The sequence below is a fragment of the Sporolactobacillus putidus genome, from assembly GCF_014647035.1.
Lineage (GTDB): Bacteria > Bacillota > Bacilli > Bacillales > Sporolactobacillaceae > Sporolactobacillus > Sporolactobacillus putidus.
On sequence record NZ_BMOK01000007.1, the window covers coordinates 115,343 to 171,921 of the forward strand.

General features: G+C 40.4%; 71 protein-coding genes (1 of these 71 cut by a window edge). 62 read left to right on the forward strand and 9 right to left on the reverse strand.

What is annotated here, in order from left to right; translation table 11 throughout:
- Positions 1–465, forward strand: the 3' portion of a protein-coding gene (locus IEX81_RS09825; protein WP_188802908.1) for a patatin-like phospholipase family protein. The gene continues 423 nt to the left of window position 1, outside the view; 465 of the gene's 888 nt are visible here — the last part of the coding sequence; the start codon falls outside the window, past its left edge; its stop codon occupies positions 463–465.
- Between the two features lie 79 nt (positions 466–544).
- On the opposite strand, the gene IEX81_RS09830 is transcribed toward IEX81_RS09825, so the two are convergent.
- Both IEX81_RS09830 and IEX81_RS09835 read right to left on the reverse strand, forming a co-directional pair.
- A complete protein-coding gene (locus IEX81_RS09830; RefSeq protein ID WP_188802909.1) occupies positions 545–946 on the reverse strand; it encodes an SA1362 family protein in 402 nt (133 codons plus the stop codon).
- Positions 947–966: 20 nt separating this feature from the next.
- A complete protein-coding gene (locus tag IEX81_RS09835) occupies positions 967–1,929 on the reverse strand; it encodes a DUF1385 domain-containing protein (RefSeq protein WP_188802991.1) in 963 nt (320 codons plus the stop codon).
- 239 nt (positions 1,930–2,168) lie between these two features.
- Here IEX81_RS09835 and IEX81_RS09840 point away from each other — a divergent pair, with 239 nt between their 5' ends.
- From IEX81_RS09840 to IEX81_RS09990, 31 genes are all read left to right on the forward strand, one after another.
- Entirely contained in the window at positions 2,169–2,693 is a 525-nt protein-coding gene (locus tag IEX81_RS09840; RefSeq protein ID WP_188802910.1) for a YqhR family membrane protein, read from the forward strand.
- 148 nt (positions 2,694–2,841) lie between these two features.
- A complete protein-coding gene (gene efp, locus IEX81_RS09845; RefSeq protein WP_188802911.1) occupies positions 2,842–3,399 on the forward strand; it encodes an elongation factor P in 558 nt (185 codons plus the stop codon).
- A gap of 198 nt (positions 3,400–3,597) precedes the next feature.
- Positions 3,598–4,548, forward strand: a complete 951-nt coding sequence (gene spoIIIAA / locus IEX81_RS09850; protein WP_188802912.1) for a stage III sporulation protein AA — start codon at positions 3,598–3,600, stop codon at positions 4,546–4,548.
- Positions 4,545–5,060 carry a stage III sporulation protein SpoIIIAB gene (spoIIIAB, locus tag IEX81_RS09855; RefSeq protein ID WP_188802913.1) on the forward strand — a complete coding sequence of 172 codons (516 nt, stop codon included), beginning with the start codon at positions 4,545–4,547 and terminating at the stop codon, positions 5,058–5,060. The genes spoIIIAA and spoIIIAB overlap by 4 nt, the downstream gene beginning before the upstream one ends.
- Before the next feature lie 40 nt (positions 5,061–5,100).
- Positions 5,101–5,304 (forward strand): stage III sporulation protein AC, encoded by a 204-nt coding sequence (gene spoIIIAC, locus IEX81_RS09860; RefSeq protein WP_188802914.1) that lies wholly within the window; start codon positions 5,101–5,103, stop codon positions 5,302–5,304.
- 14 nt (positions 5,305–5,318) lie between these two features.
- Positions 5,319–5,720, forward strand: coding sequence for a stage III sporulation protein AD (spoIIIAD, locus tag IEX81_RS09865; RefSeq protein WP_188802915.1), 402 nt, complete (start codon positions 5,319–5,321; stop codon positions 5,718–5,720).
- The gene (gene spoIIIAE, locus IEX81_RS09870) at positions 5,720–6,919 is read left to right on the forward strand and encodes a stage III sporulation protein AE (protein WP_188802916.1); all 1,200 of its coding nucleotides are present in this window, start codon (positions 5,720–5,722) and stop codon (positions 6,917–6,919) included. Before spoIIIAD ends, spoIIIAE begins: the two co-directional genes overlap by 1 nt.
- Positions 6,920–6,929: 10 nt before the next feature.
- A complete protein-coding gene (spoIIIAF, locus tag IEX81_RS09875; protein WP_188802917.1) occupies positions 6,930–7,571 on the forward strand; it encodes a stage III sporulation protein AF in 642 nt (213 codons plus the stop codon).
- Entirely contained in the window at positions 7,568–8,230 is a 663-nt protein-coding gene (gene spoIIIAG / locus IEX81_RS09880) for a stage III sporulation protein AG (protein WP_229727555.1), read from the forward strand. Before spoIIIAF ends, spoIIIAG begins: the two co-directional genes overlap by 4 nt.
- Before the next feature lie 15 nt (positions 8,231–8,245).
- Positions 8,246–8,779 carry a SpoIIIAH-like family protein gene (locus IEX81_RS09885; RefSeq protein WP_188802918.1) on the forward strand — a complete coding sequence of 178 codons (534 nt, stop codon included), beginning with the start codon at positions 8,246–8,248 and terminating at the stop codon, positions 8,777–8,779.
- Between the two features lie 208 nt (positions 8,780–8,987).
- Complete coding sequence (gene accB, locus IEX81_RS09890) at positions 8,988–9,467, forward strand: acetyl-CoA carboxylase biotin carboxyl carrier protein (RefSeq protein WP_188802919.1); 480 nt, start codon at positions 8,988–8,990, stop codon at positions 9,465–9,467.
- A gap of 13 nt (positions 9,468–9,480) precedes the next feature.
- Entirely contained in the window at positions 9,481–10,833 is a 1,353-nt protein-coding gene (gene accC / locus IEX81_RS09895; protein WP_188802920.1) for an acetyl-CoA carboxylase biotin carboxylase subunit, read from the forward strand.
- Between the two features lie 18 nt (positions 10,834–10,851).
- Entirely contained in the window at positions 10,852–11,259 is a 408-nt protein-coding gene (locus IEX81_RS09900; RefSeq protein WP_188802921.1) for an Asp23/Gls24 family envelope stress response protein, read from the forward strand.
- A 200-nt stretch (positions 11,260–11,459) separates the two neighbouring features.
- A complete protein-coding gene (gene nusB, locus IEX81_RS09905; RefSeq protein ID WP_188802922.1) occupies positions 11,460–11,849 on the forward strand; it encodes a transcription antitermination factor NusB in 390 nt (129 codons plus the stop codon).
- A gap of 240 nt (positions 11,850–12,089) precedes the next feature.
- Positions 12,090–12,962, forward strand: coding sequence for a bifunctional methylenetetrahydrofolate dehydrogenase/methenyltetrahydrofolate cyclohydrolase FolD (gene folD / locus IEX81_RS09910; protein WP_188802923.1), 873 nt, complete (start codon positions 12,090–12,092; stop codon positions 12,960–12,962).
- On the forward strand, positions 12,952–14,316 hold the full coding sequence (gene xseA / locus IEX81_RS09915; RefSeq protein ID WP_188802924.1) for an exodeoxyribonuclease VII large subunit: 1,365 nt from the start codon (positions 12,952–12,954) through the stop codon (positions 14,314–14,316). The genes folD and xseA overlap by 11 nt, the downstream gene beginning before the upstream one ends.
- Entirely contained in the window at positions 14,300–14,557 is a 258-nt protein-coding gene (gene xseB / locus IEX81_RS09920) for an exodeoxyribonuclease VII small subunit (RefSeq protein ID WP_268239345.1), read from the forward strand. The genes xseA and xseB overlap by 17 nt, the downstream gene beginning before the upstream one ends.
- On the forward strand, positions 14,554–15,438 hold the full coding sequence (locus IEX81_RS09925; protein WP_188802925.1) for a polyprenyl synthetase family protein: 885 nt from the start codon (positions 14,554–14,556) through the stop codon (positions 15,436–15,438). The genes xseB and IEX81_RS09925 overlap by 4 nt, the downstream gene beginning before the upstream one ends.
- A gap of 710 nt (positions 15,439–16,148) precedes the next feature.
- Positions 16,149–16,775: a hypothetical protein gene (locus tag IEX81_RS09930; RefSeq protein WP_188802926.1), complete on the forward strand. Its 627-nt coding sequence runs from the start codon at positions 16,149–16,151 to the stop codon at positions 16,773–16,775.
- 6 nt (positions 16,776–16,781) lie between these two features.
- The gene (gene dxs, locus IEX81_RS09935; RefSeq protein ID WP_188802927.1) at positions 16,782–18,698 is read left to right on the forward strand and encodes a 1-deoxy-D-xylulose-5-phosphate synthase; all 1,917 of its coding nucleotides are present in this window, start codon (positions 16,782–16,784) and stop codon (positions 18,696–18,698) included.
- Positions 18,695–19,522: a TlyA family RNA methyltransferase gene (locus IEX81_RS09940; protein ID WP_188802994.1), complete on the forward strand. Its 828-nt coding sequence runs from the start codon at positions 18,695–18,697 to the stop codon at positions 19,520–19,522. The genes dxs and IEX81_RS09940 overlap by 4 nt, the downstream gene beginning before the upstream one ends.
- A 117-nt stretch (positions 19,523–19,639) precedes the next feature.
- Entirely contained in the window at positions 19,640–21,340 is a 1,701-nt protein-coding gene (recN, locus tag IEX81_RS09945) for a DNA repair protein RecN (RefSeq protein ID WP_188802928.1), read from the forward strand.
- 126 nt (positions 21,341–21,466) lie between these two features.
- On the forward strand, positions 21,467–22,738 hold the full coding sequence (spoIVB, locus tag IEX81_RS09950; RefSeq protein WP_188802929.1) for a SpoIVB peptidase: 1,272 nt from the start codon (positions 21,467–21,469) through the stop codon (positions 22,736–22,738).
- A gap of 234 nt (positions 22,739–22,972) precedes the next feature.
- Entirely contained in the window at positions 22,973–23,788 is an 816-nt protein-coding gene (gene spo0A / locus IEX81_RS09955) for a sporulation transcription factor Spo0A (protein WP_188802930.1), read from the forward strand.
- Positions 23,789–23,986: 198 nt separating this feature from the next.
- The gene (locus IEX81_RS09960; protein WP_188802995.1) at positions 23,987–24,937 is read left to right on the forward strand and encodes a tyrosine-type recombinase/integrase; all 951 of its coding nucleotides are present in this window, start codon (positions 23,987–23,989) and stop codon (positions 24,935–24,937) included.
- 17 nt (positions 24,938–24,954) lie between these two features.
- Positions 24,955–25,437 (forward strand): hypothetical protein, encoded by a 483-nt coding sequence (locus IEX81_RS09965; protein WP_188802931.1) that lies wholly within the window; start codon positions 24,955–24,957, stop codon positions 25,435–25,437.
- On the forward strand, positions 25,434–25,772 hold the full coding sequence (locus tag IEX81_RS09970) for a TM2 domain-containing protein (protein ID WP_188802932.1): 339 nt from the start codon (positions 25,434–25,436) through the stop codon (positions 25,770–25,772). The genes IEX81_RS09965 and IEX81_RS09970 overlap by 4 nt, the downstream gene beginning before the upstream one ends.
- A 189-nt stretch (positions 25,773–25,961) precedes the next feature.
- Positions 25,962–26,879 carry a hypothetical protein gene (locus IEX81_RS09975; protein ID WP_188802933.1) on the forward strand — a complete coding sequence of 306 codons (918 nt, stop codon included), beginning with the start codon at positions 25,962–25,964 and terminating at the stop codon, positions 26,877–26,879.
- A 172-nt stretch (positions 26,880–27,051) separates the two neighbouring features.
- Positions 27,052–27,414, forward strand: coding sequence for a DUF4236 domain-containing protein (locus tag IEX81_RS09980; protein ID WP_188802934.1), 363 nt, complete (start codon positions 27,052–27,054; stop codon positions 27,412–27,414).
- A gap of 171 nt (positions 27,415–27,585) precedes the next feature.
- The gene (locus tag IEX81_RS09985) at positions 27,586–27,945 is read left to right on the forward strand and encodes a hypothetical protein (RefSeq protein ID WP_188802935.1); all 360 of its coding nucleotides are present in this window, start codon (positions 27,586–27,588) and stop codon (positions 27,943–27,945) included.
- Positions 27,946–28,322: 377 nt separating this feature from the next.
- The gene (locus IEX81_RS09990) at positions 28,323–28,940 is read left to right on the forward strand and encodes a hypothetical protein (RefSeq protein WP_188802936.1); all 618 of its coding nucleotides are present in this window, start codon (positions 28,323–28,325) and stop codon (positions 28,938–28,940) included.
- Between the two features lie 40 nt (positions 28,941–28,980).
- Here IEX81_RS09990 and IEX81_RS09995 read toward each other — a convergent pair whose 3' ends face one another.
- The gene (locus tag IEX81_RS09995; RefSeq protein WP_188802937.1) at positions 28,981–29,184 is read right to left on the reverse strand and encodes a hypothetical protein; all 204 of its coding nucleotides are present in this window, start codon (positions 29,182–29,184) and stop codon (positions 28,981–28,983) included.
- A gap of 171 nt (positions 29,185–29,355) precedes the next feature.
- On the opposite strand from IEX81_RS09995, the gene IEX81_RS10000 reads away from it, so the two are divergent.
- From IEX81_RS10000 to IEX81_RS10145, 30 genes are all read left to right on the forward strand, one after another.
- Positions 29,356–29,931: a hypothetical protein gene (locus IEX81_RS10000; RefSeq protein WP_188802938.1), complete on the forward strand. Its 576-nt coding sequence runs from the start codon at positions 29,356–29,358 to the stop codon at positions 29,929–29,931.
- 47 nt (positions 29,932–29,978) lie between these two features.
- A complete protein-coding gene (locus tag IEX81_RS10005) occupies positions 29,979–30,431 on the forward strand; it encodes a DUF4365 domain-containing protein (RefSeq protein ID WP_188802939.1) in 453 nt (150 codons plus the stop codon).
- Positions 30,432–30,573: 142 nt separating this feature from the next.
- The gene (locus IEX81_RS10010; RefSeq protein WP_188802940.1) at positions 30,574–31,158 is read left to right on the forward strand and encodes a hypothetical protein; all 585 of its coding nucleotides are present in this window, start codon (positions 30,574–30,576) and stop codon (positions 31,156–31,158) included.
- 442 nt (positions 31,159–31,600) lie between these two features.
- A complete protein-coding gene (locus tag IEX81_RS10015; RefSeq protein ID WP_188802941.1) occupies positions 31,601–32,647 on the forward strand; it encodes a hypothetical protein in 1,047 nt (348 codons plus the stop codon).
- A 212-nt stretch (positions 32,648–32,859) separates the two neighbouring features.
- Complete coding sequence (locus IEX81_RS10020; protein WP_188802942.1) at positions 32,860–35,538, forward strand: coiled-coil domain-containing protein; 2,679 nt, start codon at positions 32,860–32,862, stop codon at positions 35,536–35,538.
- Positions 35,539–35,696: 158 nt separating this feature from the next.
- Entirely contained in the window at positions 35,697–35,918 is a 222-nt protein-coding gene (locus IEX81_RS10025) for a helix-turn-helix domain-containing protein (protein WP_188802943.1), read from the forward strand.
- A gap of 293 nt (positions 35,919–36,211) precedes the next feature.
- Positions 36,212–36,505, forward strand: coding sequence for a hypothetical protein (locus IEX81_RS10030; RefSeq protein WP_188802944.1), 294 nt, complete (start codon positions 36,212–36,214; stop codon positions 36,503–36,505).
- 3 nt (positions 36,506–36,508) lie between these two features.
- Positions 36,509–36,829: a hypothetical protein gene (locus IEX81_RS10035; protein ID WP_188802945.1), complete on the forward strand. Its 321-nt coding sequence runs from the start codon at positions 36,509–36,511 to the stop codon at positions 36,827–36,829.
- A 12-nt stretch (positions 36,830–36,841) separates the two neighbouring features.
- Positions 36,842–37,090, forward strand: a complete 249-nt coding sequence (locus tag IEX81_RS10040) for a hypothetical protein (protein ID WP_188802946.1) — start codon at positions 36,842–36,844, stop codon at positions 37,088–37,090.
- A gap of 249 nt (positions 37,091–37,339) precedes the next feature.
- Positions 37,340–37,657, forward strand: coding sequence for a hypothetical protein (locus tag IEX81_RS10045; RefSeq protein ID WP_188802947.1), 318 nt, complete (start codon positions 37,340–37,342; stop codon positions 37,655–37,657).
- 256 nt (positions 37,658–37,913) lie between these two features.
- On the forward strand, positions 37,914–38,498 hold the full coding sequence (locus IEX81_RS10050) for a hypothetical protein (protein WP_188802948.1): 585 nt from the start codon (positions 37,914–37,916) through the stop codon (positions 38,496–38,498).
- Between the two features lie 64 nt (positions 38,499–38,562).
- Positions 38,563–38,751, forward strand: a complete 189-nt coding sequence (locus tag IEX81_RS10055; RefSeq protein WP_188802949.1) for a hypothetical protein — start codon at positions 38,563–38,565, stop codon at positions 38,749–38,751.
- A gap of 82 nt (positions 38,752–38,833) precedes the next feature.
- On the forward strand, positions 38,834–39,109 hold the full coding sequence (locus tag IEX81_RS10060; protein ID WP_188802950.1) for a hypothetical protein: 276 nt from the start codon (positions 38,834–38,836) through the stop codon (positions 39,107–39,109).
- Complete coding sequence (locus tag IEX81_RS10065; protein WP_188802951.1) at positions 39,109–39,282, forward strand: hypothetical protein; 174 nt, start codon at positions 39,109–39,111, stop codon at positions 39,280–39,282. The genes IEX81_RS10060 and IEX81_RS10065 overlap by 1 nt, the downstream gene beginning before the upstream one ends.
- A 47-nt stretch (positions 39,283–39,329) precedes the next feature.
- Positions 39,330–40,091 carry a phage tail domain-containing protein gene (locus tag IEX81_RS10070; RefSeq protein ID WP_188802952.1) on the forward strand — a complete coding sequence of 254 codons (762 nt, stop codon included), beginning with the start codon at positions 39,330–39,332 and terminating at the stop codon, positions 40,089–40,091.
- 18 nt (positions 40,092–40,109) lie between these two features.
- Positions 40,110–40,547: an HNH endonuclease gene (locus IEX81_RS10075; protein ID WP_188802953.1), complete on the forward strand. Its 438-nt coding sequence runs from the start codon at positions 40,110–40,112 to the stop codon at positions 40,545–40,547.
- Positions 40,540–40,938 (forward strand): hypothetical protein, encoded by a 399-nt coding sequence (locus tag IEX81_RS10080; RefSeq protein WP_188802954.1) that lies wholly within the window; start codon positions 40,540–40,542, stop codon positions 40,936–40,938. The genes IEX81_RS10075 and IEX81_RS10080 overlap by 8 nt, the downstream gene beginning before the upstream one ends.
- Before the next feature lie 335 nt (positions 40,939–41,273).
- Positions 41,274–41,768, forward strand: a complete 495-nt coding sequence (locus tag IEX81_RS10085) for a phage terminase small subunit P27 family (RefSeq protein ID WP_188802955.1) — start codon at positions 41,274–41,276, stop codon at positions 41,766–41,768.
- Positions 41,768–43,519 carry a terminase large subunit gene (locus IEX81_RS10090; RefSeq protein WP_188802956.1) on the forward strand — a complete coding sequence of 584 codons (1,752 nt, stop codon included), beginning with the start codon at positions 41,768–41,770 and terminating at the stop codon, positions 43,517–43,519. Before IEX81_RS10085 ends, IEX81_RS10090 begins: the two co-directional genes overlap by 1 nt.
- A 12-nt stretch (positions 43,520–43,531) precedes the next feature.
- Positions 43,532–43,729, forward strand: a complete 198-nt coding sequence (locus IEX81_RS16860) for a DUF1056 family protein (protein ID WP_188802957.1) — start codon at positions 43,532–43,534, stop codon at positions 43,727–43,729.
- Between the two features lie 9 nt (positions 43,730–43,738).
- Positions 43,739–44,857 (forward strand): phage portal protein, encoded by a 1,119-nt coding sequence (locus IEX81_RS10100; protein WP_188802958.1) that lies wholly within the window; start codon positions 43,739–43,741, stop codon positions 44,855–44,857.
- 4 nt (positions 44,858–44,861) lie between these two features.
- Positions 44,862–45,440, forward strand: a complete 579-nt coding sequence (locus IEX81_RS10105) for an HK97 family phage prohead protease (RefSeq protein ID WP_188802959.1) — start codon at positions 44,862–44,864, stop codon at positions 45,438–45,440.
- A 5-nt stretch (positions 45,441–45,445) separates the two neighbouring features.
- A complete protein-coding gene (locus tag IEX81_RS10110; protein WP_188802960.1) occupies positions 45,446–46,816 on the forward strand; it encodes a phage major capsid protein in 1,371 nt (456 codons plus the stop codon).
- A 16-nt stretch (positions 46,817–46,832) separates the two neighbouring features.
- Positions 46,833–47,171: a head-tail connector protein gene (locus IEX81_RS10115; RefSeq protein ID WP_188802961.1), complete on the forward strand. Its 339-nt coding sequence runs from the start codon at positions 46,833–46,835 to the stop codon at positions 47,169–47,171.
- The gene (locus IEX81_RS10120) at positions 47,171–47,521 is read left to right on the forward strand and encodes a phage head closure protein (RefSeq protein WP_188802962.1); all 351 of its coding nucleotides are present in this window, start codon (positions 47,171–47,173) and stop codon (positions 47,519–47,521) included. Before IEX81_RS10115 ends, IEX81_RS10120 begins: the two co-directional genes overlap by 1 nt.
- A complete protein-coding gene (locus IEX81_RS10125) occupies positions 47,518–47,892 on the forward strand; it encodes an HK97-gp10 family putative phage morphogenesis protein (RefSeq protein WP_188802963.1) in 375 nt (124 codons plus the stop codon). The genes IEX81_RS10120 and IEX81_RS10125 overlap by 4 nt, the downstream gene beginning before the upstream one ends.
- 2 nt (positions 47,893–47,894) lie before the next feature.
- On the forward strand, positions 47,895–48,296 hold the full coding sequence (locus tag IEX81_RS10130) for a hypothetical protein (protein ID WP_188802964.1): 402 nt from the start codon (positions 47,895–47,897) through the stop codon (positions 48,294–48,296).
- A 97-nt stretch (positions 48,297–48,393) separates the two neighbouring features.
- A complete protein-coding gene (locus IEX81_RS10135) occupies positions 48,394–49,206 on the forward strand; it encodes a major tail protein (RefSeq protein WP_188802965.1) in 813 nt (270 codons plus the stop codon).
- An 81-nt stretch (positions 49,207–49,287) separates the two neighbouring features.
- Positions 49,288–49,668, forward strand: coding sequence for a phage tail assembly chaperone G (gene gpG, locus IEX81_RS10140; protein ID WP_188802966.1), 381 nt, complete (start codon positions 49,288–49,290; stop codon positions 49,666–49,668).
- Between the two features lie 161 nt (positions 49,669–49,829).
- Positions 49,830–53,669: a tape measure protein gene (locus IEX81_RS10145; protein ID WP_188802967.1), complete on the forward strand. Its 3,840-nt coding sequence runs from the start codon at positions 49,830–49,832 to the stop codon at positions 53,667–53,669.
- Between the two features lie 40 nt (positions 53,670–53,709).
- On the opposite strand, the gene IEX81_RS10150 is transcribed toward IEX81_RS10145, so the two are convergent.
- The 6 genes from IEX81_RS10150 to IEX81_RS10175 form a co-directional block, all read right to left on the reverse strand.
- Complete coding sequence (locus IEX81_RS10150; protein ID WP_188802968.1) at positions 53,710–54,021, reverse strand: hypothetical protein; 312 nt, start codon at positions 54,019–54,021, stop codon at positions 53,710–53,712.
- Positions 54,022–54,327: a hypothetical protein gene (locus IEX81_RS10155; protein WP_188802969.1), complete on the reverse strand. Its 306-nt coding sequence runs from the start codon at positions 54,325–54,327 to the stop codon at positions 54,022–54,024. It lies immediately after the preceding gene.
- On the reverse strand, positions 54,324–55,118 hold the full coding sequence (locus tag IEX81_RS10160; protein WP_188802970.1) for a ParA family protein: 795 nt from the start codon (positions 55,116–55,118) through the stop codon (positions 54,324–54,326). Before IEX81_RS10160 ends, IEX81_RS10155 begins: the two co-directional genes overlap by 4 nt.
- A gap of 94 nt (positions 55,119–55,212) precedes the next feature.
- Complete coding sequence (locus IEX81_RS10165; RefSeq protein WP_188802971.1) at positions 55,213–55,578, reverse strand: YhjD family protein; 366 nt, start codon at positions 55,576–55,578, stop codon at positions 55,213–55,215.
- A 124-nt stretch (positions 55,579–55,702) separates the two neighbouring features.
- Positions 55,703–56,194, reverse strand: a complete 492-nt coding sequence (locus IEX81_RS10170; protein ID WP_188802972.1) for a hypothetical protein — start codon at positions 56,192–56,194, stop codon at positions 55,703–55,705.
- Between the two features lie 42 nt (positions 56,195–56,236).
- Entirely contained in the window at positions 56,237–56,458 is a 222-nt protein-coding gene (locus tag IEX81_RS10175; protein ID WP_188802973.1) for a helix-turn-helix domain-containing protein, read from the reverse strand.
- Between the last annotated feature and the right edge of the window lie 121 nt (positions 56,459–56,579).

Genomic DNA, 56,579 nt, shown 5'->3' on the forward strand with positions numbered 1-56,579 from the left:
GAATACGGAATGGATCCCGGTTCTTTTTCTGTAGCCAGAGCGGTTCGGATGAGTGCCGGGCTCCCGTTCTTTTTTGAGCCGATTTCATTATTTGACGGAAACGGTGAGCGATCATTAATGGTGGATGGCGGTATTCTGAGTAATTTTCCGCTCTGGATCTTTGATACAGAGAATGAACTGCCTGTTCGTCCGTTCATTGGTTTACAGACTCTCGGCAGGGAACCCTATGCCGAGAGTCCTAGAAAAATAAAGAATGCAGCGGATCTGTTTCACGGATTGTTCACCGCAATGCGCGAGGCACACGATGAAAAAACGATTGAGAAATTGAAGGGGTCAAATATTGTTTTTATTCCTGTAGATAAGGTAAATACAAAAGACTTTCAGATTTCTCGGAGTGAGAGGGAACGGCTTTTCAAGATCGGAGCCGAAGAAACGGGCCGATTTCTGAAAAAGTGGTCGTATTAGCATAGAGATCAACAGAAAAAGAGAGAAGGGCCATCTTCTCTCCTTTTTTGGGTCTCTCGGCTGTCTTTAAACACCATCATCAGAACAGCACCCGTTTCTTCTTTTTGTTCTTTTTCCCGTCAATCACAGTGAGGTGGCCATGATCTTTTGTCGACTGACGGGAAACTTCCCTCAATTTGCGGGATCGGTTCGAGATGACTTTCAGTTTTGACGGATGAATGCCGCGAACCTTTCGGCCCAGCACAGACAGCTTGTGGCGTCTCATAGACTGTTTCGCTGCTTTTCTGTAGCGGGCGCGTTCTCCATTCCCGGATCCGCCTGCAAGACGCCGGAAAAAAAAGAGTCCTGCGGCGGCAACGGCGGCAATAATCAGCAGCTGGATGAGAAGGGCAGTCGAGTTGTTCAGGAAAGAAGCGAGCAAGCCGAAAAGTCCGAGGGCAACGATCAGAAAGAACACAAGGGAATACAGGAACGTTTTCACGGACATTCACCTCCAAAAGATTAAAGCACTTGATGAACAAGCACGTGTTTGTTTTTTTCCATGGCGGCTTCGCTGAGCCGCATCTGTTCGAAAGCCCGGATACCCACCTCTATTTGGTCATCGTCGGGTTCCTTTGTCGTGAGGAGCTGCACCCAGAGCCCCGGATAGCCGAGCCAGCGAAGAACAGGAATGTGGCGTACCTTGTTTGTGAACCTTAGAATCTCGTACGCAAGTCCCAGATCCACCGGTATCAGGATCAGGCGAAAAACAAGGCGAAGCCAGAGCGGGTCGGTCGGAACAAAGAAATAAAGAAATACGCTGATGACCGCTGTAAAGAGAATGAAACTGGATCCGCAGCGGTAGTGAAATCTTGAATGCTTTCTCACATTTTCTACCGTAAGAGCGGCACCGTTCTCAAATGTATTAATTACTTTATGCTCTGCTCCATGATATTGAAACAGCCGCTTCATCATAGGAGTCAGAGAAATGGAATAAACGTAGCCTAAAAGCAGCACAATTTTAAAAAATCCTTCGAGTAAGACCTGCCCGGCACCGCCCCTGATGAAAGGTTCAAAAAAACTCGCTGCAATTGCGGGAGCAAGCGTGAAAACGAATTTTGCAAAGAGAAAGGAGAGAACGCCGATTGCAGTCAGACCGAGAATGGCTCCAAGCCCGTGAGACTTCTTCGGGTTTTCATCCGCAGCATCTGCCCCTTCAGCAGTATCCGGATCTTTCTCATAAACCCCGGAAGCGTAGTTCAAGTGTTTTGTTCCGATTGCACTCGCTTCAAAAATAGCGAAAATGCCACGCACAAAAGGGATTTTCTTGAAAAGTATCAGTGACGGATATTCTTTTTTTGGACATTCAAAAAAAGTTATCGAATGGTCTGTTCTGCGAACGGCGGTGACAGTCGTATATTTTCCACCCATCATTACACCTTCAATAACCGCCTGACCGCCGTATCCAGGAAGACTTTTTGCCATGATCATGATCAGCCCGATTCTAAAAATTAATGGAGAAGGCAAGCATTTTACCTCTACTAATAATATTCTACCCGAATTGGCTTAAAACCTCTAGGTTGGCGGCCCATTTTCAAAAATAGTTTTGCACATTAAACCGGCGTCCTATACAAGTTTTATCATTTTATCGTGTACTTGGGCTCATGAACGCCCATTCTCTGGGCATAATAAAAAACTAAAGCAGACTAATGAGGGGATTTAAGATGGCAAGACGGATAAAAAAAACGAAAAAAGAGAAGACAGAGAAAAACAACAACAAAAAAAATCTGGGAAAATCAATTGGGCGAGCTTCCGTAATTGGTGTTTTCGGCGGACTGATCTGGAGTTCTGCTGCGCTTGTCTGTCAGTTACTGAATTTCTCAAAAGTCGGTCCTTCTCTTCTCTTTGCCCCTCTTCCTTTAGGATCCTGGAAAAATCATCTTTACGGACAGTTTTTAGCGATTGCCTGCATTGGTTTGATCTCGATTGCTTTCGCTCTTCTCTATCAGCTTACACTCAGCAGGTTCAAAACGATCTGGGTAGGCATCGTTTCCGGAATTTTTCTTTGGACGATCGTCTTTTTTGCGGCGCAGCCCTTACTTCCGGGCCTCCCACCGCTTAAAAAAATCGGCTGGAACACACTGACGACCACGCTGTGTCTCTATGTATTATATGGACTTTTTATCGGTTATTCGATTGCTTTTGAAATTGAGGAAAATTCAAACTCCGAGAACTACTCAAATGAATAGCGCTGTGGTAAAATGTTTAAAGTGGCTTCGGCTCAGCCGGCTTGTTAACGCCGGTTGAACGCGTGTTTCCGCAATTATATGAATAACGTCAAGCATCGGGGATTCCCGTCTTGTGTCACGTGGGGCGCAATTTAAAAGGAGGAAGACGATGGTTTCAGTCAATGATTTTCGTACAGGTTTAACAATTGAGGTCGATGGGGATATACTATCCGTCATTGAATTTCAACATGTAAAGCCGGGGAAGGGAGCGGCTTTTGTACGTTCCAAGCTAAGAAATCTTCGGACGGGAGCGATTCAGGAAAAAACGTTCCGCGGAGGAGAAAAGGTAAATGCCGCCCGGATTGACAACCGCAAGATGCAGTTCCTGTATTCAAGCGGCTCAGCTTATACTTTTATGGATATGGAGACTTTTGAACAGCTGGATCTGGATGCGAGCCAGATTAAAGAACAGCTGAACTTCCTTAAAGAAAACATGGAAGTCAATATCCAGTCCTATCAGGGTGAAACGCTCGGCGTCGCTCTACCGAATACGGTTGTACTGGAAGTGGCGTCGACGGAGCCCGGTATCAAAGGCGATACGGCTTCAGGCGGTTCGAAACCTGCAACTATGGAAACGGGATACGTGGTCAGTGTTCCATTTTTTGTCAATGAAGGAGACAAACTTGTCATTGACACACGCTCGGGTCTCTATGTCTCCCGTGCCTGATTTAATAAAGATAGGTAAGCATCTTCTTCGGAGGATGCTTATTTTTTTTGCTTTTCAAGGGGAGGGAGGGATAAAGCATATTGCCTGCAGGCTCGCATATATTTGGAAAAGGAGCTCGGCCGATTATCGGGAAACGCCGGATGACGCTCAAACAGTGACAGGCTTACCATTCTAGAAGTCAAAAGCAGGTGGTCCGCAATGAAACAAGTTTTGTCTTTTTTACCTGAATCTTTTCAAAAAGTGATTCTGGAGATGCCCGAAGAGGAGAAGAAGAACCTTGAAGAGATCCGATGCAGAACCGGCCGGCCGCTGGAACTGATTGTGTCCGGCGCGATCCGGACGGCTCCGGACGGTGAAATGCCGGTTTTTCAGCCGGAACAAGCGAGAGAAATGCTTCAGAAAATAGGAAAATATTCGCTTTATGCATTGGAAGAAGAGCTGAGGCGCGGTTTCATTACGGTTCAGGGCGGCCACAGAATAGGGCTTGCGGGACACGTAATCACAGAAAACGGGCATGTTCTGCGCCTTCGTGATGTGACATTTTTCAATATCCGGCTTGCAAAGCAAAAGATAGGGGCCGCACTTCCGCTTGTCCCCTATCTTTATTGGAGCGGACACTGGAAGAGTTCACTGATCGTCGGAGCGCCCCAGACCGGGAAAACAACACTGCTTCGTGATCTGGCGCGGATGATCAGCGAGGGTATCTCTGAAAGATATATAGCCGCACAAAAAACCGGAATTGTGGATGAACGCTCGGAAATCGCAGGATGTGTTGCAGGCATTCCTCAGAACAGGCTTGGAGATCGGACGGATGTTCTTGATGCCTGCCCGAAGGCTGAAGGCATGATGATGATGATCCGATCCATGAGTCCGGATGTTTTGATCGTCGATGAAATTGGACGGAAAAATGATACAGAGGCGTTGTTCGAAGCGATGAATGCAGGTGTGACCGTTATGGCCACTGCTCACGGTTCGACACTCGAACAATTGAGCGGGAGGCCGTCCCTCAGGCCATTGATTGACTCGAAGCTTTTTGAAAGGTACATCATCCTCTCGAGGCTCAAGAGAACTGGGAAATCAGGCTGCAGATTTACAGTTTATGATAAACTCGGCAGATCGATCGTGTCAGCGGAGGAAAGATGGGAATGATTCATATTCTTGGAGCATGCATGATTCTGTTTGCATCGACGGCATCAGGGATGCTGATTGCCCGAAAATACCGCAATCGTCCGAGAGAGATAAGACAATGGCGTTCTGCGCTGCAATCCATAGAAGCGGAAATCGTATATGGCCGCGTGCCGATTGAAGAGCTGGCCGGTCACCTCTCCAGCCAACTCCCCAAGCCGGTTGCTTCATTTTTCTACCGGCTCCAAAAGAAAATGAGGACAGACAGTCCAACCCTTCAGAAGGCCTGGGAGGAGAGCGTTGAACAATTTTGGCCGGAGACTTCACTAAAAAAAGCGGAGAAAGAAATTCTTCTTCAATTCGGAGTGACATTAGGCACTCAGGATACGGAAAACCAAAAGAAACATATTCAACTAGCGCTGGCCCATCTCGAGCGAGAAGAGTCGGAAGCACGGAATGCTCAAGCGGCCAACGAGAAATTGATGAGAAATTTAGGCTTTCTGGCCGGGTTACTGCTTGTGCTTCTTTTCATTTGAATAAAATGGCGGATTTCACCTGCAGGAGAGGAGGGGCCTTATGCCACTGGACGTCAACACAATTTTTCAGATTGCCGGCATCGGCATCATTGTCGCCATGATCCAGACGGTTCTTAAACAGATGGGTAAAGACGACTGGGCACAGTGGGTCACGCTGATCGGGTTCGTTGTAATTCTTTACATGGCTGCCACTCTGATCGGCAATCTGTTCGACAAAATAAAAAATGTGTTTCTTTTCATGTAGAGAAGGACAAGGCGATGGATATTCTGCAAATCGTCGGTTTGGGATTGGCGGTCACATTTCTCGTACTCATCCTGAAGGAAAGAAATCCTGTTTTCGCTCTTTTGCTGTCCATGATTGCCGGCATCATCATTTTTATCATGCTTGTCGATCAGATTCAGCTCATTTTGAATATGCTCAGCAAAATGGCGGAAACCGCCCATTTGAATAACGTTTACGTGGCTACCATTCTGAAAATCATCGGCATTGCTTATATCTCGGATTTTGGCGCGGAGATCGCCAAGGATGCAGGGCAGGGCGCTTTGGCCGGCAAGATTGAACTGGCCGGGAAGGTCGTCATTCTGGTCATGGCGATTCCGATAATGACATCGATTGTTGAGACCGTAATGAATCTTATGCCGCAAGTGGGGGGAGGGTAATGCTGAAAAAACGGGAAAAGGCTTTTTTTGGGAAGCTGCTGCTGAGCGTTTTTGCTGCGCTCTGTGTTTTGTTGCAGGGAGTTCCTGTTTTCGCTGTTCAGCCGGAAGACACGCCGCAAAAATGGTCGGACACTCAGCTGAACAAAATCGACACGGGACAGATCGAAACGTACTGGAACAAAGTGGTGAATGATTATCACGGATTTCTCCCTGAAAGCGATCCTGATTTTAAGAGTTTTATCCGTTCGAACAAACAGGGATTTGTGAACAAGCTGTTTGATGGATTACTTCATTTTTTCCTGAATGAGCTTCTTGTCAATAGCAAACTGCTTGGTACACTGATTCTGCTTTCTATTTTTTCCACTCTGCTTCAGGCAATCCAGTCCGCTTTTGAGAACAAAACGGTATCAAAGGTGGCCTATATGGTTGTCACCTTGGTTTTGCTGATTCTGCTGCTCAACAGTTTCAAAGTGGCAATCGGCTACATTACAGGGACGGTTAGCGCGATGAGCCAGTTCCTTATTGCTCTTATTCCTCTGATCTTTGCACTGACAGCTGCCGCAGGAGGGGCCGCCACAGTTACCTTATTTCATCCTCTGATCATCTTTCTAGTTAACGCCGCAGGCTGGCTGGTTTCCAAATTTGTCCTGCCGCTGCTGTTTATGTCCGCCTTGCTAGGTATTGTCAGCACTTTATCGGACCATTATAAATTAACCAAACTTGGCGATTTCATGAAAAATGTTGCCGTGTTCACGCTTGCCGCATTTTTTGCCGTCTTTCTAGGAGTCATGTCCGTTCAGGGAGCGGCTACGGCAATCTCCGACGGTCTGATGGTCAAATCGGCCAAATTTTTTACAGGCAACTTTATTCCTGTCGTCGGACGCATGTTTACTGAGGCTGCGGACACGGTGATCGGAGCCTCCGTCCTGTTAAAAAACACAATCGGCATTGCCGGTCTGCTGATCCTGTTCTGCATCACAGTTTTTCCGCTTCTTAAAGTCCTGTCTCTCGCTTTTATTTACAACGTTGCCGCGGCGGTTCTTCAGCCTCTCGGAGGGGGACCGGTCATTGACTGCCTCGGCATCATGGCGAAAAGCATGCTCTATCTGTTTTCAGCGCTTGCCATCGTGTCGCTCATGTTCTTTCTTGCCCTGACTATTATCATAACTTCAGGAAATCTTTCTTTGATGGTTCGTTAGGGGGGCATCAATGAATTATCTCGGAGAGTGGGTCTCGCAGCTGGTCCTGATCGTTCTTTTTGCCGTGATTCTGGAGCTCCTGCTCCCGGCCCGCAGTTTCCAGAGATACGTGAAGTTCGTGGTCGGGCTGGTTCTGATCGTGGCGCTTATGGATCCGGTTATCCGTCTGTTTCAGCTGGATCCTGTCGATCTCATCCGCGGGTTGAAGACCGGCCAAGGAAACGTTCAGATACAAAATGAAACAGTTGGACAAAAAAAAGAGATAGAAAGCTCGCAAACGGCATATATTCAAGAACAAGTAGCTGTCCAAATGAAGGATCTTGTGAAGGAGGAGTTGAATCAGCAGTACGGAATGAGCATCAAGGATCTGGCATTATCCGCGAAGCAAGGAGGCAAGCAGGGCCTGCTGCTTCAGAACGTCACAGTGGTCCTTGAAAAGACGGGAAATCCGGGCAATACCTCACCCCCCTCGGTCCAGGCTGTCCGGCCCGTTAAGGAAGTGTCCATCAGAGTGGGCCGGCAAACGCCTGATCAGGGACCTTCAAAGGGAAACACTCAGATCGAGAAGATTCGCTCCTTCCTTGCCGGACGGTGGGAGATTGATAAAAATCTCATCACACTTCACATGGAAGGAGGAGGTTCAGTTCCGTGAAGCACTGGATGATGAAACTGAAAGAGTGGCTTGACAGTGAACGGAGCGGAAACGGCAAACGTGTGAAAACACAGAAAGAGATGCTTATCAGACTGGGGATCATTGCCGTGATCGGGATTGCCCTTCTTGCAGGCAGCAAGATTTTATCCGGAAATCAGGGAACGAATAAAGCGGCCGGCAGCCCGGTGTTTAACAGCCAGGATGCAAAAAGCTTATCGGAAATAAAATCAAATCTCAGTCAGGCCACCTTGACTCCAATTGAAAAATATGAATCTTACGTTGACCAAAATCTGAAAGACATTCTGCAGCAGATCCAAGGTGTTTCAGATGTTTCCGTAATGGTGACATTTTCTTCGACAGAGAAAAAAATATACCAGAATAACGTCAGAACGCAGGACAACCAGACAAAAGAGACCGATCAAAAAGGAGGAACGCGCCAGGTTAACGACCATAGTCAGGACAGCCAAGTCGTTATGGTAGACAAAAACGGAGTCAAGGAACCCGTGGTTATCGGACAAGAACAGCCGACTGTCCGCGGCGTGATTGTCGTGGCCCGCGGCGCGGATCAGCCGGCTACTCAAGTAAGAATCATGGATGCCGTTGCGACGGTTCTGGACATACCTTCTTATAAAGTCAAGGTCTTGCAAAAAAGTGAATGAGGAGGCAGTTTAAATATGTTGAAGAAACAAACTATTTGGTTGCTGACCATGCTCAGTTTAATCGTTGTACTCTCAGTCTATGCGCTGACCTCTCCCGGCCAGCCGTCCAACAGTGCTTCTCCAGGCGTGGCAACTCCTTCAAAACAAGTGACAGCAGGGAAAGGCCAGCCGTCCGCATCTGTGAGTGCTGTTGACAATAAGTTGGCTGAGATCGAGCTTCAGAAAGCGGATGAAAGAAATCAGCAGGAGCAGAAATATCAAAGCGTCATCGCGTCGGGAAAAAGCTCCCCGTCTGACGTCAGCGCGGCTTATGACGCGATAAAATCGATGAACACACTGGCAAATAATGAAATGATGCTTGAAGATGTCATTCAAGCGAAGGGATTTAAAAATGCTGTCGTCAAAACAAGCGGAGACCAGGTTCAGATTTTTGTTGAGGAAAACAAGCTGACTGATCAACAGGCAAACGCGATGATCAGGCTTGCCGACCAGTATCTTGGTTCGGGAAGGGTAGTCAGTGTCAGTTACGCATTGGGTCAAAAAAAGTAAGAAAATGAATGAATTTGAAGATTTTTTGAACAGAATTAGGTACAATAGAGACTGTTGCGGACGGACGCAGCAGTTTTCTTTTGAAAAAAAGAGAGTCATTATTTAATATTATTACCGCTTGATTTTATCAGTCCTCCGCACGGTTCGAGCAATAAATGAGGATATGATATAATTAAACGAAAGCGGTTGGGACAAGGGAGTGCTGAATTTGTTAAGTATTGAAGATATCAAGGCTTTAATGAAGGAGATGGATGCATCTTCAATCAGCGAGTTGAAATTTGAGTCGGAGGACACAAAGATTACTTTGCGGAAAATTGTTGCGGCTTCAGGAAAACCGGCTGTGCAGCCGGTTTTGCAGGCCGCTTTGGCGCCTCAGGTTCAGCCGGCGGTCGTTTCAGAGACCGTTCCGGCCCGTGAAGCGGCAAGCGGGCAGGATTCCGATCTTTCGCTTCACAAAATTACGGCTCCGATGGTCGGTACATTTTATTCTGCATCCTCTCCCGATGCGGAGCCTTTTGTCAGAAAGGGCTCCAAGATCGACAAAACAACGGTCGTCTGTATCGTTGAGGCGATGAAACTTTTCAATGAAATCGAAGCGGAAGTTAATGGCACCATTGTCGATGTACTTGCCGAAGACGGCCAGCTTGTTGAATATGGCCAGCCGTTATTCCTGGTTAAGGAAGATTAAGGAGCCGTCGTTCATGATAAAAAAAGTTCTTGTAGCAAACAGAGGAGAAATTGCGGTTAGGATTATCCGCGCTTGCAAAGAATTGAATATAGAAACAGTTGCCATTTACTCACAGGCAGATAAAGAAGCGCTTCATGTGCAGCTGGCTGATGAAGCTTACTGTATCGGGCCAAATGCAGCGAAAGACAGCTATTTAAACTTTACAAACATCATCAGTGTCGCTTCGCTGACGGGCTGTGACGCGATTCATCCGGGATACGGATTCCTTGCGGAAAATGCCGACTTTGCTGAAATGTGCGAGGAGTGCAAGCTGATCTTTATCGGTCCCCCTGCCGAAGCGATCAGTAAGATGGGTATCAAGGATGTGGCCAAACAGACCATGAAAAACGCCGGTGTCCCTGTGGTACCCGGTTCAAACGGTGTGATTGCCGGCGTCGAAGAGGGTGTGAAAATAGCCGGCGATATTGGTTATCCGGTGCTGATCAAAGCGACGGCAGGAGGCGGAGGAAAAGGTATCCGTGTTGCTCAGAACGAGCAGGAACTGCGTCACGGGATTGCAATTACTCAGCAGGAAGCCGATACGTCTTTCGGTAATCCCGGAGTTTATATTGAAAAATATATTGAAGACTTTCGTCATGTTGAAATCCAGATACTTGCGGACAAGCAAGGCCATACAATTCACCTGGGAGAACGCGACTGTACCGTGCAAAGACGTCTGCAGAAGCTTCTGGAAGAGTCCCCTTCACCGGCGCTGACGGAAAAGAAGCGGCAGGAAATGGGAGAGGCTGCGGTAAAGGCTGCTATGGCCGTTCATTATACCGGAGCAGGGACCATTGAGTTTATCTATGAGCCGGACGGTTCCTTTTATTTCATGGAAATGAACACGCGTATTCAGGTCGAGCATGGCGTTACGGAATTTGTTACAGGCGTAGATCTCATCAAAGAACAGATCAGAATTGCTTCCGGAGAGGCGCTCTCCGTTAAACAGGCAGATATTCATTTAACCGGACATGCGATCGAATGCAGGATCAATGCGGAGAACCCGGAGAAAAACTTTATGCCGTCTTCAGGACGCGTGGAAACTTATCTTCCGCCGGGCGGACCCGGAGTTCGGATTGACTCAGCTGTTTATCAAGGCTATTTTATTCCGCCCTACTATGATTCAATGGTAGCGAAGGTGATCACATACGGCAAAACTCGGGATGACGCGATCGCAATCATGAAACGTGCCCTTGGAGAATATGTCATTGAGGGAATTGACACTACGGTTCCCTTTCATTTGCGCCTTTTGAATCATCCTGTTTTTACGAGCGGCAAATTCAATACGAAGTTTCTTAAAAAATATCCTCTGAACGAGCAAAGTTAACTATGGAGGTGTGAACATATGTCTGAAAACGAAAATCGGCCGGTCGAAGTCGAGGAACAACAGGACGATCTGGGCAAGATTGAAATTTCTCCTGAAGTCATCGAAGTCATTGCGGGTCTTGCAGCGGTTGAAGTTGTCGGTGTCAGCGATATGCACGGAAATTTTGCTGCCGGCGTCGTTGAAAAACTCGGCGGAAGAAATTATCGCAAGGGCGTTAAGGTGGATCTGACGGACGAAGGCATCGTCATTGATGTTCAGCTGGCCATGAATTACGGCGTATCGATTCCTGAAGTGGCAGAAAAGGTTCAGGAAAATATCGCTCAGACATTGAAACGTATGACAGCGCTGGACATCCATGAGATCAAGATTCACGTCGTCGGTATTCGTTTTGATCAGAAGGACAAGAAAATGCCCGAAGACTATTGAGAAGCAAAGGGGAGAAGCGGAAGGGGCCCTTTGCTTCTTTCCGTATTGTGAAGGAGAATCTGCGGCGGGGCCTTGTGCACGAAAAGATGCTGAGAAAGCCTGACCGGTGTGAAGACACTTGCGGATCCCCAATTAACGGTCTGATAAAATGACCGTTTATGCTATGATGAAGCTAATAGAACACAGAGAGGGAGTAAGGGATGAATCGAAGACAGGCAAGGGAAATGGCGCTCCAGGCACTGTTTCAAATCACGCTGAGTGATACGGACAGGGAAACAGCAATTGAGGCTGTTAAAACAGACAGCAAGCCGGTCGACCCGTTTGTTGACCGCCTGCTGAATGAAACGGTTGCTCATGAGAAAGAAATAGACCGGCTCATCGGCAAACATCTCGTCCATTGGTCATTTGATCGTATTGGGAACATTGACAAAACAATTTTACGTCTTGCGGTCTGCGAAATGCTTTACTTTGACGATGTTCCAAAGACAGTGACTATAAATGAGGCTATTGAACTTTGCAAAAAATACAGCGATGAAGAGACCCGAAGATTTGTAAACGGGGTATTGTCCGGCATTTCCAAGGAAATATGAGGGGGACATGAAGCACAAAAATAACTTCCGATAAACGTCATACCACGGATGCGGTTTGGCGACAAAAACTGCATCTGTACAGTTCCCGTTATTCCCGGTTTTTTAAAATCACGTTTTCGGCGCGGCTTTTTTACCGAAGCGAGATCATCGGCAGAATTTTTTTGGAATTGAGCCGAATGGAACAATTTTTCTCTATTTTTAACAACTTCATTAGCGATCCCAGAGAGGCGGCATGGTAATATGACGGCACAACTGATTGATGGAAAAGGCATCGCAGGTGCAAAGCGGCTTGCGATGAAAGCGACGGTTGAAAAGTTGAAATCTGAAGGCATGGTTCCCGGACTGGCAGTTATCCTTGTCGGAGAAAACCCGGCGTCCCAGTCATATGTGAAGGGAAAAATCAGAGACTGCAAGGAAGTCGGAATTTATTCAGAACTTGTTCGATTTCCGGAATCGGTTTCAGAGGCGGAATTGCTTGACGAAATCAGGAAACTGAATGAAAAGGATTCGATTCACGGTATTCTTGTCCAATTACCGCTCCCGAAACAAATATCGGAGCGGAAAGTCATTCAGACCATCAGCCCGGCCAAGGATGTTGACGGTTTTCATCCGATCAGTCTGGGCAAAATGATGACTGGTCAGGACAGCTTCGTGCCCTGCACACCGGCGGGCATTATTGAAATGCTTCAGGCAGTGAACGTGCAAATTGCCGGAAAACACGTCGTCATTGTCGGGAGGAGCAATATCGTCGGCAAACCGGCCTCTCTGCTTTTCCTTAACCACAATGCGACCGTGACCATCTGTCATTCAAAGACGACGCCTCTTGCCCAGTACACGAAACAAGCGGATGTTCTTGTGGTTGCGGTCGGGCATGCGGGCCTGATCAGCGCAGAAGATATTAAGCCGGGAGCTGTAGTGATTGATGTTGGCATGAATCGTAATGCCGCTGGCAGACTTGTCGGGGATGTTGAATTTGAAGAAGCCAAGGAGAAAGCAAGCTTCATAACGCCCGTTCCCGGAGGTGTTGGGCCGATGACCCGTGTTATGCTGCTGGAAAATACCCTGAAGGCTGCGCGGAACTTTTTCATGGAACGGGAACCCCATGCTAAGTGACCGCTATATCAGCGTCACCAGACTGACGCGCTATATTAAACAATTGATGGAATCAGACGGCGAGCTGCAGGACGTATGGCTGAAGGGTGAAATTTCGAATTTTAAAAGACATTCACGCGGACACCTGTACATGACCATTAAAGATAAAACCGCCCGTATACGCGCTGTGATGTTTGCCGGCAACGCAAAAAATCTGGCCTTTGAGCCTGAGGACGGAATGAAAGTGCTTGTTCAGGGCTCGATTTCTCTCTATGAGCCCTATGGAGAATATCAAATCTATATTAGAGAAATGGAACAGGGTGGGCTTGGGCGGCTCTTTCTGGCCTTTGAAGCTTTGAAAAAAAAGCTTGAGGCGCTCGGTATGTTTGACCCGTCACGGAAGAAGCCGCTGCCTGAGGTTCCCTATGAAATCGGCATTGTCACGTCACCAACCGGGGCTGTAATAAGAGATCTGTTCACAACAATCAAGCGAAGATTTCCTGCGGCCAGACTTACCGTTTTTCCCGTGCTTGTTCAGGGAGCTGATGCCGCCCCGTCTATAGCCGCAGCCATTCGGCAGGCCAACAGAATGAAAGATCTCAACGTCCTTATTGTCGGACGCGGTGGAGGTTCGATAGAGGATCTTTGGGCTTTCAATGAAGAAATCGTCGCAGAAGCGATTTTTCAGTCGCGGCTTCCGGTCATCTCTGCCGTCGGTCACGAAACCGATTTTACCATAGCGGATTTTGTAGCGGACAGACGTGCACCCACGCCGACTGCGGCAGGCGAGTTTGTCGTTCCGGACAGGCAGGAACTCGGGAGGCGTATTGATAATTTATCCGGCAGGCTGGAGAAATCCGTGGAAGCGAGACTGGTTCGGGAAACAGACCGTTTAAACCAGATCATGCAGGCCTATGCTTTTAAATATCCGGGACAGCTGATTCTTCAGAAAGAACAGGAGCGGGATCAAATGACCGAGCATCTGCGGAAAGCAATGATGCGGCTTCTGAATGGCAAAGGGGATCAGCTTGTTCTGGCGGATCGGCTGCTGAGCAATAATCGACCGGCTGCCATGCTCGACCGTTCCCGAAAATTGCTTCAGGAACATTCAAGGCACCTGATCCAGTCTTTTAATCGTTTTCTCAAAGAAAAAAACGCGGGTTTTGAACGGATGGTTTTGCAGCTGAATGCGCTCAGCCCGCTCAGGATTATGGCGCGCGGATATAATCTAGCGTATAATCAGCATGAACAATTGGTTAAATCAGTCGAAGAGGTCTCGCCCGGAGATCCGTTAACTGTTCAGATGCATGACGGCATAATAGATTGTCAGATTTGGGGAATTGAGGAGGCGAAAGAAAGTGAACGAAGCAAGTGAGACGGATAAGAACGCTGTGCCGACTTTCGAAGAAGCAATGACAAAACTGGAAATGATTGTCCGGCAGCTTGAAGAAAATGACGTTCCTCTTGAAAAAGCGATCGACTTGTTTCAGGAAGGCATGTCGCTTTCCAAACTTTGCCATGAAAAACTAGAAATTGTCGGAAAGAAAATGGATCAGCTGATTGACAGCAGCGGCGAAGCCCGTCCGTTCTCTGTTCAGGGAGATGATAAGGAATGACCTTGCAGCTGGACGCCTATATGCATGAAAAAAAAGCCTGGATTGACAGTCAGCTTCCGCTTTTCTTACAGGAGACGTCCATTCCCGGCAAACTGAAAGAGTCCATGCTTTATTCACTGATGGCGGGGGGAAAACGTATCCGCCCGATTCTTCTTTTTGCAGCCCTGAACACCTTGGGAGAAAGTGAAGACAAAGGGCTTTCAACAGCGATTGCACTGGAGATGGTGCATACGTACTCCTTGATTCATGATGATTTGCCGGCGATGGATAATGATGACTTGAGACGGGGGAAACCGACCAATCATAAAATGTTCGGAGAGGCGACAGCTATACTGGCAGGAGACGGCCTGCTGACCTTTGCCTTTCAGATCATAGCTTCGGATCCCGCACTTGATGGAGATATCAAGAGCAGACTGGTCGCCTTGCTTGCCAGTGCTGCAGGGCCTGAGGGGATGGTCGGCGGCCAGGAAGATGATCTGGAAGCTGAAGAGAAAGTTCTGACTTTAGAGCAGCTGATGTCAGTTCACAGGCGGAAGACAGGAAGGCTTGTAGGATTTCCTTTGGAAGCGGCGGCTGTGATCGCACGCGCAACGGAACAGCAGACGCATTCTTTGACCGGGTATGCCGATCACCTTGGTCTCGCCTTTCAAATCGGCGATGATATTCTTGACATTATAGGAAATGAAGAAGAACTGGGCAAGCCGGTCGGAAGCGATCTCAACAATCATAAAAATACATATGTCAGCCTGCTCGAACTTGAAGGGGCAAAGAAAAAAATGGCCGACCATGTTGACCGGGCAGTCGTGTTTTTACGCAAATCCGGTTTTGAAAATAGTTTGCTTGCCCAAATTGCCGCATTTATTTTAAACCGAACCTTCTGAACACAAAACAAACTTGAAGTTTGTTTGAGAAAATGATAAATATATGTTAAAATTATAAATGTATAAGATGCAGGTGGTACAGTATTCTAGTCGCTCTAATCTGTTTGAAGACGGGGCTAAAAATCCGTCAAAGGGCACATCGATGAAGTTCCTGGGGTCGGCTTAAGGCGCCCAGCTTTGGGTTGGCTCTGGGAGTAAAGAGCGTAGGGCGATCCGCAACGGCATGTGGGCGAAGACCCTGCGCTCGTGGAGACACGTAACGTTGTTTGCTTTTTTAGCAATATAATTATGTGGAAAACCTGTCTCGTTAGTACTCATTGTAGAAAAGCGAACAGCGTAGCCTGCCTTGAGTGGAAAAGAGGGGATAGGAGCAACACACAACTTGTAATGCTTGGCCGGCGTTATAAGTGAGTGCTTCCTTGAAATCAATTCTGCAAAAGAGGATAGAACAGAGTATTAAGAGTGTTTGAGGAAATCTCCTAGACTGTTTGCACCATGCAACATTTGAAAAGGATTAGAGTGCGGTCTGAGTGGCGTTCCAGTTCGGTGTTTGGTGACAGCACCGGCTGAGTTGTAAAAGGAAACTGCCTGAATGGCAACATCGGGTGACTTGGCGGGAAAACCTACTGGACCTAAGCCGCAATGTTTACTTTTCAAATGGCCTCCTGCTTTACATAAACTGATAAAGTACTGAATAGGATTGTTAATGAATGAAAAGCGAAATTAAAAACTCTTTAAAATGGGCTTTGCCCTTAGCCGTTATCACGCTCGTGCTAGCGGCTATTTTTTCAATTATTGCAACCGCTGTACTAAGTCGTGTTGGTGTTATCGGCGGGATAACGGTTATATTAGCCATTATCTTGATCGCATTGTTTTTTGATATTGTTGGCGTCGCCGCCACGGCCTCAAGTGAAACCCCCTTTCACTCGATGGCTTCGAAAGGGCTGAGTGGAGCCAAATATGCGGTTTGGCTGACGAAAAATGCTGATCGTGTCAACACATTTTGTACTGATGTGATTGGTGATATCAATGCGATTCTGAGCGGGACGGCTGTTTCCGTAGTAGTGACTGAAATGGTTATTCTTCTTTCGGACACGAATAAAAAGCTGAATGAATACGTCATATCTGTTGTGCTTACATGCATTGTAGCGGCACTGACTGTTTTCGTTAAGGCGCTAGGGAAAACTTTTGCGATCAACAATGCGACGAAAATTATATACAATGCCGGCTATGTGATTTACTTTGCAGAAAATCACCTTCATATCCCAATCATGAGCTTTATGAACAATAAGAAACATGGCAGGGCAAGAAAAAGAAAGGATAAAAAAGGTGTGTGATGAATCATGGATGTGACATCTATAAAAAACCCGAAATTCTTAAAAAAAATGTCAGTTGCACAAATGAATGGTCTCGCGGAAGACATACGATCCTTCCTGATTCATAAACTTTCCAAGACGGGCGGGCATCTTGCGCCTAATCTGGGTGTCGTCGAATTGACGCTGGCTCTTCACCGTGTGTTCAACAGCCCTAAAGACAAATTGATCTGGGATGTCGGTCATCAATCCTATGTGCATAAAATTTTGACCGGAAGAGGAGATAATTTTGACACGCTGAGGCAATATAAAGGCCTTTCCGGCTTCCCAAAACGGAACGAGAGCAAACACGACGTCTGGGAAACAGGTCACAGTTCTACGTCACTTTCCGCGGCCCTCGGCATGGCTGTGGCCAGAGATTTGAAAAAGGAGCACTTCGATGTTATTGCGATCATCGGTGACGGCGCGCTGACCGGCGGCATGGCTCTGGAAGCGCTGAACGATATTGGCCATCAAAAAAGAGATTTGATCATTGTATTAAACGACAATGAAATGTCGATTGCACCGAATGTCGGCGCACTGCATAACATGCTTAACCGTATGAGATCCGCTCAAAAGTACAACCGTGCAAAAGAGGATATAGAGTATTTGATGAAAAAAATACCTGCTTTTGGCGGGAAGCTTGCCTCTGTTGCAGAAAGAGTAAAGGACCGACTAAAATATATGCTTGTTTCCGGTGTTTTTTTTGAAGAACTGGGGATCACATATCTTGGTCCTGTAGACGGCCATAATATAAGCGCGTTGATTGATAATTTAAATTTTGCCAAAAAAAGGAAGGGCCCGGTTCTGATTCATGTTCTGACACAGAAAGGAAAAGGCTATAAGCCGGCGGAAATGGATGCAGTAGGTACCTGGCACGGGCCGGGTCCTTATAAGATTGAATCGGGTGCTTTTATCAAGCCTGTAACATCGGCCCCCTCATACAGCAAGGTTGTCAACGACACACTTCAGGATCTTGCGCGAACGGATGACCGTATCGTTGTCATCACGCCGGCGATGGTTGTTGGCTCGAAGCTGGAAGGATTTGCCAAAGAATTTCCCGACCGGCTTTTTGATGTCGGAATAGCGGAGCAGCACGCGGCCACATTTGCCGCGGGACTAGCGACTCAGAATATGAAGCCTGTCCTGTCCATATATTCGACGTTTATGCAGCGTGCGTATGATCAGATCATCCACGATATATGCAGGCAGAATTTGAATGTGTTCATTGCCGTCGACCGGGCGGGACTGGTTGGGGCTGATGGAGAGACCCATCAGGGAGTCTTTGACGTCGGGTTCCTTCGATGCCTGCCGAATATCGTCATTATGATGGGCAAAGATGAAAATGAATTGCGTAATATGGTTTATACGGCAATTAAATATGACGACGGTCCGATCGCTGTTCGTTATCCGCGCGGAAATGGTCTCGGTGTATCTGTCGATGAAAAACCGTCGGAGATTCCGATTGGAAAGTGGGAACTGCTCAAAGGAGGATCAGACATCTGTATTTTGTCTTTTGGCCCATTGCTCCAGGTGGCGCTTGAATCAGCGAAAAAATTACAGTCCGAAGGGATCCAGGTTTCTGTTGTCAATGCCCGTTTTCTGAAGCCGCTGGACAGCGAAATGTTAAATAAATTGATAGCACGCAGGCTGCCGATTCTGACACTTGAGGAAAGTGCCCTTGCCGGGGGATTCGGTTCGAGTGTCATGGAGTTCTACCATGACCACGGCTGTAATGATGTGGCAATCAAATGCATGGGAATACCTGACCGGTTTATTGAACACGGGAGTGTCAGGGAACTGCTTGAAGAACTTGGCCTGACAAGCGATCACGTCTGCACCCTCGCGAAACAGATGCTCAAGGATCGAAAGGCTGACGGGAGCGGACGGCAGAGGGTTTCTTCATAATGAAAGACAAAGAACGCGTGGATGTCCTGCTGGTCAGGAAAGGATTGTTTGATTCCCGGGAAAAAGCGCAGCGCGCGGTGATGGCCGGCATGGTTTATATAGGCAATCAGCGTGTCGACAAGCCCGGCAGTAAAATCGATGTTGAGGTATCTTTGAACGTAAAAGGCGACCCTATGCCTTATGTTGGACGCGGCGGTTTTAAGCTGGAAAAGGCGCTGAAAATTTTTCCGATCACTGTCAGCGGTAAACTGATGCTGGATATAGGAGCTTCAACCGGCGGATTTACCGATTGTGCGCTTCAGAACGGTGCGGCTAAAGTGTATGCCCTGGATGTCGGCTACAATCAGCTTGCATGGAAGCTTCGAAATGATGCCCGGGTTGTCGTTATGGAGAAGACCAATTTCCGTTACTGCACGCCTGCTGATTTTTCTGAAGGGACACCCGATTTCGCGACGATTGATGTTTCTTTTATCTCTCTGAAAAAAATCCTTCCTCCGCTTAAAAACATTGTGCTTCAGGGCAGCGATATTATTGCGCTTATCAAGCCGCAGTTTGAAGCCGGAAGAAACGAAGTTGGGAAAAAAGGAGTTGTTCATGATCCGAACGTCCATGAGCGTGTCCTGAGCGATCTTTTGCAATTTGCTGCGCAAACCGGGTTCAGTGTCCTCGGACTCGATTACTCGCCGATAACGGGGGGAGACGGCAATATTGAATTTCTTGCTCACTTGAACTCAGACGCGGGAAAAGCAGAAAACAAACTTGCCGTTCCTGTCCAGGAAGTTGTCGAACGCGCACACCGGGCGTTTTCTAAATCTGGTCAGTAAAAAAGAGCAATCAGATTGCTCTTTTTTTATATCCAAAGTTGATCATTGACGAAAAGGTGGAAACAGGAGAAAATAGATACAGAACCTATGTTCGATGGTAAGAAAGGAGTTATGGCGATGCTTCTTGAACTGCAGATTCTGAACTTTGCCATTATCGAAAAGCTGAAAATCACATTCGAAAGCGGTCTGACCGTTTTCACGGGAGAAACCGGTGCCGGGAAGTCGATCATTATTGACGCGATCGGTTTGCTTGCGGGCGGACGTGGCTCCTCTGAGTATGTCCGTCACGGAACGAAAAAAGCGGAAATCGAGGGCTTATTTGAAATTAATGATCACCATGAAGTGCTGCCGCTTCTTGAGGATCTGGGAATCGATAAGAATGAAGACATGATTATTTTAAAGAGAGAAATTTCCGGGAGGGGGAAAAGCATCTGCAGGGTGAATGGCAAACTAGTTACCCTTGCCTCTCTTCATGAAATTGGCCAAAAATTGATTGACATACACGGCCAGCATGAGCATCAGCTTTTGCTTGACCCCGAACGCCATCTTCCGCTGATTGATCAGTTTGGCGGAGACAAGATCGCGGGCCTATTGTCGGCCTATCGGGAGGAATACCAGACGACCGCGGAACTGGCCGGGCAGTGCGCGAAGTTTAATAAAAATGAAAAGCAGATCGCGCAGCGTCTCGATCTCCTTCAATTTCAGATCAAAGAAATCGGAAACGCACAATTAAAACAAGGTGAAGAGGAAACGCTTCTCGAAGAAAAACGAAAGCTCGTTAATTTCGAAAAGGTTTTTCAGGCTCTGAAAACAAGCTATGAAGCGCTGGGCGGGGAAGATAAGGGCCTTGACTGGCTCAGGCGCGCTGCAGGAGAGCTTCAATCGGTTCAGGATCTGGACAAAGGGCTGAAAGATTTTTATGAATCAGTCTCCAATTGTTATTACGTCATTGAAGAACAGTCCTCTTCGATCCGGAATTATCTGGAAAGAATGGAGTATACTCCCGACCGGCTTGACGAAATCGAGCTTAGATTAAATGATATCCATCTGCTCAAGCGGAAATACGGTGCAAATATCGGGGAAATTCTGGATTATTATGAGAAAATTAAAAAGGAATATGATGATCTGACTCATCGGGATGAAAAGTATGATGAACTTAATAAAACGTTTCTCAGTCATCTGGATAAACTGAGGAGGAAGGCGCTGACCGTATCAGCGGTGCGAAAAAAAACGATTGTTCAGCTGACACAGTCCGTTAATCGTGAGCTTAAGGATTTATATATGGAACATGCCCTGTTTGATGTCCGGCTGAAGCAGCAAGACGCTCTGGAGTCGTTTGGGAGCTATCAGGCGGATGGTATTGATAAAGCCGAATTTTATATCACGACAAATCCTGGGGAGCCATTAAAGCCGCTTGCGAGAGTCGCATCGGGAGGAGAACTTTCACGGATCATGCTGGCGATTAAATCCAATTTTAAACAAGTCATCGGTTTGACGTCGATCATTTTTGATGAGGTCGATACCGGTGTGAGCGGTCGTGTTGCCCAGGCCATGGCGGAAAAAATTTACAGCCTTTCAAAATCCTCCCAGGTTTTCTGTATTACTCATCTGCCTCAAGTTGCCGCTATGGCAGATCACCATTTGCATATCTCAAAAAAGGTGACGGAAAACAACCGAACGAAAACCATTGTAAAAAAACTGACTGATCAGGAAAAAGTCAGCGAGATTGGGCGGATGATTTCAGGCACAGAAATAACGGATCTGACAAAAAAACACGCCAAAGAATTACTGAAAATGGCTGAAAAAGTGAAAATGTAAGTTGGAACAGCTATCCTGTTATGGAATCAATACTTGATTCACAATGCTCATAAATCTTCTCCGCGCAGGTCATTTTAAATAATGCACCGCAAGACAGGAGTGCGTATGGAGCGAGGAGAGTGAGTCATGAGACATAGAAAATGGTTCGGAATGCTGACCGGATTTGTTCTTCTCGGCTTTCTGGTTGGGCTGTGCAGTATGAAGGCCGTGCAGATCGTCGACAAATCCAAACTGGATCAAACGGGGGCATTACGCTTTCATGCTCAGCCGGCAAGCGGATCGCCGATTGCCATGGAGAATCGTAAATTAGGAGCTGCTTCTGTTTATCAGAGGCAAGATGGGGAGAATATAGAGCGTACATCCTTCTTCAGTCGGCAACTTCAAAAAGCGGATGCCCGGATCCGGCCTGATCTTCTCTTGGTCCCTGGAGGAGAGTCTATAGGGGTAAAACTGAATACACGCGGGGTTCTGGTTGTCGGCTATCATCTTGTGGACAGTGCAGAAGGACAGGCGTCACCTGGTGAATCTGCCGGGATTCATGTTGGGGACGTCATCACTAAAATAAATGGCAGACAAATGATTTCGATCAGAGACGTCCGGCAGATGATCACGGACTCTCAAGGAGGAGCGCCCGTCAGGCTGACTATTCTCCGTCAGCAGACGCTACTTGATAAAAGGCTTGTTCCTGTCATGGACAGAAATGATCGGCATTATCAGCTTGGCCTGTATATCCGTGATTCGGCATCAGGTATAGGGACGATGACTTTTTACGACCCGAAGACATCATCGTACGGTGCACTTGGGCATGTCATTTCCGACAGGGATACCGGACAGCCGATCCGGATCAGGGAAGGCAGCATTGTGCGTTCTACCGTTCAGGCCATTGAAAAAGGAGCAGAAGGAAAACCGGGAGAAAAAATTGCCTATTTTCCAGATAATGCCTCAAGCATCGGATCTGTTGATAAAAACACGCCGTTCGGTATCTACGGTCATCTTCGCGGAAATTACGAAACGCGTTCGGTGGCAGAACGAAAAGCCATCCCGATTGCGCTGGCCGATCAGGTTAAAGAAGGGCCTGCCCAAATTCTGACCGTACTTGACGGCAATAAAGTTCAGGCATTTGACATCAGAATTCTGAATTCGGTTCCGCAAAAATATCCGGCGACAAAAGGGCTGGTCATTAAAATAACTGATCCTCGTCTTCTGAAGGCCACAGGAGGCATTATTCAGGGAATGAGCGGCAGCCCGATCATACAGGATGGAAAATTAGTGGGCGCGGTCACTCACGTTTTTGTCAGTGATCCAACAAGCGGTTACGGTGTGCATATTGAATGGATGCTTCAAGAGGCGGGATTGGCCGTTTCCCAGAAAAATCAATTGAGACAAGCGGCAGGTTAACAAATTAAATCGCAGAGATTTTTTAAGTTCTATCAGAAAAAAGGTATATCGAGCTGAAAAACTGTACGACAAAGCACTGTCGGCATCTGTCGAAAAGGAACGAATACTGTAGAAAAAAACGGAAAAATGAAAAAAATGCAAGATAAAAATAGATGAATCAAATTAAGAAATAAAAGGAAAGTTTTCCCCCTTGTCGAAAAATTATATGGAGAACATTGATGAGGGGGATTACTATTGCAAAAAATCAAAGTATGTCTGACTGACGATAATCAGGAATTAATACGGTTGATTAACGAATATTTAACGTCTCAGGATGACATTGAGGTGATCGGAACAGCGAAGAACGGCCAGGAATGCCTGGAAATGCTGAAAACTGTAATTCCGGATGTACTCTTATTAGATATTATCATGCCTCATCTTGACGGTCTTGGCGTTTTGGAGCAGATTCATGCTAACCCGGCGCTTCCCAAGCCCAGCATTATCATGCTGACTGCGTTCGGCCAGGAAGATGTGACTAAAAAGGCTGTGGAGCTGGGTGTTTCTTATTTTATTTTGAAACCGTTTGATATGGCCAATTTAGCAAGCAATATCCGTCAGGTTGCCGGAAAGAAAGAGATGGATCCCGTATTTTCAGGCAGAGTGCCCGCTCCTTCAATTCCGAGCAGACCCCACGACTTAAATGCGAGCATTACCAGTATCATCCATGAAATTGGTGTGCCTGCTCATATCAAAGGGTATATGTATCTCCGGGAAGCTATATCTATGGTTTACAATGACATAGAACTGCTTGGATCAATAACAAAGGTGCTTTATCCTGACATTGCCAAGAAATATAAAACGACGTCAAGCCGTGTAGAAAGGGCCATTCGCCATGCCATAGAGGTTGCGTGGAGCCGGGGAAACGTAGAAGCTATTTCTTCCTTGTTTGGCTACACGATATCGATCTCAAAAGCAAAACCAACGAACAGCGAATTCATCGCCATGGTTGCTGACAAGCTCAGGATTGAGAACCGGGCGGATGAAGTCGAACGCAGCGGCGTTTTTCACTGAAATGAAGGGATTTTTTCAAAAAGGATATTGTTGGAATCCACACCCGATTAACCAACAAACATCGGAATTTTCCACCACCAAACCCACAAATATTTCTTCCTTATTCATATGAACACCTTCAATTTATTGGATTGAGAAATTCAGTAAAAAGGAGGTGTTTTATATTTGAAGGACTCCGATTTCTATATTGAAAATTTCATGTTGTATTGCACGTCAAAAAACCTTTCCAAAAAAACATTGATGTCTTATGAGCAAGCTATTAAATTGTTTTTTATTTACATGCACAATGAATTTCAGATTGACGAAGTCGCAAAAGTTGAAAAAATACACATTCAAAAGTATATCCAATATCTGAAACAGCGTGGGAAATATACGGCTGTAAGCAATCCTGAGTCAGAGAAGATTAATCATCCCATCAACAGGACAGATTATAAAAAAGAATTGTCAATTACAACCATTTCAAATTATGTGCGTGATCTGAAAGTTTTTTTTAATTATTTGTTTCACGAAGAAGAAGTGTTGATCAAGAATCCAATCAAAAAAATACCGAATATCAAATCTGAGCGAAAAGTCAAACGACTCATTTCAGATGATGATTTTATTAATGTCATGAAGCAATTCGATGTGACGACATTTCATGGTTATCGTAATTACACAGTTTGTCTCCTGATATTTGATACTGGTATTCGAATTGGAGAAGCTTTAAATGTTATGGTTCGTGATCTAGATTTTAAGCATAAGTCGTTGCTTATTACGAATCCAAAAAACAAAAAGCAAAGATATGTTTTCTTTTCACTTGAAATGTTACGGAACTTGAAACACTGGATTAAATTTTGGGATCGTTATTCAGATAGTGAATGGCTATTTCCAACAATCAGGGGAACGAAACTTGAAGAACGTAATTTTGAATATGCTCTTCGCCAAGCGGGGAAAAGGGCAAATGTCGATGTTCATCCTCATCTTCTAAGAAATAATTATGCGAAACGCTATTTGTTAAATGGAGGAGACTTAGCATCTTTGTCTCAATTACTCGGACACAGTTCCACAGAAGTAACCAAATCAGCATATTTAGACTTTACCAACGAAGAAATCGGACAAATTTATCAACGCTATTCGCCATTGAGTAACTTAACGAAAAAATTGAGATAAGGAAGCGACCATCAATTATGTCAGCAATCAACGCACTTGAATTAAAAGAAGAAACTCAAGAAAAATCTTATCGTCTTTTTGTCGAAGCAAAACTCTGTGGATTTGTTGATACAAAATCGAATGACAAGGATAATGCCATTGCTGATGTAACCGCACTAAGCAACGTTGAAACAACATTGAAAAACACTAAGGGAAAAGCATTACCAATCGATATTGCTGATTGGGACATTGATGTTAAAGGTATTGCAAGTCCAGAAGACGGAGAAATGGAGGAGGTACATTTGATGACCTATCAAGAGGCATACAGAGGAGAGCAGCCATTTAGAGCCAATCTGCCGCAACATATCGTTGACAAGCTCAAAGCAGAACAGAAACGGCTCTACGATCTGGCTGAAGCACATCCAGACACACACTTTCATGAGTCTCGGTTAAATGGGTTTGAAAAAGCACTATCTATTCTAGGCATTTACCTGCCTTATGAGGAGGATGAAAACAAATGAGCATAATTCATCTAACAAACGAAGAAAAACTTGTCGTGAATAGTGAAGTCCAGTTGAGAGGAAAGAACATCTTAGTTGCCTATGTCCTGGCAATCATCTTTGGAACACTCGGCATTCATCGTTATTATCTTGGAAGAAAAGGATCAGCCAGTGCCATGCTTGTTTTAGGTATTCTTGGTTATCTAACTGTACTCTTTCTGATTGGATACCTCTTCCTTGCCATAACGGTTGTTTGGACGTTTGTAGATTTGTTTCTAATACCTGGCATAGTCGGAAAATATAACAAGAAGATAGAAACAGATGTCCAAAAAGAAGTTCTTGCAAAGCGAGTATAAGATAACAATCATTCATAAACAGCTATATAAATGAACAAAAAAGAAAACCACCTTTGCCGAGGTGATTTTCTTGTAACTGAATATACGGTTATTTTCCTAATAGCCATAGTCTAGCATACGTAAAAAAATACGTCAATGCTTAGGCTTGTTCAGTTACGCTCAAATTTTGATGAAGATGGAGCGTACAATATGAAAACACGAACAAAACAGAGAACGATCATTGAACACAGCCAATTTAGGCAGATGCTAAGTTATCATACATGCTACACTAATAAATCAGAGCAGCAAGACATTAAAAACTCACTTAAAGGTGAAATTATGGCTGCTTATGAGGATAAATGGCAGAGATTAGCCGATGGGACACGTTCGGCAATTGACGAATTATGCTTTATGGCTACTGAAAAGGGCTTTTGTTACGCTTCAAAAGGCTATTTAACACGTCATAATATCAGCAAAAGGACACTTGATAGAGCAATTAATTTTCTTTCTAATAAGGGGTTGATTTATATAGCTTACCGGCGCAGAGGATGCCTGAATCTAACTGGGAAGCCCGTTTTCTTATTCATTTCACACCCATATTTTGAGTATTGGACTTCCTTCTTGTCGCTTAATGTCGTTGATAATGACGTTGCAAATGTCGTTACTGGAAACTCGCAAACAGTAAGTCTATCAATTGATTCAGCCGACGATCCGTTTTCTACCTCTTTTTCACCTAGAAGTCTATCAAAAGAATCTGTAAAAGATCGTAGCGAGAATGATGAAACTCCTACTGATTCTGACTTGGATTACTTGCCACAATACATTGATAAAGAATTTGGAACTATCTACAAAGTTCATTTTGGTCTGAATGTTGCACGTATAAACCAATTATGGAAAATTCTTCACCAGCAAGCATATAAAGCTAATATCGAGCCTGAGAATGTATCACAGGCGGGAATATGGTCACTCAAGCAACTAATAGGGCAGATGAAGATTAAGAAAGTCAAAAATATATATGCATACTATACGCAGATTGTTAAGGATAAATGCCATGATATATTCTTAGATGAGTGTGAAAACGAATATGGTGCTGACTTCAGCAAATTAGCATTTGAAATACCACACTGATTAATTTTAAATGCTCAGGATTAGCCACATTTAACGCAAATTAATTTTAGGTACAATCTATCGAAAACACAGCAAGCCTTTTATATGGCTTTATATGGGCTTTATAATCAATAGATAAAATTTACCATAAATTCAGAATGGATTATAATTTAGTAAAAGGAGTCTGATTAAAATGGGCTGGCGATATCGGCGAAGCGTTAAAATATTTCCTGGACTAACCTTAAACTTCGGCAAAAAATCACATTCATGGACGGTTGGAGGTAAAGCAGCACGGACTACAATAAATCCTGTTACCAAAAAGGTTACTCAGTCTTATAGTACACCTGTTAAAGGGCTATATTGGAGCAAACAATACTCAACTAAGCCAAAAGAAGGTCAGGTTCACGATGCCGCTGCGTTTAATCAGCAAAATAAAAGCTCAATTGTGGCTGTATTTGAGTTAATTGGTGCGCTTATAAGCCTCGGATGGCAACTCTTGAAGGTTGGAATTGTACTATTTATTCTGATTTGGATTGTTAGAGTATTGTTTTTCTAAATAGTAATGGTGGGGTTCCCGTTTTCAAATGGAAATTGGGTAGATCGCCTTTTTCAAAAGGAGTTGCAAATAATTGTCTGATTTTGTTATAAAATGGCAGGAAAATCAAAATTAATGTCAAACTAATAGGAGTAAAGATATAAATAGATTATCCTATTGGGGGAATTTTGTATGAAGGCTCAAGGCGCAAAAGACAGTTTATCAGCTGTAATCTGGATTTTTTATCTTATTGCATTAGGTTGTATTGTTTTCGGAATTGTTACTGCTTATTATTATCCCGATCAGCAGAAGGATTTACTTGGTAATCCTACCGGATCAATTTTTAATCATGTTGTTGGTGGGGATGCTTACAATTATATAATCATGGGATTAAGAGGGTTGGTATGGATTGTAATAGGATTCATTTCCGCAATCATTGGTAGTACATGTGCAATAATACGGGGAGTTCACAAATCAGATACAAAGCCGAAAAAAGAAATAACGATTCAAGATACTACGCCAATAGAGCAAGAAAAAGCAGCAGAACAATAAGTAAAATAACTCTCACAGAGAGTGCTTGAAAATTTGTCATAGGGGATGATTTCAAGGTTCTTTTAAAGAACAGCGGAATCGTTCCCAGATTTGGGAAGCATCAAATTTGCTGGGTATGCAATGCATACAGCCCCTTTCACGGCGAAGAATTGCGCTGCCAGGCCATGATGTTGTCAGTGTCAATATCAGGTCAAAATAATCCAAAGTTGCATAGTGAAACTTTGAAAGTTCAACCGCCAACTTTGGCGATATTAAATACGCCCAAAGTTGGACATAAGAAATTGTATTATTTTGTTATAAAATGGTAGAAAAATCCATATTTAATGTACAATTATTAGGAGTAAAGATACAGATAATTTATACTGGGGGAGTTTATTTTGAGTGAAGAGGTACATAAAAATCATAAGTTATTATGGATTATTATGACCATTATCGCTGTCTTTATAGGTGCAGGGGGTGGTGGAGGATATTATTTTTACCATCAACATCAAGTGGCAGTCGCTAAAGCAAAGTTAATTGATCAAGAAAACAAATACGACGAGAATTTTAGAACTGCTCTTTCCGATATATATTCATCATATCAATACGCTAAACCAATTACTGATAAATATATTAGTGCTTGGGGCTATTATCTCATAAATGGATCTTACTGGAGTAAAACAGATAATATGCCTGAATTGGTATTAGATGTTAATGGCCTTTTTGGTTATGTTAAGGACGATAATAAATCAGTTTTGCAATCACTAGATGATTTTAATAACAATGTACATCAAGATATGTCTAATTTGAGTGCCCCACCTGAGTTGTTTAAGAGTATTACTGATAGATTAAATAATCTATATGGCGATTATCAAACATTATACTCTTTAGCGTCTGCACCTGATTCTAGCGGTTCTCTTTCAAGTTATAAGAATCAATGTGATGAAATAACAAGTAAAATTGAAACAGAATATAACGAAATTAATGCTTCAATTCCTAAAGTACCAAGAAAATAATTTTCATTTCTACGGCACTCTTTCAGGGAGTGCTTTTAAATTACTCGATTTCAACATCTTCACCAAAGATTCCTTTGATGTGATCCTCAAAATGTGTATGTATTTCCTTGAATTTAGCGTCAAATTCTTCCTGACTGATTATTCCTTTATCCATCAATAGATAAAACATGGCCGTGATTCGTTCATAATTCAACACAGACTCAGTGCCTAATTCAGTAATGATTTCATCGTTTGATCTTGGCATGTGTTCATCTATATATTTACCATATTCGACAAGATTTATTAGATAACCTTTAAAATATTATTTGGTATGGAAAAACATCATTGAACCATTATTTATTTAAAACAATATTCAAATTTTATTTTGTGTTACAGTTGATGAGAGATATGCTATCATAACTGCGGAGGTAATGAAATGTTAAAACAAATTATCGGATTAGCAGAGAAGATAATGATTTCTTTGGTTGTAAAAATAGGTGCTGACTATCTTGAAAAAAATAATTTAAAATTTATTAAACTTATCCCCAAATGGTTTTTTGTTTTATTAGGATATATAGCAATAGCCTACATGATATTTTCAATAATTTCTTTTTTATATAAATTTGTTATTAATAAAATGCGCTCATATTTTGATTCACTTCAAGAAGATAATTTATTCGTAGGGTCCATTAATGATAATAGATTCTATGAGTATCTTCTTTATTTTAATTACAGCGGAATCTTTTGGGAATTGTATTATAATTTTAATAGTATGGAAATTGGCGATATTACAGCGCTTTGTCCAAATTGTGGTATAGAATTAACTGAAACTCTGACATATTTACATAAATATCAATTTAATTGTGAGAAAGGACATAGCTTTAAAACTTCAAATTATAGTTTGTTTACCTTAAAACAAAAGATGTTGAGAATATTAGTTAACAAATTAAAAACAGATGATACAAAGGATATCAGAATTAAGAAAAACCCAACTTTCCTGAAATTTTATTAACTCATCAATTCTAGTATGATATCTAATACTAAAAGGAGAAGATAATTATGAATACTGATTGGAGCGTGCTTAACAATCAACAACTTGGATCGTTCGGCGAGGCATTAGCTAGACTTGAATTTTTGTCATATGGTTATTATGTTTACAACAATGAAGTAGATGATCATGGTATAGATTTTATTGTTTGTAAAGATGGAAAGTATTTTGATATTCAAGTTAAATCGTTTAGAAAACCAATTAAAAATGGAACCTCGAATTATGTACTAATCAAGAAAAAATATTTTAATAATACTAAGGAAAATTTATATGTATATCTATTGTATTTTGTACGTGGTGAATCACCGAGACATTTCATGATTCCTGCAAAAGCGTTTCAAGATGAAAATGATTTGATACGAAATAGAAAAGATTATCCTGAGCCTGAGTTTGGATTAAATATATCTAAGAAAAATATGCCTTTGCTTGAACCATTTGAAATATTGAATGGAATAAGGTTATGAGAGTTAGAATTAAACTTAATTCCAATATTAGAAAAATCAAAAGGGGCTTTAGAGACAGGTTCTTTTTGCATTCATATGAAATAATCGTTTTATTTATGAACGGGAATGTGAAGCATAGAGAGTGAGGGGAGGAGTTTTGAAATTGTTCTCCGACAAACAGTTCTGGAAATGGTTAATTTTATGGATTTTACTGATCGTTGTTTTGATAGTGTTAATCTATTTACCGTTCCATCAATTAAACCCAATACAAAAAGTTATTGGTTCAATAATAGGCTCAATGATCAGCGCAGGTGCCGCTCTATTTGTTTTCTATAGACAAAATGAGAGACAGAGAAAGCAAGATGAAGAGAAAAAGAATAAAGAGATAATCGAAAAGGAAAAAAGACAAAGTTTATATGTCAAAAGGATAAATTACATTAAAGAACAAATAGGTGAGGAAGCTCAAAGTATAGCTATTTATATTCGCTTAATAAGAAATAGAGACGAAAAAAATTTTGATCATATTCGGGATAATAAAAAGATCATTGATAGTTATATCGAAGAGTTGGATAAGTTTAATCAAAATATGCTAATAATTAATCAATTAGATGAATATATGGAAATGATTAGGTATTTAAGAGATTGGGAAAGGGAAACTAATATTAATCAGTCATTACATAGATTGGATCTGTTAGAACAAAATTTTTTTCATTTAGCAGACAAGTTTATTGATAATAAGTTTCATTAGTCAGATGGAGGATGCCGAAGTACCATCATAACATATTTGTGGAACTAATAAGAGACCGGCGCATAACCGATCTCTTAATCTATCATTTGTTCACATAATTGTCACAATTAAAAGTGTTGACTTTAATCTATAAAGCTAGTAATATAATATTGAAACCAAAAAATCGAGATAAGTCTAGTCTTTTCTCGTTAACTACTATCTATTTATTTTTGATATGGGTTCTGGCATTCCTTACAAGTACATGATACAGGAGGTGATGCGAATGGTCAAGGGGAATTAGAAACTTTGTTTGAATTTTTTTGATGGCACAACATTCGCGGTGAAGAAAATACATAGGAGAATCAATCAATGGAAGAGGGAATGACAACTGAATACCGATCAGCTTAAAGAAGGGAAGACATATAAAAATTATAAAGAAATGTGTGATGTGCTAGGGGAAAATGTGAAAGATGGAAATTCTAAGAAGTCCCAATTACTAGAGTGGAAGGATTACTTTGATTATGAAAAAGATGGCCGAAAATTCACTATAACTAAAATACATAAAGATCCCAAGGCGCATAAGAAACGAGAAGTTTTACATATAAAACTTATTGAGGAATTGATTCTTGATTTTCTAGTTAGTGGTAAGCATGAAGGCGAAAAGTTCATATCAAGAATGGATCTTATGCTTTTTCTTCATTTGATTAAAGATGAGTATAGGGGATTAAAACCAAAGAGAGGGAAACTATCAGAGGCAAGTAAAATCCCAAAAGAATACATAAATGACTTTTATCAATCAACACATAATTTATTAAAAAGAAATATTGAAACGGCATTAAACGATTTAAAAAATCGCTCTTTAATTTTTTGGCAAGATGCAATTGCTGTTTGTTACTTAAAACGAAACAAAGATAAGCTAATCAATAAAAAGAGAAGGTACACAGATCAATACGGAGATACCATCGAGGATGGTTGGGAAACTGTAGTTGATTCATGGTTTGATATTCGAGAAGCAACTAAGGAAGAATATGGTTACATATCCGATGCAGAAAGGAAGGTTATGAAGGAATTAGGGTTTAAAACAAAAACAGGAATATTTCTTTCTGGTCAATATGTGAAATTTCGATGTAAAGTAAACGATCTGCTGTATCAGGAACATAATATAGTTTATTACTTTCCGGCATATAGGATATTGTTTTCACAGGATATAGAAGATATGGAAGAATATTTGGAAGACATTGAGTCGTACTTTTTAATGCCAGAAGAAGAAGAAGAAAAGCAATTACAATTAAACCAGAATACAGTTGAGCGGATTAAGAAGAGTATCAAAAGAAAGTTTCAAAATAAAAATGATCCACTTAGACAAGATGAAAAATACCTGATATTTAATGATCAATTAATTAATTATCTGATAGATGATAAGAAAAATACATACATAAGATATGAAGTTAATCACCTTCCAAAACATACAAGAAAAAAGTTGGACAATAACTCGACTAATAATAAGTAAAGTATATATATTATTCTCCCAGTTAATGTCCAAAATAAACACGGAATTGATTGTGTTACATAATTTTAGATAAAAAAAATACACAGACTTGGCTTTTGCGTAGCAAAAACAAGGATGTGAGCAAGCGGCTTTTGGAACAAAAGGTGCGCGGTAGGCACTTGAAGACACATACATAGAATATATAAATCAAAAATTAGAGGAGATTAATACATATGGGAAAAGTTGTAAGCAGAGTTGAAGAGAGAAAGAATGTTGAGGTTGAAGCCCAGAAAAACACAAAGCAGGTTTACATTAATTCGTTTGAGGCAGCGGATATTTATGCTAATGAATTATTTGGCAAAAAGTTAAAAGAAGAGTATTTGGGCTGTTTTCCTTATTCTCTGGAATTAATCAAACTTAGAAAACTTCGTATCAAAGTAAAAGTTGATAAGGATAATGGTAAAGAAAGAACGGATGACCTAATCAATGTGAAGTTTAAGTGGACTATTGATGATGGTGACAAACTCAAGGAAATATACGAGAGTAAAAAACAAGAAACAGAAGATCGAATTAAAGAATTAGAGCTATCGAAAACAAGTGAAAAAATTCTGAAGTCAGAAAAAGAATTATTATCCTATTTTGAAAATGTATTGAAGAAGGTTGATGACAATTTTGAAGGAATGAACGCATCAGATTTGAGAAAATATCTTTATGAAAATGGTTTCACTATTGGAAGAAAGCATTATGTCCACTATAAACGATCAGCGGCAAAGAGCAGGACAGGACAATGCTTATTCATCAATGATAAATTTGTTAAACCAATGATTGACTGGTCAAGAATGAATCTTTCCTTTGTCGAAGGTCAAGAGATTGATCTGGCTAGGCTGTTGAGCGCTGAATGTCTGGTCAGCACGAGCATTGAAAAAACAATCAAAATTGATCCTCATCATATTTTAATTATTGATGATTTACCTGATACGCTGAACACTATGGCAAATGTAGTTGAAATGAAAAATGGCAGTTTGACGGTTGATCGCAGAACGACGGACATTGAAAGTTGTCTGACCGATGGGGAAGCACTTCTCGATGCTGGAAAGTTTGAAGATGGACAGAGCATGATGCTTCTCAGACAACATATGTTTAAAGCAGCGGCATTTGCAACTAATTTACAGACATTCTTCGAAGACATTTACAAAAAAAGAGAAATGGTTATTCCCTATGATGAATGGGAAACTGAGAATATGTTTCATGAAACGATCCCTGTCAAAAACATTGAAATGGTTGTCACACCAAGTTGCTGTAAGTTCTTGAGGTTCGCTTATCTCAAGGAAAGTAAAAAGGAAATGTGGCATTACTGGGTTAATCTCGTGGATAAGAATGAACATCAGATTTTTGGAGTATGTAAGCATGAGAAGCCAAGTAAGCTAGGCTATGATACGGGTAATCATATATTGCAACAGACAAGTTACCAGATGATTAACAGCATGAAGATGAAGTCTGAAGATATGGATGACATTCTGAAATATGAATTAAATTATATCGACAAATTAAAGAATGATAGTAATACTTTTTTGAAGTATCTCGAAGAAACAAAGAATGATGTTAACTCTAATGAAATGATTGTTAATATTTGCAACAGAAATTTAAATTTTATTTGCACAGATATTTTCCGTAAGTTTAAAGCGAAACAAATACACAACTATGTGAAAAATGTGAGAAGAGGAAAAGTAAAGTTGCATGGAGATTACTGTGTACTTTTCGGAAATTGTTTATCATATCTCTTTGCGACAGTAGATGAGTTGCCGGAAGATGAATTAATCGGCAATCAGATTTATACAAAGTTGTTTGATGATGGTAAGGAACTTGTCGGCTTCCGGAATCCTAACACTTCGCCAAGTAACATTTTAGTCGCAAGAAATACTTATAAGAAAAGAATTAATCGTTATTTTGAATTGTCTCCAAATGTTGTTTGTGTGAATACCCGGCAGTTTCCAATACAAAGAATTTTGTCAGGGTCGGACTACGATAGTGACAGTATTGTTCTTTTTGACAATGATTGCCTTCTTAATGTTGCACATCGAACTTGGAAGAAAGAAGAATATCCTGTTTGTGTCAATGGAATAACAGATGGAGAGCCAAGAAAGTATAGATTGATAACCGATGATATGTTTAAAATTGACAATCAATTGAGCGTCAGTCAGTATTTAATCGGTCAGATTGTTAACGCTGGTCAGCTTGTCATGAGTAAATATTGGGATCTCGGAGGAAAAGGCAAAGGGTTAAATGATGGAATTGCCATTGCAACAATTCTAAGTGAGGTGGCAATTGATCTGGCGAAGAAATATTATAATATTGATTTTGGCACCGAGATCAAGAAACTAAAAAAATTAAGCGGATTCGGACATGAGCTACCTATATTCTGGAAATACAGAGGCAAGAAGAATAGCAAGAAAGATACATACAACGATGAAATAAAATGTCCGATGAATTTCCTTGAAAAAAAATTGGATGAGATTAAGAACGCTGAAAAGAAAATGAACATTGATTTGTTTGACTTGGTTGATTCGATGAGTGTTAGAAATTCGAACAACCAGCAAATTAGCCGATTAGAAGAAATTATGGATGACCAGAACAAGAAAATCAATGAATTGAAAAGCGAAATTGAAGGAAAAAGCGATGATGATGAAGAAACAATTGAAAACAAAGAAAAGCAGATGAGAATTATTAATGGTAATTTGAAGAAGATTAGTCGGATGAAAATTGCAAAGGAAACGATGATTAACATACTTAAAAGAGCGAGTGATGGTGAGTTAGACGCTAGGGTATCAGTGCTTAATGCGATTTATAAGAATGATAAGGAAACGTTTATAGAATGTTTTAATGAAAAAGTTCCGCAAACTAAAATTTTATAATGATTATAAACTGAAAATATCGTATTAATTGAATGTGGCAAGTATTCCTATATGGATATGATATTTTTATTTAATTTTTAAAATCAAATACATAAACTGAAAAAATAAATGATATCGGGCGATAGTCCCGATTTTTTTATAGACAGGAGATGAAGAAGATGAAGCATGAAGAAATTGATCAATTGTATATGAAGAAGAGAAGAAAAAAAATAACAAATAATCAATGTGCTGAAGCATGTGGGTGTACGGCATCAATGATTAGTTATTATTTTAATCACAAACATAAAATGTCAGAGCCAAAACAGGACAAATTAAAAAAATTTATTGAAGAATATCCGGAATATGCCATTTTTAAAGTGGCAGTTAAGAGTAAGGACTAATGGACTTGTCGTTTATGCGAGTAGCGACGTTAAATAATTATTCGCCCTGCGATTTTAAACTTCCTCCAAAGTTTAATTTCATGGTCGGCAGACGGTTTAATTACCTCGACTGCGATCCTTCCGACCATCCATTATAAATAAAAGGGCATCGCGCTTCGACAAGACGTTAATTTTTATTAATTTCTTGCGTATGTATAATCTCCATAATGTATTTTGACATGCAGTTAGCCGCTGCGTGTCTTTTATTTTTGAGTTATATAGATGTTTTGAATGACTGAAAGGGATTCAAAAGGATGGAAAAAGAAAAGATATTTAGTATCAAGGATTACAAAGAAAAGAAATTAAGTAATTTTATTGGGGAATTAATTGATAAAGAACCAGTGGTTGCCATGGAATGTGGAGATGGCACTTGGATTCACCGTTTTTTGCCAATGCAAGAAGTCCTTTATTGTAAAAAAGAAATTGAAGAAAATGGTGCTGTAGGTTACACGGACAAGGAAGGCGACACGCATAGCATTATTGATGTTTATGTAGCTTGTGGTAGTAGATTTGTTAGCATAATTCATGATGAAAAGGGGACTGATTAATACATGTATGATGATCGAGATAAAGATGTCAGGAATTATCGTAAAGCCATCTATTATGATGGCATTCACCGCTATGAAAATGGTGAGAGGGAGAAGTCATTAAGTGAATTAACTTTAAGAGAATTTGACCACATTTGTTATGGTGCATGTTACTCGGCAAATAAGCAATTGTTGTCCGCGATCATGCCAAGGCTTAAAGAAATCGAAGAAAAAGAATCTACACTTTTTAAAATGATTGATAATCTGTTGGAAGACAATCGTGAAATTTACAAACAGCTTGAAGGCGTTAAGGCAAAGCTGACCGGCGGAATTGAAAAAAGATAAGGAGTGAACAGCATGGATGAAAAGACAAATGAAAAGTTGGCAAAGGTAAAAAACACAGTGGTTAACAATGTGAGTCATACGACAAAAAATAATAATCTAACTCATTATCGAAACAATGACAAGATAAGATGGACAGAGTTAAGACTTAAGTATCTAGATTCGCTTCTTCAGATCAATATCGAAAAATCGAACATTAACGTTGATGAAGATATTAATAAACTTATTAATAAATTGAATGAGTCATTGATTGATGAAAAATGAGCCGCGGGATTGTTGTCACGCTGGAATTTAGAATACATAAGCCCAGGAATGTGTCAATGATGAGTGTTTATGACTCATTATGCGAAGTTGTCCCTAATCGAATATTAATTCAAATGATTGATACATATGAGATTAAAATAAAATTCAGATTGACGCGTGGGCAAAATTTGAATTTTATTTATCATAGCATTGTAGATTGTTTGATCGGAAAATATCGGATAAAAATATTGTAATAAGGATGATATGGCTATGGCTGTTAAGGCAAAGAGTAAAAAAAGTAATAAGAAAGATGACACTGAATATTTTGTGATGTTGAATGTGAGAGGGCAACTTATTCCAACATACCTGACTAAAGATAAAATTGTTGGGGATGTTTATAAACTCAGCGAGGACACATATGTTTATGAAAAAGATCGCGAAGGTGATATTAAACAGATTCTCGATCTTGTAGCATTGGATGAAAAGATCGAACCAGTTTCACTGACAACACTTGCTGAACAAGTTGAAGCTGATGATGAATTTGAAAAAACTGTAGATAAGCTGTTGAAAAATTCAAGGATAAGATAAGTGATGGAAAAGTTAAAGAGAATGATAAGTGATCAAAGGTTGTCAGCGTTTGAATGGACAAAGTTTGTGATGGTGCAAAGTTGCGAAGTCGGATTCTTTGCGATGATTTTCGCAGCGCAATTTTTAAAATGAAGCAAGGCGGAGTAAAAGGAGATTAAACCTGAAACAGTTTCAAAAATGATGATGATGAAAAAGAGGAGAATGATAAAAATGATTTATTGTGTTGATGAAAGTGGAATTGTGGCAAGGGTAAGAATTGGAATGGAAATGGTTGGCGAATATCAAAGAAGTCGTAAAAGATTACAGTTTAGGCGAAATTGAAGGAATTAAAAAGAATGATAAGATTTATTGTTGCTGGAATAATCTTATGAGACGTACATATTTAAGCGATAAATATAAGAATTGGGAACGGTACAAAGGTTGTACAGTAGCACAGGAATGGCATACATACAGCAATTTTCGTAATTGGTATCTAGAGAATTATTATAAAGTACCTGGTCATAAAATGGAATTAGATAAAGACATCCTCGTTAAAGGTAATAAATGCTATTCCCCGTCTACATGTATTTTTGTACCCCATGAAATTAATTCACTTTTCACAAGCAATTCAAAGTTTAGAGGTTCGTTTCCAATTGGTGTAAATAAACACAAGGATAAATTTATGGCACAAATAAACGGTAAAGGCTGCATTGGTGTATTTAATACACCCGAAGAAGCGTTTCAAGCTTATAAAGTGGCTAAGGAAAAGCGGATTAAGGAAGTTGCTGATAAATATAGGGAATGGATACCTGATCGGGTTTATCAGGCAATGATTAATTGGAAAGTAAAAATTGATGATTGAATAAGCAGGAAAAATATCCTATTTTATTGAATTAAGTCATATAACAAATTGGGAGATGGGAAAGATGGATTTAACAACTCAACTAAAAAAAGTCGAAAAACAAATTAATGATAATTTAAAAAATGTGAACATTGAAGATTTATTTAATGATGAGTTTATTAAACAACACACGGATTTTTCTTCATATGACGAGTTTAAAAAAGAAGCGGCTAAGAGTTATACTGCAAAGAAAATTAAAGAATTAGGATATTAATTTACATTTAATGTAGGCATCCTCTAAATAAGGATGCTTTTATTATGCCTAAATTTAGGAAAATGAAAAGGGGAAAAGAGAAATGTTAAGGAAAGAACTCAAGAATATTAAAGAAGAATTGGAAGAAATTAAAAATAAAATTAATACAGATCCGATTATCGTGAGTAAAATCGATGTTGGAAAAGAAGATATAATCGTATTAAAAATTTATGGACTAGTAGATGAATATGAAAGAAATTTAATTAGAGAAAAATTACAGACGTATTTTCCAGATAATAAAATTCTTATTATTGATCGTTCGGTTAATGGCCTAGAAGTCATTAAAAAAGCGGTAGCTGAAATGAAGGTAGAAATATAATGGATAAAGAAAAACTTGCAAGTATGATAGTACATATTTCACTTGATGATTTTATGTTTCAAGAACAATTGGAAAAATGTAAAAAAGATTATAAAGAATTAATTGATGGAATTAAAGATGGGTCGCTAGTTAAAATTAAAATCGGCTGTGAAGGGACAAAGAATAATGAATGAACAAAAGTTTCCCATGTCTAAAAATAAGAAGGTGAATAAAATAACTGATGCTTGAGTATGTAACATTAAACTTTAATGGTAAAAGTTCGTCTGATTTTGGTATTGTTTGTGCAAATGGGACAGGCAACAGCCAGTTTCAGGATATATTCGTTGCTAACAAAACAATCAATGAAGACACTAACGATCAGCAACCTATCCCCTATTTTAAATACGTGAGTAAAGCCCCTCTTGATTTACCTCCAATCAACTTATTTTGGACAAACGGATTTAATGAAGAAGGATTACAGCTCGTTAAGCAATGGTTGAATAAAGATACATATAGTGAATTTTATTTTGAAGAATATCCTATCCGGCATTATTTTGGGATTATGTATGCTGATGGAACACTAACTCACAATGGATCTGGTGAAGGTTTTGCGACTGTTAAGATTCGTTGTAATGGGCCATATGCCTATTCACCAATGATCACAGATTATCATGAAATCCCAGATGAAGGAAAGTTCATTGAAATCAATAATAAGGGCGATTATAAATTTTGTCCGTACATTAAGTTAACCAAAACTGGCGATGGTGATTTTTCTATTTTGAATTATAACGATGGTGGGAGTCAGTGTATTTTTGTAGGGTTAAAAGATGGTGAAACACTCACCATTGATGGAGAAAATGAGATCATTGAATCTGATCTACCTAATACATACCGTTATGATAATCATAATGACATATTCCTTAAATTGAAATTAGGGGTTAATCGTTTATTTGTAAATGGAACATGCAAGATGAAAATGTTTTATCGATATATTTACATGTGATACGAAGGATTGGTTTTAATGAAATTAGTGCATCAATGTAATTATTCCAGTTGCCACAAGTTAATCCCACAAAATCAGCGGTATTGTCCAATACATAAGAAGTACGAAGTTAAGCAGAAGCAAGAATGGAATAAGACATACAACAAGACAAGATATGAGAAGAATTCCTTAACGGCCAATTACCATACATCGGCTTGGAGAAAATTACGTGAAGCGGTATTGGCAAGGGATAATCATCTTTGCCAGGAATGTTTAAGACAAGGATATGTTAAACCGGCTAGTCATGTTGACCATGTTGAACCGGCTGTTGAAAGGCTGGATTTATTTTGGCAAATGGATAATTTACAAAGCCTTTGTCCTTCATGCCATACAAAGAAAACAATTGAAGAACAAAGGATAAAAAAACAAGGACAGAAAAAATGGGCCAATAAAAAAGGTGGATTAAAAAATGAGTGAAGATAAGACATTAACGATTGTTTATACAGAACCAAAAATCAATGATGAAAATAAAGACAGTATCTTATATTATATTGATGGAAAGAAACTCAATGGACAGATTACAGTTAACCATTTTAAGAATAAGAAATTAGTTTTTAATAACGGTGAACCCATTGAGATAGTGGACAAAGTGGTTAGAGTACTAGGATACAACCAAGATGAATTAATGGACGTGTTCGTTGTATGTGACTATGGTACGACATCTCAATATAAATTAACGAGACAGGAACTAATCGACTTAGTTAATAGTAGTGATCATGATACTTATAGTGGCAATCATGTGTACGTGATCGATAAAGGTAATAACCTTGTTAGTGGTAATAAGTACATTAACTTTATGAATAAATAAATGAAAATAAAAATGAAAATTAAAAAACAAAATTAAATTTGAAAAATAATTTTGGAAAATTTTTCTGAAATCAAAAACGGAAAATTGTTTTTGGAAAAATTTTAAATGGAAATTTGAAATAAAAGTTTGAAATGAATATGAAAAACAGTTTTTATTGAACAAACTAAATCAATTTGAAAAGTCGGCTGATAATCTCAAAAAACATTGTGGTTATCGGCTTTTTACGATGTCCCCGCCTACCTGAATTATATTGGGCAACGAGTCGTGGGGGTTTCGTCTGTAAAATTTCCTGTTTGTAAAAGATTTTTACTTTATTGGGGAAGGATTTGATTAAATTGAGTGCAAACGCTGGCTCGAACAACGGGGGAGGAAGAAAACTTAAAGCGATTAATGGGTTAAATTCGCATATCTCAAATGCCGAAAAAGCGCAACGTGAAAAGGCTGAGAAAGAAATGGACAAGTTTCCTGAACTCAGTGATAAACCGCCAGCTTACCTTGACAGTTTGGCAAAAAGAGTCTGGAAAGAGTTAGCCCCGCAGATTAAAAAGTTACCTATCAAAGACTTAGACAGCGGTATTTTCGAACAATATTGCAATTTTTATCAACATTATGTTGATGCGGAAAAGGATATTAAGAAAAATGGCTTTAAGACAGAAGACGGAAGCAAATTGTCACCAAGTTTCCGTGTAATGAAGGATTCAGCAGATAGTATGAGAAAATGTGCATCGGAACTAGGTCTCACGGTTGATTCAAGGCTTCGATTATTAATCCCAAACAAGGATGACGAAAATAGGGAAAGTCTGTTTGATGTGTTTGGAAGTGGCAAGTAATGGATGCAGGTAACAGATATTGTCATGATGTGCTTTCAGGAAAAATTGTCGCATGTGAAAAGATTAAAAAAGCCTGTCAGCGACATTTGAACGATTTAGAACATGTACGAACAAAGGATTTCCCTTATTACTATGATGAAGAGATTGTTAAAAAGGTTTTGCAATTTATCAGCATTGTTCCAGACGTTGATAAGGGTGTTCCTATTGAGTTAATGCCGTTTCAAAAATGGATTCTTGCTATGTTGTTCGGCTGGCGTAGGACAGACGGCGGCAAGCGGTGGCGTAATGGGTTTATATCAATGGCCCGTACCAATAGTAAGACTCAGATTGCAAGCTGGCTCTGTATATATGACTTTCTGTTTGGTACGCCAAAGAATAACCGGCAAATTATCTGTGCTAGTAACTCAATGGATCAGGCAGATAGACTATTCTCTTATTGCTGGAATAGCCTTGACCGGCTAGGTAATCAATTTGATGAGATTGAAAAAATTGTCGATCTTAAATACAACGAAATAACTATAAAGAGTCAGGGTTCTTTCATTCGTAAAGTCTCGGAAGATACAAAAGGCGTAGACTCAATTCATTCAACCTTTTGCGATTTTGACGAAGGACACCAGGCAAAGACTCGTTCCTTAATTTCTCGACTCCAATCAGGCATGGTTGCCAATGATGAAGCACTACTCTTGCAAACTTCTACAGCCGGTGTAGACCCGAAAGTTCCCCTATACGATGATTATGTGATGCTCTCTAAAGTCCTCGATGGTAAGATCAGAATGGATGATTATTTCGTTGCCATATGGGAACAAGACTCCGAAAAAGAAATGAATAATCCTGACACTTGGGAAAAATCAAACCCTCTTATGGCTTATCCTCAGAAGAAAAAATCTCTCACAAAAGGTATTATCTCCGAACGTGACAAAGCAATCGCTCAGAAAAATGTTAATGCCTTTCTTGTTAAAAATCTCAACTTGTGGCGACAGGCTTCTGAAGAATCCATGATTAATGTCAATGATTGGAATGAAACGGTGATTGATAAGCCGTTTGATATTGATGAACAAGATGTATATATCGGGATTGACTTAAGCAAGAGCAATGATACAACGGCAATCGGCTTTGTCTATCCTTTTGTTGATCATGAAGATGGGAAAAATAAATTCTATATTGACTCTCATAGTTTTATCGCAACTCGATATGGCGGGATTGAAGAAGTTGAAAAGACTCACCAGTTACCCTATCGCAGACTTGAAGATGAAGGCTATTGCGATATTACACGCCTTGAGACAGGGATCATAGACATTGATTTCGTGTATGAGTGGCTCTGCAATTATATTGATGATCATGATTTAAACGTGAAAGCAATTTGTTATGATGATTGGAATTTTAATCCGCTTATTGCCAAGATTGAGCGGGATCATCAGGATTGGACACTTGTCGGTATAAGACAGGGCACCAAAACACTGAACACACCGACACGAGAGATGAGGATGCAGATTTACGATAAGAAAATTTTGCACAACGAAAATCCTATTCTCAGAGCGAGCTTTCTGAATGCGATTTTGCTTGAAGACAATAACGGCTTGAAAGTGGACAAGAAAAAGAATGCAAATAAAATTGACTGTGTAGACGCCGTGATTGACGCATTTACACAAGGGTATTTGTATTTTGATGGATCAGATGAAGATGATGACGGATTGCCTAATCTGACAGACGAACAATGGAATGAGTATTTCAAAACTCAAATTGGATTCTAAAAAAGGGAGGTAGTGGCAATCAAACTAAACTTGAATTCTCCAATTAAATTCATTTGGAATAATATTCATTCAATATTATTCCTGTTGGGATTAGGAATCTTAGTGTTTACAGTGTTCCTAATTAATACAATCGCCGGACTGTTTACATTGTCGGGCGTTTTAATTTTGCTTGGCTTATTGATTAACAATATCCCAACAGGAGGGAGGTAAAAAATGTAAATGTTCTTCGGTAAAAGAGGGGAAAAACGATCCCTCAATCTTGGTTCTGGTGCAAACAATGTCCAACTTGTCATGCAAAATGGACAACTTGTGCCAATTGCTTCTGGTGTAAATGCAACTGCTGCTATACAAAACTCTGATGTCTATGCCGTGATTGACCGAATTAGTTCTGATGTTGCCACAGCAGCATTTAAAACTAACATCCCCGATCCAAACTTAAATTATCTGCTTTCAGTAAATCCAAGTCCTATCTTTTCTCCATATAACTTTTGGCAAACTGTTTTAGTAAACCTTCTGCTAAATGGTAACTCCTTTGTGCTAATTTGGCGAGACCCTATAACGAATCAACCCACAAAATTAGAGATTCTTATTAACATGGAAGTCAATGTCTTAATGACGGATGACTCTCAGCAACTTTTTTATGATATTCGATTCTTTGATGATCGACCAGATACTTTAGTCGCCTCGCAAGATATGCTTCACTTCAGGTTACTCTCCGCAAATACAACCACTCAATTGATGGTACTCGGTACTTCACCACTCATGAGTTTATCCAAAGAAGTTGAGATTCAGAATCAAACTAACAACTTAACCCTAACTTCCTTAGCCAAATCCATCAATCCTAGCGGAATTCTGACAGTCAATAAAGGCTTACCAGGAAAAGCCGAAAAGGAAAACATTCGTAGAGAATTTGAAGCTGCAAATTCAGGAACAAACGCCGGAAGGCCTTTAGTTCTAGACAATTTAACAACGTATAAATCCGTTGCCATTGATAGTAATGTTCTGAATCTACTACAAGGAACGGATTGGACAAGACAACAGATAGCAAAAGCGTTTGGACTTCCCAGTGATTTACTTCAAATGGAGTCAGAACACAGCAACATTCAACAAATCATGACGTATTATGCTGCTTGTTTAAATCGATACATGCAGCCAATCACGAGCGAAATTACAAATAAACTAGCTACTCTTCCAGGTGAGATAGTCGCACTCGATGTAAGTTCTATTACTGATCCGGACAATTCAGCTATCGAGACCAGGATGGCTAATTTGGTTAAAAACGGAGTTATTACAAGTGATCAGGCGCTTGCCATTCTCTCAAAGAAAGGAGGGTGGTAAGAGTATGCAAGATATGGAAAAAAGAACCTTTTCCCAAGAGTTTGATATTAGGGCCAGTGATGATACTGGTGGGCATGTGATTTCAGGTTATGCAATTGTCTTCAATCAACCGTCTGAGGACATTGGATTTATCGAAACGGTAGACCCTAAAGCTTTAGATGGCGTGGATATGAGCAAAGTCTTCTGCTTGTACAATCACGATTTCAGCAATGTATTAGCCCGAACGGACACTAAGACGCTGACTCTAAAAGTGGATGATAAAGGATTGGCATTTACCTGTGCTATTCCTAACACATCACTTGGTGCCGATGTGTTCGAGAACATACAGAATGGGAACGTTCAGGGGTGTTCATTTGGATTTACAGTAGCAGATGATCAATTTGATACTGATGACCAAGGGAACACAACAAGACGAATCTTGAAACTTGATGAACTCTTTGAAATATCGCTGACCTGTATTCCGGCTTATCCGGAAACGAGTGTTCAGGCACAACGATCATATGAACGTTACAGGCGCTCTCAGCAAATGGAGCGCCTTAAATTATGGCTTTATTTAACAGAAAAATTAGAAAAGGATGAATAACAATAATGACTATCCAGGAAAAAATTGCAAACAAAAAGAAAGAACTTGCAGAGAAACGTGCAGAACTTAAGAAGAGAATTAAAGAATCTCGCGCAGCAGTAGCAGGGGATGACTCTTCTTTATCTGCTGATGACATTCAGAAAATCCAAAAACAGATTACAATCATTGAAAACGACTGCAAACAGTGTGCTGCGGATTTGGACGCACTTGAACAGATCAGCCCACTTCTTCAAGATCCCGATGAACCTGATAATACCGACAGCGATATGGATAATGCTCAGACGGATTCTGCTGATCCTACCGATTCTACAGCCCAAACTTCTACGAATGGACAGGCTCCTGCACATAATAAAGCTGCTGGAGTCATTCCTGCTGGCAAACAAAGTAATAGTAGAATTATTACTGCTGAGGAAAGAGGAATTATCCTTCCGATGCATAATGTAAAAAATGCGGAACGCAGAAGCTTAGGACATGTACGTTCTTTTGAATCATACGTCAGATCTAAGGGAGAACGTCGTGATGTAGGTCTGGCCTTTGATGCATCCTACGGCGCGATTGTTCCTACAGAATACCTGAACGCAACCGATCAGCCGCTTCCTCCGAATAGTTTGGCTCCACTTGTTAATAAAGTTGCAGTCAAAGAACCTCACGGGTTTGCACCTATTTTCAAACGTCAGACACTTGGCATGACTGTTGTATCACCACTTCAGCCAAACGCTGTTACCGCAAATCCTGCCATTTACCCAGTTGAATATCAGGTACAAACCTATCGTCAACAATTGAACGTTTCTCAGGAAATGATTGACGACACCAATGTGGATATTACGGGGAAAATTGCAGACTACATAAACGAACAGAAGTACCTTACAGAACAATATGCAATCGGTCACTTAATGGTCGCTGGCGATGATACAACAGTCGTTACACCTGTAGCAATCTCCGTATCTAAAGGAACGGCTGGCTATCAACTTGACCTAGTTGATCAGATTAAGGAACAGTTTAACGTTAAATTAAACATTGCTTACACAAATCGTGTATTCGTTGCAACTCAGAGTGCTTTCCAGATTCTCGATACGTTGAGAGACAACTATGGACGTTACCTTGTACAGCAAAGTATTACGGATGCTTCAAGTAAAACGATGTTTGGCGTTCCATTGGTTATTGTCCAAGACGTTGCGATGGGCGCTCAGGGTGAAGCCCATCTGTGGCTTGGCGATCCGAAAATGTTCTGCCTTTATGCACATAAGGCTGATACGACAGCTCGTTGGTTCGCTGGGTATAATTATGAACTTCAGCTTTATGCGTTCTATCGCGCAGACTTCCGTGTAGCTGACCCTGATGCTGGTATCTCTATGACACTTGCTATTACCGTCTGATAGGAGGTAATGCTTTATGCCGCTCACGGTTGACACATTAAAGTCGCAACTTCGTATTGACAGCACAGATGATGATGCATTTATCAGCGAACTTCTTGCTGAAGCACAAGATTACATAATCCATTCCGTTGATTCAACGCAAGACATATCTGTTTATGAAACTCATCTTATGTTTGACCGTGCCTGTGCTTTGCTTGTCGGACATTGGTATTTCAATAGACAGCAATCATATACAGCCTCAAGAATGCTTCCTCTCGATATTCCATTCGGTGTCACTGAAATTATCAGCATGTTACGTGGAATTATGATCATTACGCCTGATCCTACAACTACTTCAACGGGTGGTGGTTTCTAATGGCATTAGCAAATGATCCTTCACGTTTAAATAAACGGATAAGTTTCGGGACGACAATTCCATCAAATAACATTGGCGAAATTGCTGTGAGTCACGATGATTCTAATTTTCAAGATTCCTTTTCTGTTTGGTGTGGAATCTGGAATCGTAGTCTTGCGGAAAAATTTCAAGTAATTGGTACGGAACATCAGGACGACATCACAGTAATCATTCGTCATAATCCTAATGTGAATCAATCATTGTTAGCTCAATTAGATAGTGTGACTTACCGAGTGATTGACGTAGCGCCTGATGATACACCAAACCCAGTGACTTTTGATTTGGTAACGATTAAGAAGGTGACACAATGAGTAACAACAATATTCAGATTGATGGACTCGATGAACTGTTCAGTCAATTGGATAAGATTAACATTTCCGATACTGTCAGGAAAGAAGCCATTGGTGAGGCTGCCGATATCTATGGCAACATCTTAATTTCTAATACTCCTGTCAGCGATAAGGATAAGAAAAACCATTTGCGAGATGACGTTACATATAAAAAGAATCAATATCCTGATGGTAGTGTAGATGTGGGCTTCTCAAAATATGGTTGGTATTACCGATTCGTCAACAATGGGACAAAGAGTATGCCAGGGAAACATTTTATGGAACACTCTCTTGATGAAGCCCAACCAAAGATGCAGGAAGCGATTATCAATAGGATCATGGAAGGTGATTAATTATGCTGCAATCATTTGAAGTTCAGCAAGCATTAATTAATCTTCCTCAGCTAACGGCCATTGTTCCTGCCAGTCATATATTCTGTTATGCAGTTCCCGAAGAATTTCAAAAAGTTACGGATCAACCCGTTATCAGAATTGATGATATCCGAGGCTTATATAACAAGTTTGCGAGTAATCATGCCTATGGAGCTTATCGGACGGTTGAGATTCAGGGATGGTTTAATAGCAAAGATGTTGTTCGTGCGGATAAAGTTCGTAGACTTGTAAACACTGCATGTGAAAGTATTGCTTATTACAACTCATATGATGGTGGCTTTAACATTGATCCGAACACTGCTGAATTAATGTTTACAACACAATACACCAAGGATTCTGTTGTCGAGGACGATGGAATGTCTTGATTATATAAATTAATAATTTTATCTGAGGGGACTGTCATTTGGCAGTCTCTATTTATTTTGTTTTTTAAACAGTAAAAATGAAAGGATTTGAAAATATATGTTAGTCGGTTTTGAATCTGCTCGCATCGGTGTAATGACCGAAGGGACAGAGAAATTTACATCAGCTAATATTTTTACCATTGATAAATCATCTGGTCGTACAATTGGAGCCAATATTCAGGGGCTAAACAGTACGCCAACAACACTTTGGGGATCCAATACGCCAAAGCAAATCCGTGGTGTCGGAACAGGTAATGTTACTTTGACCTTAGCTGCTGAAGATGTTCCTGAAGAAGTCATTGGCGCTATTACAGGAGCTGTCAAGGATGCAAATGGTATTTGGACAATTGGACGAGATACTAAGCCTCCGTTTTCGGCAATTGAAATTGTTTCTAGTGATGGGAACAATCCAGTCTACTTGGCGTTACTAAAGGGAACTTTTGGATTTCCCGATGCTAACCCGCAGACCAATCAGCAGAATCAAACGATTCAGACAGATTCCCTTACATTTACCGGCACAAGTCGAGATTCGGACTATCGTGTTTTTGCAAAGGGTTTTGAATCTGATCCAAGTTTTCAAAAAGCAGCGTGGGATGCCTTTGTTTTCCCTTTTAATTATGCGGCCGTAACGTCAATTGCCGTTGCGCCTACAACCGTATCGCTCGCAGTTGGTGGGACTCAGCAATTGACTCCTACAATTTTGCCGGTTGACGCAAATCAAGCAGTTACTTACTCAACTTCGGATGCATCGAAGGCTACGGTAACTGGTAACGGATTAGTAACTGGTGTTGCAATTGGATCAGCAACAATCACAGTTAAATCAAATGAAGATCCAAGCAAGACAGCTACAGTTTCAGTAACCGTTGCTTAATCAATTGAAACACAAGGGTTAGTTAGTTTTAAACGGCTAACTAACCCTTTTTTTATTTTATTTATAAATGGAGGACTAAAAATGACAGTACGAATTAAAATTTCAGGAAAAGAATATGCAGTAAAAGAAAGCATCAGAAATGTAAAAAGGACTTATAAGATACAACAAATGTTTCTTAAACTCGGTTCAAAAGTGAATATTGATGGAGAAAATGCAACCCCCAAACAAATTGAAGAAGCAATTAGCGCAAACGTCGATAGTTTCGACGATATCATGAATTACATTGCAGATGTCATCAATGATAAAAGATTAACGGTAGATTTTATGGAAGATAATTTGACGACTGAAGAATTGACTCAGGTGATGACGGAGCTTATTAATGGAATTCTGCATATTGAAGAAAAGGATGAAGAAGTGAAGCAAGTAAAAAAGTTAGCATCGGCGAAGCGCTCAAAGGCTTGAACGATCTTCGCCGAGGACTCATGAAAGAAAATGGCTGGACTTTGGAACAGGTTGATGATCAAGACTATTACGAGTTGAATGATTTGTTCTCAGACCATAATCCTGAAAATATGGAATCTCTGAATAATGTTCTAAAAAGAATTTAGAAGGGAGGTTAATCAATGCCAATTGGAAATGCAAAAGCACTTGCTAGTCTTGTCGTACATGTAGGGTTGGATAATCAGCAGATGACTCAAGGTTTATCTGCCATGAAAAACTCTGTTAGTGCTGCCACCTCTGAATGGCGCGCACAGTTTTCTGTTATGCAAAAACTCGGTGATACGGTTGGAGCTTACCAAGCGAAATACGACGGATTAACAAAGAGCATTCAAGCGCAGAAAAATTTAATTGATTCTCAGAAACAGCAACTTGCAGACATGGGAAATAGAACTGAACAAAACGCTTCTGCCTATGACAAACTCACATCTCAAATTAACAATAATGTTAAGAGCATGGCCGCACAAATCGCTGAACAAGAAAAAACCAAACAGATGTGGGATTATCAAAAATCGGGGATTCAAGATAATAAGAATCAATTATCTTTGCTTCAGCGTGAAATGGAATCCACTATTAAAATGTATCAAGCCCAAGGTAATGAACAGGAAGCAAACCGAGTCAAGTCTAAGGGTCTTCAGGATCAATTGAATAATATGAATTCAACCTATGCCAAAGAACAGGACATGCTTTCCAAAATAGCTGAAGAGTCGGGAAAAGATTCAAGCGCCTATCGAGAACAAACAATTCGCATGAATGAACTGGCTACGCAAATTGCTCATACTCAATCTGAATATGATAATCTTGGAAAACAATCCATAACTCTTTCTGATCGTCTAGGCAAAGTTCGCGAGTCTGCTCTGTCTGCTAAAAGTGTATTTATGGGTTCATTTCTTGGTGGATTAGCAAGTAATGTTGCCACAGCAGCATTTGGAAAAATTGAATCGGGAATCAAATCGGTTGTTGCCGCAGGTACAGCAGAGGATAAAACACTTGCCGGAATACAGTTTCAGTGGACAAGCCTCATGAAGTCGGCTAGTCAAGGCCAGGAAATGACTAAGGTCATAGATGACATGCACATGAAGACAAATTATAGCCTTGGCACAGTTTCCGCATTATCTAAAACGATGTTTGCGCTGACGAAAAATAAACAGGGTATGCAAGACTTGGCGATGTCGATTATGGAAGTTGGACGAGCTAAAGGACTTGATGACAGTCAGCTCCTTAATATTTCTAAACGTCTTCAACAGGTCGGTGTCAATGGTCGAATAACTTACGCTGATGTTGCCAAGATGACAAAAACTCTGCCTGGATTCAGTGCGGCGATGGCAACGGAAATGGGCGTATCACAGTCAAAACTCGTTGAACTTGGTAAGCAGGGGAAGATAACGAGTAAAGACTTTCAGGACACTATGATCTCTATGGGTAAGTCTAATGCCCAATCTTTGGACACTTTTAATAAGACAGGTGCTGGATTACAGCTATCCATGAAAAATACATGGGCTAGTCTCGCTGGCGATATCATGAAGCCGATCACAACCACGAACAAACAGGGATTAACTGATCTAACTAAGACTTTGCAAAGTCCAGAAATAAAAACAGCGGCCACTGATTTGGGTAAGGGAATTAGTCAGGCTATGTCGATGGCTTCTGTTGAATTAAGTAAATTTGTAGGCTTTATCAATAGTCATAAATCGCAAATCAGTGCGGATCTCAATGCAGTTAAGGATACTGTGAAAACAACCTGGGAAGTTGCCAAACCTGTTTTTGATTTTCTTATCAGTCATCCAAACGTATTAGCACCTGTTGCAGTCGGCCTTGTTGGATGGAAGACAGGTTTGTTACCAATAGGTAAATTGTTGAGTGATACGGGTAAAGCCATTACGGGAACAAGCAATGCAATAAAGTATCTTGGGACTGAAGGGACTGTTGGTAATAAGGCTCTCTTGGGAATTGGAAACAGTCTTAAAACGATTGGCAAGGCTTCTGTAACGGGTGTATCAAAGGGTATTTCAACCATTGGATCGGCTGCTAAAACATCTGCAAGTTTCATAGGAAGTATGTCAGTGAGTTTAGTTAAATCATTGGCAAATCAAGCTAAAGTTCTTGCGTTTGCGGCTGCACAGAAAGCTGCTGCTGTAGCATCAACCGCTTGGTCTGTCGCTCAAAAAGCATTAAATATGGCAATGAACGCTAACCCGATTGCTAAGGTAATTACTGTTGTGACAGCTTTAACTGCTGCTGCTATTTATTCATACAATCACTTTAAGACGTTCCGTGATGTGGTCAATACCGTATGGGCTTTCGTCAAAGATATGTTTCAAGCTTCCGTTAACTTTTGTATTAAAGCTTTCCAGTCAATGTCTAAAACCTTTGGTTCAATTTGGTCTGTAATTAGCGACACATTTAACAATTACATAAAATATATCCGATCTATCGTTACCTTATTTTCAGATTTCTTTACTGGACGTTGGGGAAAACTTTGGGGCGATGTTCAGAATATTGCTGGCGCTGGATGGAATCTTATCAGTGGTGCGTTTAAGGGTGGATTCAATCTATTAAACAACTTAACAGGTGGGATGCTCGGCAACATGTGGAATTCTGTAACCTCTGTCGGTGGTAAGATTATTGATTTCTTTAAAGCTCTTCCTGGTAATATGGCCGATGGTATTAAGGCAGGGGCGAAAGCATTAGGTAACGCTGGCATCTTTATCGGAAACCAATTGATCGATGGCGTTCAAAATGTTGTCAATGGCGTGATTGATGGAGTCGACTGGTTACTTGGAAAGATCAGTATGCCCAAAATTGACCATGTTAACTTTCCGAATATCCCCTATTTTGCAAATGGTACAGTGGATAGTATGGGTCGATTTGTGCAGGACTCGGTTGTCCATGTTGGTGATGGTGGTAAACCTGAACTCATTAAACATGCTGATGGTACGATTGAGAAAACTCCGGCTAAGGACACACTCGTCATTGTAAAGAAGGGTGATTCAATACTTGGTGGGGATAAGACAGAACAATTATTGAAATCTGGTCTTCTCAAGTTTGCATCGGGTTCATGGCTAGGGTCAGCGGTAGATTTCATAAAGGGTGGATGGAATGCACTAACAACGGCTGGATCGGATATCTGGTCAGCCATGACTCATCCCACACAATTATTGAATACTGTTGTGAATCAATTCGCGGGTTCTGCTATGGGCAAGTTAAGTGGAACAGTCGCAGATGTGGCAACAGGAATTGTAAAAACGGTCGTCAAAGGTGCAGGAGATTGGCTGTCTAAACAGTTCAATGGTGATAATCCTGGTGGCTCAGGTGTTCAGAGATGGAAACCTGATGTCATTAAAGCCTTGCAGATGAACGGATTATCAACCTCATCTGATATGGTTAATAAAGTGTTAAAACAGATTCAAACTGAATCAGGCGGTAATCCTAACGCGATTCAGCACGGATACACCGATATTAACACCATTACAGGCAACTTAGCTGAAGGTTTGATGCAGGTTATTCCTCCGACCTTTGCACAGTATCATTTGCCAGGTCACAACAATATTATGAATGGTTTTGACAATCTATTGGCTGCTTTAAACTATGCGAAGAATCGTTACGGATCTAGTTTATATTATTTAGGTCAGGGACATGGATATGCGAATGGTGGACTGGTCACAACAGCACAGGTGGCTAATATTGCTGAAGGTAACAATCCTGAAATGATCATTCCTCTAACCAATCAAAACCGTGCGATACAATTAATGTATCAAACGCTCGATTATTTGAAGGGTAAGAATGGATCAAATTCATCAGGATCAAACAATAATCCTGTAACGGTTACAAATCACATCAATCTTCCAGCGATAAATATTAATGTAACTGGTAATATGGATAGGAATTCAGCGAAAGATGCTGCAAATCAGTTCTTTGCACAAGTAAATAATAAATTAAAACAACAGGGGGTTTCTCTTAATTAAAAAGGCATCATCCATTAATTTGGGTGATGTCTTTTTTTTGTTAATTGATTTTCTTATAAAATTCTTGTGGTGATAAACAGACTATTTTATTTCCTTCGTTTGTCCATTTATCAAATTGACGGATAACAAAAATGTCTAATTGGTTTTCATCGTCGTCAAAAGTCATAGTAAATAACTGTAACGGATGGCCTTGATAATTCAATATATCTTCTTTAATCTCATCATCCGCATAAAAATATACGTCTCCATTTTCCCCTTCATCAATGAAATCTTTGCTGTCAATTGTTCCCCTTAGATCGATCCATTCGCCATCAACTTTTGTTTTGATAAAGAAAAATCTGAATATCAGCATTCACATCAATCCATTCTCTTTCAATGCAGCTTTTACTACATTATTAACGAAAACTGATTTACTGACATTTAGCTTACCACTAGCTTTTAATCTGTCTAGAGCAACAGAGACATCAGGATCAAAATAAATACCAGTTAATTTTTTTTCGTTTTTCTTCTGTGGTCGATCAGATACCATTGATTTTACAATGCTATTACTATCATTTTCATTATTATCTACATTAACTTCTTCATTAATGTTTTCATTATTATCCTCATTAGCGACATTGCCGAAACTTGCCAAAGTTGCTTTCTTTCGTTGTGTCATACATTAACAGCCTCCTTAACCTCATTATACAGGTTAATATAAGTGTTAACAATATCATTATTTTTATTCTCTTTAACTAAGGTTGCGGGTAAGCCATCAAAAGCCACAGCAGAGGCAAAACGGATGGATCTTGGTATAACTGTATCAAACATCCTAATATGCTTATGATCGCAGTATTTACGGCATTGATCCAAGATATTAGTATGAAGGTTCGTCCGATTATTCACCAAGGTTCCGACGACACCTAAGATGTCTAAACGTGGATTATGCGCTTGTTTAAATTCATTGATGGCATCCAACATCTTAATAAGGGAACGCATAGAGAAGGATTCAGGTTGAAAAGGAATAAGCACTTCATCTGCAAATGACAGAACGTTACCGCTGACCAACCCAAGGTTTGGCGGTGAATCCAGAAAGATCACATCATAATCATTTACAGTGTCTTTAAGCAAATCTCTTAATAGGTAGAACGGTTTCGGGTATTTATCTAGGTTGGTTAAGATTTCAAATTCAAGCATAGACAAGGAATCATTCGAAGGAAGTATATCAATGTTATCCGTGACATGTTCGATGGCATAGCGTGGATCAACTTCATCAACTAATACATCAAATAGAGTATTGTCAAACTGATCAGGATTCTTGTTAAAGGAAAGCGACACATTGGCTTGATTATCACAGTCAATGATCAAGACACGTTGTCCATGTTGTGAGGCTATCCCGGCTAGGTTTGTAACAGTTGTTGTTTTCAATACGCCACCTTTATTATTAGCAACAGCAATAACGATACACATAATATCATCTCCATTAATATTAGCTTTTATATTAATATAATAGATCAAAAATAATGATATATCAATACAAATGTTAATATTAATGTAAATGATACTAATCCTGCTTGTTCAGGTAATATTCAATCTGATTATAGATCCACTCAGCAGCAACGCTCTTATGATATTTCACATGAATCAGTTGTCCTCTAATGTATACATCATATTCAAACCAACTTTTCCGAGTCATTCGGATATGGTGATCGAATATGTCATCTTTATTCTTTCTCATAGCTGCAACAACTCGGTGAATGGCTTCATCAATATATTTAATGTATTCCTCTTTGAATTTTGGATTTGATGCAATAATGATTTTTCTATCATGATTAAGCGCTAAACGGATAGCTGGAAGGAATATAAAATGATCGATAATTTGTTTTTCAATTTTGGATAGTTCTTTATTTGATTGCATTGATTCGTCCATTTTTATCACCCGAGAATATTATAAGCGAATATATGTTCTATATTCAAGGTGAAAAAATAACCATTCAGAGATAGAATGATTAGGATTAAAATAACTTAAATTTGCTATTGCGAACTATAATTTATCACCACAATTTACCTGTCTTGCATTCCTTCAAATACTGCAAATGAATTCCGATATGCCCTATACCAAGAATAGTAATTGCGATAATAAGCCAAATAACCCTTCCATAGATACCTAATAGCAGAAATGCCATTACTGGCAAACTTGCTCCTGGTACTGGAATTCCTAAGAAACTTCCATAAAAATCTTTTAGAGAATGTTTACTGTTAAAGTACCGTATCCAGCTAATTTCATAAATAATCATCAAGATAAAAGATACAATTAGCCACAAACTCCATAAGGAAAACGGTTTAAGATTATAATCATTGAAAATTACTGAAACGCAAGTAACCAACACCTGGCCCACACGTTCAAATGCCAATAAAACCTTATTTTCATTTGAAACGACAGCATCATAGCCTGTCGGTTTATACTTTACCCAGAGAATATTGGGAATGAACAGCATCAGTAGATAAATGCAGCCCACATATGAAAATCCAAAATGTCCTAACATGTTGCCCGCCTCCCCAAATACATCTTGTGTTGTAGTTTTCGTCTACTGTTCATTGCTATCAAGATTAATGATTTCTCTTATATCCTCAATATCCAACTTCTCTGCGATCTTTTCAATATGTTCAAATTGGATACGTTGACGCTTTCCATTTGCCAATTCAGATAAGGTTGCTCTTCTTATGTCTACTTTTTCTGCTAATTCGCTTATCGATGATACATTTGCTTTTTGTTTTAAATGTTCGATTTGAAATTTAACGTTTTTCAACTTAATCACTCCAAAGGGTTGACTGTACTTTTTTAAGTACGTTATAATGTTGTTGTACTTAAAAGAGTACAACAGTATTATACCACAATTTGGAGGAAGTGATCACATGGTTGTTAAAACG

What these genes read in the sequence shown, in the direction of transcription:
- spoIIIAB (WP_188802913.1), top strand. Translation starts at nt 4,545, where the DNA reads ATGATTCATATTCTTGGAGCATGCATGATTCTGTTTGCATCGACGGCA.
- accC (WP_188802920.1), top strand. Translation starts at nt 9,481, where the DNA reads ATGATAAAAAAAGTTCTTGTAGCAAACAGAGGAGAAATTGCGGTTAGG.
- IEX81_RS09985 (WP_188802935.1), top strand. Translation starts at nt 27,586, where the DNA reads ATGAAGGCTCAAGGCGCAAAAGACAGTTTATCAGCTGTAATCTGGATT.
- IEX81_RS09925 (WP_188802925.1), top strand. Translation starts at nt 14,554, where the DNA reads ATGACCTTGCAGCTGGACGCCTATATGCATGAAAAAAAAGCCTGGATT.
- nusB (WP_188802922.1), top strand. Translation starts at nt 11,460, where the DNA reads ATGAATCGAAGACAGGCAAGGGAAATGGCGCTCCAGGCACTGTTTCAA.
- IEX81_RS10125 (WP_188802963.1), top strand. Translation starts at nt 47,518, where the DNA reads ATGAGTAACAACAATATTCAGATTGATGGACTCGATGAACTGTTCAGT.
- IEX81_RS10055 (WP_188802949.1), top strand. Translation starts at nt 38,563, where the DNA reads ATGGATTTAACAACTCAACTAAAAAAAGTCGAAAAACAAATTAATGAT.
- IEX81_RS10130 (WP_188802964.1), top strand. Translation starts at nt 47,895, where the DNA reads ATGCTGCAATCATTTGAAGTTCAGCAAGCATTAATTAATCTTCCTCAG.
- IEX81_RS10000 (WP_188802938.1), top strand. Translation starts at nt 29,356, where the DNA reads ATGTTAAAACAAATTATCGGATTAGCAGAGAAGATAATGATTTCTTTG.
- IEX81_RS10020 (WP_188802942.1), top strand. Translation starts at nt 32,860, where the DNA reads ATGGGAAAAGTTGTAAGCAGAGTTGAAGAGAGAAAGAATGTTGAGGTT.
- spoIIIAA (WP_188802912.1), top strand. Translation starts at nt 3,598, where the DNA reads ATGAAACAAGTTTTGTCTTTTTTACCTGAATCTTTTCAAAAAGTGATT.
- IEX81_RS10070 (WP_188802952.1), top strand. Translation starts at nt 39,330, where the DNA reads ATGCTTGAGTATGTAACATTAAACTTTAATGGTAAAAGTTCGTCTGAT.
- efp (WP_188802911.1), top strand. Translation starts at nt 2,842, where the DNA reads ATGGTTTCAGTCAATGATTTTCGTACAGGTTTAACAATTGAGGTCGAT.
- IEX81_RS10145 (WP_188802967.1), top strand. Translation starts at nt 49,830, where the DNA reads ATGCCAATTGGAAATGCAAAAGCACTTGCTAGTCTTGTCGTACATGTA.
- IEX81_RS10040 (WP_188802946.1), top strand. Translation starts at nt 36,842, where the DNA reads ATGGATGAAAAGACAAATGAAAAGTTGGCAAAGGTAAAAAACACAGTG.
- IEX81_RS09930 (WP_188802926.1), top strand. Translation starts at nt 16,149, where the DNA reads ATGAAAAGCGAAATTAAAAACTCTTTAAAATGGGCTTTGCCCTTAGCC.
- IEX81_RS10035 (WP_188802945.1), top strand. Translation starts at nt 36,509, where the DNA reads ATGTATGATGATCGAGATAAAGATGTCAGGAATTATCGTAAAGCCATC.
- IEX81_RS09840 (WP_188802910.1), top strand. Translation starts at nt 2,169, where the DNA reads ATGGCAAGACGGATAAAAAAAACGAAAAAAGAGAAGACAGAGAAAAAC.
- IEX81_RS09835 (WP_188802991.1), bottom strand. Translation starts at nt 1,929, where the DNA reads ATGGCAAAAAGTCTTCCTGGATACGGCGGTCAGGCGGTTATTGAAGGT.
- IEX81_RS10075 (WP_188802953.1), top strand. Translation starts at nt 40,110, where the DNA reads ATGAAATTAGTGCATCAATGTAATTATTCCAGTTGCCACAAGTTAATC.
- spoIIIAE (WP_188802916.1), top strand. Translation starts at nt 5,720, where the DNA reads ATGCTGAAAAAACGGGAAAAGGCTTTTTTTGGGAAGCTGCTGCTGAGC.
- IEX81_RS10060 (WP_188802950.1), top strand. Translation starts at nt 38,834, where the DNA reads ATGTTAAGGAAAGAACTCAAGAATATTAAAGAAGAATTGGAAGAAATT.
- IEX81_RS10030 (WP_188802944.1), top strand. Translation starts at nt 36,212, where the DNA reads ATGGAAAAAGAAAAGATATTTAGTATCAAGGATTACAAAGAAAAGAAA.
- dxs (WP_188802927.1), top strand. Translation starts at nt 16,782, where the DNA reads ATGGATGTGACATCTATAAAAAACCCGAAATTCTTAAAAAAAATGTCA.
- IEX81_RS09975 (WP_188802933.1), top strand. Translation starts at nt 25,962, where the DNA reads ATGAAAACACGAACAAAACAGAGAACGATCATTGAACACAGCCAATTT.
- IEX81_RS10135 (WP_188802965.1), top strand. Translation starts at nt 48,394, where the DNA reads ATGTTAGTCGGTTTTGAATCTGCTCGCATCGGTGTAATGACCGAAGGG.
- IEX81_RS10110 (WP_188802960.1), top strand. Translation starts at nt 45,446, where the DNA reads ATGACTATCCAGGAAAAAATTGCAAACAAAAAGAAAGAACTTGCAGAG.
- folD (WP_188802923.1), top strand. Translation starts at nt 12,090, where the DNA reads ATGACGGCACAACTGATTGATGGAAAAGGCATCGCAGGTGCAAAGCGG.
- IEX81_RS10115 (WP_188802961.1), top strand. Translation starts at nt 46,833, where the DNA reads ATGCCGCTCACGGTTGACACATTAAAGTCGCAACTTCGTATTGACAGC.
- IEX81_RS09995 (WP_188802937.1), bottom strand. Translation starts at nt 29,184, where the DNA reads ATGCCAAGATCAAACGATGAAATCATTACTGAATTAGGCACTGAGTCT.
- IEX81_RS09965 (WP_188802931.1), top strand. Translation starts at nt 24,955, where the DNA reads ATGTCAGCAATCAACGCACTTGAATTAAAAGAAGAAACTCAAGAAAAA.
- IEX81_RS10155 (WP_188802969.1), bottom strand. Translation starts at nt 54,327, where the DNA reads ATGACACAACGAAAGAAAGCAACTTTGGCAAGTTTCGGCAATGTCGCT.
- IEX81_RS09900 (WP_188802921.1), top strand. Translation starts at nt 10,852, where the DNA reads ATGTCTGAAAACGAAAATCGGCCGGTCGAAGTCGAGGAACAACAGGAC.
- IEX81_RS10170 (WP_188802972.1), bottom strand. Translation starts at nt 56,194, where the DNA reads ATGTTAGGACATTTTGGATTTTCATATGTGGGCTGCATTTATCTACTG.
- recN (WP_188802928.1), top strand. Translation starts at nt 19,640, where the DNA reads ATGCTTCTTGAACTGCAGATTCTGAACTTTGCCATTATCGAAAAGCTG.
- spoIIIAD (WP_188802915.1), top strand. Translation starts at nt 5,319, where the DNA reads ATGGATATTCTGCAAATCGTCGGTTTGGGATTGGCGGTCACATTTCTC.
- IEX81_RS10065 (WP_188802951.1), top strand. Translation starts at nt 39,109, where the DNA reads ATGGATAAAGAAAAACTTGCAAGTATGATAGTACATATTTCACTTGAT.
- IEX81_RS10080 (WP_188802954.1), top strand. Translation starts at nt 40,540, where the DNA reads ATGAGTGAAGATAAGACATTAACGATTGTTTATACAGAACCAAAAATC.
- IEX81_RS09970 (WP_188802932.1), top strand. Translation starts at nt 25,434, where the DNA reads ATGAGCATAATTCATCTAACAAACGAAGAAAAACTTGTCGTGAATAGT.
- IEX81_RS09960 (WP_188802995.1), top strand. Translation starts at nt 23,987, where the DNA reads ATGTTGTATTGCACGTCAAAAAACCTTTCCAAAAAAACATTGATGTCT.
- spoIIIAC (WP_188802914.1), top strand. Translation starts at nt 5,101, where the DNA reads ATGCCACTGGACGTCAACACAATTTTTCAGATTGCCGGCATCGGCATC.
- spoIVB (WP_188802929.1), top strand. Translation starts at nt 21,467, where the DNA reads ATGAGACATAGAAAATGGTTCGGAATGCTGACCGGATTTGTTCTTCTC.
- xseA (WP_188802924.1), top strand. Translation starts at nt 12,952, where the DNA reads ATGCTAAGTGACCGCTATATCAGCGTCACCAGACTGACGCGCTATATT.
- IEX81_RS10150 (WP_188802968.1), bottom strand. Translation starts at nt 54,021, where the DNA reads ATGCTGATATTCAGATTTTTCTTTATCAAAACAAAAGTTGATGGCGAA.
- IEX81_RS09885 (WP_188802918.1), top strand. Translation starts at nt 8,246, where the DNA reads ATGTTGAAGAAACAAACTATTTGGTTGCTGACCATGCTCAGTTTAATC.
- IEX81_RS10045 (WP_188802947.1), top strand. Translation starts at nt 37,340, where the DNA reads ATGGCTGTTAAGGCAAAGAGTAAAAAAAGTAATAAGAAAGATGACACT.
- IEX81_RS10165 (WP_188802971.1), bottom strand. Translation starts at nt 55,578, where the DNA reads ATGGACGAATCAATGCAATCAAATAAAGAACTATCCAAAATTGAAAAA.
- IEX81_RS10005 (WP_188802939.1), top strand. Translation starts at nt 29,979, where the DNA reads ATGAATACTGATTGGAGCGTGCTTAACAATCAACAACTTGGATCGTTC.
- gpG (WP_188802966.1), top strand. Translation starts at nt 49,288, where the DNA reads ATGACAGTACGAATTAAAATTTCAGGAAAAGAATATGCAGTAAAAGAA.
- IEX81_RS10160 (WP_188802970.1), bottom strand. Translation starts at nt 55,118, where the DNA reads ATGTGTATCGTTATTGCTGTTGCTAATAATAAAGGTGGCGTATTGAAA.
- IEX81_RS09980 (WP_188802934.1), top strand. Translation starts at nt 27,052, where the DNA reads ATGGGCTGGCGATATCGGCGAAGCGTTAAAATATTTCCTGGACTAACC.
- IEX81_RS10100 (WP_188802958.1), top strand. Translation starts at nt 43,739, where the DNA reads ATGTTCTTCGGTAAAAGAGGGGAAAAACGATCCCTCAATCTTGGTTCT.
- spoIIIAF (WP_188802917.1), top strand. Translation starts at nt 6,930, where the DNA reads ATGAATTATCTCGGAGAGTGGGTCTCGCAGCTGGTCCTGATCGTTCTT.
- IEX81_RS10120 (WP_188802962.1), top strand. Translation starts at nt 47,171, where the DNA reads ATGGCATTAGCAAATGATCCTTCACGTTTAAATAAACGGATAAGTTTC.
- IEX81_RS10090 (WP_188802956.1), top strand. Translation starts at nt 41,768, where the DNA reads ATGGATGCAGGTAACAGATATTGTCATGATGTGCTTTCAGGAAAAATT.
- IEX81_RS10105 (WP_188802959.1), top strand. Translation starts at nt 44,862, where the DNA reads ATGCAAGATATGGAAAAAAGAACCTTTTCCCAAGAGTTTGATATTAGG.
- IEX81_RS10025 (WP_188802943.1), top strand. Translation starts at nt 35,697, where the DNA reads ATGAAGCATGAAGAAATTGATCAATTGTATATGAAGAAGAGAAGAAAA.